Here is a 51,447-nt window from a genome sequence, read left to right as displayed (position 1 = left end):
CGTGTCCCGGAAGGACATCACCCCGGCCGCTCTTCCCCCAGATTCAGCGGTTATTGGTTTAGTGGTATTGCTTCAGTTCAAGCTTAGCCACGGAATCCAGGTGCACCTCATCAGGCCCGTCCGCCAGCCTCAGGGTCCGGACGTGAGCCCAGGCCTTCGCCAGGAAAGTGTCCTGGGACACACCGGCACCACCGTGAACCTGAATCGCACGATCAATGATCTTCAACGCCATACTCGGGGCAATCACCTTGATCATCGCGATCTCCTGACGGGCCACTTTGTTGCCGACGGTGTCCATCATATGGGCCGCTTTCAGGGTCAACAGGCGCGCCTGCTCAATCTCGATGCGGCTGCGGGCGATGTCCTTGCGAATGGAATCGAAGCTGGACAGCGGCTTGCCGAAAGCTTCACGGGCATTGGCTCGCTGGCACATCAGCTCCAGGGCGCGCTCGGCGACACCGATGGTGCGCATGCAATGGTGGATACGGCCCGGCCCGAGGCGGCCCTGGGCGATTTCGAAACCACGGCCCTCACCCAGCAGGATGTTCTCCACCGGCACCCGCACATTGTCGTAGTGAATCTCGGCGTGACCGTGAGGCGCGTGGTCATAACCAAATACCGTCAACGGGCGAATCATCTTCACGCCCGGGGTGTCCAGGGGCACCAGGACCATGGACTGCTGCTTATGCTTCTCGGCATCCGGATCGGTCTTGCCCATGACGATGGCAATCTTGGCCGTGGTTGTCATGGCGCCGGAAGACCACCATTTGCGACCATTGATTACATACTCGTCGCCTTCACGACGGATTTCACAGGCGATGTTGGTGGCATCGGAGGAAGCCACGTCCGGCTCAGTCATAGAAAAACAGGAACGGATTTCGCCGTTAAGCAGGGGCTTCAGCCACTTGTCCTGCTGCTCTTTATTACCGTAGCGGGCAATGGTTTCCATGTTGCCGGTGTCCGGAGCGGAACAATTGAACACTTCCGGGGCCATGGCCGAACGGCCCATGACTTCGCACAAGTGCGCGTACTCGTAGTTGGTCAGGCCGGCGCCGAAGTCGCTTTCCGGCAGAAACAGGTTCCACAGGCCGGCGGCCTTGGCCTTGACCTTCAGTTCCTCAATGATCGGTACTGGCGCCCAACGGTTTTCCGCCTGCTCGACCTGCTCATGGTGCTTGTGCTCGTTCGGATAGATGTACTCATCCATGAATTCGTTCAGCTGCGCCTGCAGCTTCTTCGCCTTGTCAGACAGTTCAAACATGTCCGTTACCTCTCATTGTCGTTGGTTCGGTAAACCGGTGTGCTGCCGGCAGTCGCTGTTATTGTCGGATCCCAGGGTTTCAAATCGGCACCCCTTCTGGGCCCTCGCTGCCGGAACGGATACGGAAGGTGCCTTCCCCCATGGCCAGCAGGTTGCCCTTGTCGTCATGGATCTCACCGCTACTGTTGAAGATGCGGGAGCCACCGGCGCGCTTGCGCCCGGTCGCCCGGATGACGCCACCGGAACACTGCCCGGTGAAGGTGGTGGTCATGGTCAGGGTCAGCGCCTTGCGGCGCCGTCCCGGATAGGGACAATAGGTGCCGGCATCGGCCATCACGATATCCATCAGGGCGCTCAGCACCCCGCCGTGAATGACTCCCGCCAGGTTCAGGTGCTCAGGCCGGACCTCGAGTTTGATGACGGTCTCACCGTCCACCCAGGACACGTGGTGGTATCCCAGCAGGTTGTGGAAGCCTGGCAGATCTTTGGCACTGGTAATGTGGTGTTGCTGGTCACTCATCAGACTTTCATCCCCGGAAGGTTAAGAGAAGCGGTGTTGCCACCATCCACGGGCAGGGACTGACCGGTGATATAGCTGGCGTCGTCGCTGGCCAGGAACAGGATCGCCGCGGCGATCTCTTCCGGCGCGCCATAGCGACGCAACTCGCAACGGGCCCCCAGCTTGTGGGCCTTCTCGTTGGCGCGAGCGTAGTCGAAGACTGCCTGGGTCATGCCGGTCTCCACCAGCCCCGGGCATACTGCATTCACTCGAACATTGTCCGTGCCCAGGTCACAGGCGGCCGTCATGGTGAGGTTTATTACCCCAGCCTTGGACGCGCTGTAGGCATTTCCACCGGCACCGGAGCGGATACCCGCCACGGAGGCGGTATTCACGATCGAGCCCAGCTTTCGGGCCTGCATGTGTGGCGCCACATGCTTGATAAACAGCATAGTGCCGATCAGGTTCACCGACAGGACTTTCTCCCATTCTTCCCGATCATTCCCGGTGACGTCGGGATGGCCCCCGCCAGTACTGGCAATACCGGCGACATTGCACAGCACGTCAATCCGGCCGAAGGTGGACACCGTTTCCTCAACCAACGATCTGACCTGGTCTTCGTCCGCCACATCACCAATACGGCGCAGGGTCTCAGCGCCTTCCGGCATCAGGCCCTCGGTATCCAGCAGGCCAGCTTCGGAGCGATCCACCATCATCACCCGCGCCCCTTCGCGGGCCAGCCTGACTGCGGTAGCCCTGCCGATGCCGCTACCTGCCCCGGTAACGATGGCTACCCGATTATCGAAACGCCCCATGCCGATGCTCCTTTTTGTGTTTTGTTGCGCCGTCATAAATTTCAACTTGACTGTAATTTGTCACGCCACCGGGTTTTGAGTCAATATATTCGGAAGTTAATTTCACTAGATAAAACACAACAACACCGAGAGGCGGAAAAATGAAAAACACGCAGCACATGCCTGTCTATGCTCCCATTGACCCGGAAGAGGCCATGGAAGCCCTCGGTCAACGTATCCAGCAACTGGCGATGGAACGCCCTGACCATGTCGCACTCATTGATGGAGAGACGCAAGTCAGCTGGCGGGAACTGGTCAGGCGCGCCAATCGCATTGCCAATCGGCTAAGGTCCGCCGGCCTGAAACAGGGCGATGCCGTGGCGGGGCTAGCGGAAAACAGCATCAACTACGTCGCGCTGTACCTCGGCACATTGGTCGCCGGTGGCTGCATGGTGCCGCTCTCAGGCATGGCCAGCGACGACAGCCTGGCACTGATGCTGAAAGATTGCGGCGCCCGTTTCCTGTTTGTGTCCCGAAAGAATTTTGATCTGTTTGAAGGCATGACCAACAAGCCCGACGCTCTCGGACCCGATCAGTGTATTGGACTGGATGGTCACGGCCCGGGGATAAGCCAGGATCTTGAGTCCTGGCTGGGAGACATCGACGCCGGTGCCAACCCGGCGCCGGTTACCCTGGATGATCCGTTCAACATTATTTACAGCTCCGGCACCACCGGCACCCCCAAGGGCATTCTTCACGACTATCGTTTCCGCCAGCGTCAGATGGTCCGGATGAGCCGCTTCGGGCTGGACGGCGATGCCATTAACCTGGTCTCCACGCCGATGTATTCCAACACCACCCTGGTGTCCGTGTTGCCCACCCTGTTCTACGGCGGCACCCTGGTACTCATGGCGAAGTTTGATGCCCGGCGCTTCCTGGAACTGGCCGAACGCTACCGCGTGACCCACGCCATGCTGGTTCCGGTCCAGTATCAGCGCATCCTTGCCGATCCGGAATTCGATCGCTTCGATCTGTCCGCCTTCCAGCTCAAACTCTGCACCAGCGCCCCCCTGGGAGCGAAGGTCATCAAGGAAGCCATGGAGCGCTGGCCCGGCAACATCCGCGAGGTGTATGGACTGACGGAAGGCGGTATTTCCACCAGTCTGGACTGCGCTGCCCATCCGGATAAGTGGGACTCGGTAGGAATACCAACCGAAGGTGCGGAAGTCCGGGTGATTGACGAGGAAGGCAACGAACTGCCCCAGGGTGAAACCGGGGAGATCGTGGGTCGTGCCATCTCCATGATGCGGGGTTACATCAACCGCGAGGAACAGACACGGGACATGCTCTGGACCAGCCCGGAGGGCCTGGTGTTCTATCGCAGCGGTGATATGGGTCGAATCGACGACGAGGGCTTTGTCTATATTCTGGACCGCCGCAAGGACATGATCATCTCCGGCGGGTTCAACATCTATGCCGTGGATCTGGAAAAGGTGCTGCAGGCCCACCCCGCCGTCGCCGATGTTGCGGTGATTGGCATTCCCAGCGAGCAATGGGGTGAAACACCGCTGGGACTGGTGGTGCGCAAGCCCGGCTGCACGCAGGATGAAGCGGACATCCTGGACTGGGCCAATGGACAACTGGGCAAGACCCAACGCCTCGCGGCGATTGAGTTCCGCCCGGAGCTGCCCCGCTCCACCATTGGCAAGGTGTTGAAGCGGGAGCTGCGGGCGCCTTACTGGGTCTGACCTAGCGCGTCTCCATCCGCGTCAGAGCGGCCCGGCAATCCTCCGACCGAAGCCGCTCGGCAAACACCGTGCGCTCCCGCTCGAGGGCCTCGCGTACCGCTTCCCGCCAGGGGGCCTTGATCAGCCGCTTGCTGGCTCTCAGGGCTTCCCGGGGTTTGCCCGCGAGCCTGCTGGCCTGTGCCAGCGCCTCTTCCACCGCCTGCCCGTCATCGACGGCACGGCTGACCAGCCCGCATTCCCGGGCCTCCTCTCCGTTCAGGGTTTCACCCATCAGCAACAAATCCGCAGCACGTCGGGACCCCAGGTGCAAAGGCATGGTCACGGTAGAGGCGGCCTCCGGCACCAGCCCCAGATCCACAAACGCCGTCTTGAAGCGTGAGGAGCGGCCGGCGATGACCGAATCACAATGCAATAGCAGGGTGGTGCCGATCCCGATGGCCAGTCCTTCCACCGCTGCGATGACCGGTGTATCACAAGCCATAAGAACCTCGATGAAGTCCAGGGCGGCAGAGGGTTTCGGGTTGGCATCCGTAGCGCGGGCGCGGAAATCATCAAGATCGTTGCCGGCGGTAAACACACCGCCTTCGCCACTGAGCACAATGGCATGCACACCGGTGTCTGCCGCCGCTGCGCCCACGCCGTCGGCCAGCGCCTGGTACATGTCACGGGTCAATGCATTTTTCTTGTTCGGCCTGTTGATCACCAGATGGGTCACACCCGGCTGATTTTGCGTGGTAATCACTATGAACTCCTCTATGGACTAAACTTTGGTAATGGATATCAACGACTATCCTATTGCAAAAAGCAAAGTGTGTGATAGATTCAGATACAAGGATTCGTTCTGCAACCGTTAGTTTTGCAGAGCGAAATAGGCAACAGGACGACTAACACAATAACGATCGAGGTCCAGCAATGAAGATGCTAACCACCGCCAGAAAAACCCTTACTGTTTACGGCTCCGCCCTGACCCTGGGCCTGGCCGCCGCCCTGGCCAGCGCCCCGGTCGCTGCCGAGGAAACCTACACCTGGAAGGTCCAGTCCCACTGGCCGGGCTCCAGCAGTTCCTATGAAGACAGCCTGGTTCGCCTCAAGAATATTATTGAAGAACGCACCGACGGACGCCTGGAACTGGAGCTGTACGAAGCCGGCTCACTGTTCAAGGCCAAGGAAATCTTCAACGCTGTCAGCCGGGGCATTCTGGAAATGGGCACCATTTCCCCGTCCTATGCTCAGGACAAGATTACCCTCGCCGGCATTGCCTCCGGCCTGCCCTTTGCCTTCCGTAATGTCTGGGAAGCCGCCTATTTCCACCAGGGCCTGGGCTTTGAACAAATGCTTCGTGATGAAGCCGCCGAGCATAACGTTTACTGGGCAACCGACAAGGTCTACCCCACCGAGATGGTGGTCAAGCAGCCGATCAACAGCTGGGACGACTTCACCAAGCTGAAAATCCGCTCTTCCGGGGCATTGCAGACATTCCTGACCGAAGCCGGTGCCGCCGCGTCCTACATCCCGGGTGGTGAACTCTACACCGCCCTGGACTCCGGCATTGTCGACGGTGCCCACTGGGGCGCTTCCCAGGGTGCCTTCTCCATGGGCCTGTATGAAGTGGCCAAGTACCACGTGCAGCCGGCACTGAACATCGCCGGCACCGACGTCATCATTGTCAGCCAGAAGGCCCTGGACAAGCTGCCGGAAGACATGCAGAAAATCGTCAAGCAGGCGCTGGATGAGCAGTTCTGGTTCCGTACCAACGAGTACCTGTACAAGGAACGCATCACTCTGGCCAAGGCCATCAGCGAACACGATGTTCAGGTCAACACCCTGCCGGATGATGTACAGGATCGTCTGACCCAGACCGCCCAGAAACTGTGGGATGAGGAAGGCAAGCGCAGCGACAACGCCGAGAAGGCGCTGGACATGCTGAAAGACTACCTGTCGGAGCTCGGCTACCTGTAAGCGCCTGACACCAGAAACCGGCCGGGCCAGTATTTCTGGCCCGGCTTTGCTTATGAACCCACCGTTTCCCGGAGAATACCAATGGGTGTGCTGACTGCATTCATGAGAGGCGTTACCCGCCTCAATGATGTTATCGGGCGCGGGATAGCGCTGATCGTTTTTGCCATGTTCGTATTCCTGATCATGGAAGTGGCCTTCCGCTACCTGTTCAACTCACCCACCGTGTGGACCAACGAACTGACCCAGATGCTGTTTGGCATCTACGCGGTCATGTCCGGTGGTTACATCATGGCGCACCGGGGCCACGTCAATGTCGATCTGTTGCACTCGCATCTGCCGCCTCGCGGCCGGGCCATCCTCGACATTCTGACCTCGGTGGTGTTCTTCATCTTTACCCTGGCACTGTTGTACTTCGGCTACGACATGGCGAGCGAGTCCATTGCCAGCTGGGAAACCTCCTATTCCGCCTGGAACCCGCCGATCTGGCCCGTGAAGGCTGCCATTCCATTGGGCACCGGTTTGCTGGTTCTGCAAGGCATCGTCAAGTTACTGGAAGACATTGCAGTGGCATTCAACCTCAGTTACTACACCCCGGAGCCACAGGAAGAAACTAAAGGAGAGGCATTGTGAGTATTGAAGTCCTTACCCTGCTGTTCTTCGGCTCCCTGCTGTTCTTCCTGCTGCTCGGCCTGCCACTGGCCTTTGTGCTGGGTGGCGTGTCCGTTGTCTTCCTGTATTTCACCTGGGGATTCGATTCCTTCTACATGGTGTCCTCGCAGATCTGGGGCACGATGGAAAGCTTCACCCTGGTTGCGATCCCCCTGTTCGTGTTCATGGCGATGATCCTGGAGCGAACCGGGGTGGCCAAGGACCTCTACCGCATGATGCACCTCTGGTGCGGAGGCCTGCGGGGTGGCCTGGCCATCGGCACCCTCGTTATCTGTGCCGTATTCGCGGCCATGGTCGGTATCAGCGGCGCGGCGGTTGTCGCCATGGGCACCATCGCCCTGCCGTCCATGCTGGAACGGGGCTATGACAAGAAAATGGCCCTGGGTGTGATCAACACCGGCGGTGGCTGGGGCATTCTTATTCCCCCCAGCATCCTGATGATTCTCTATGCCCTCATCACCGGCGTGTCCGTGGGCAAGATGTTTGCCGCCGGCATCATGCCGGGCATTCTGCTGATGGTACTGACCGCCATCTATATCCTGGTGCGCAGCCACCTGCAGCCCGAACTGGCCCCTGCTCTGCCGAAGGAAGAGCGTGGTACCTGGCCGGAGAAGCTTCGTGCCCTGCGGGCGGTGCTGTTGCCCATCGGCGTAGTGTTCATGGTGCTGGGTTCGATCATTGGCGGCATCACCACGCCAACCGAAGCCGCCGCGATGGGTGTCCTCGGCGCACTGATCTCCGCTGCTGTCTACAAGCAGTTCAAGTGGAGCATCATGCAGGAAGCGGCGATCCGGACCTTCAAGCTCACTGGCATGATCATGTGGATCCTGTTCGCGGCCCACGCCTTCAGTGCCGCCTATCAGAGCATGGGCGCCCAGGACCTGATCGAGAGCCTGATGAACATGATTCCCGGCGGGCCCTGGGGCATCATCATTGCCATGATGGTGATTGTGTTCCTGCTGGCCATGGTACTGGACCCGGTCGGCATCATGCTGATTACCCTGCCGGTGTTCATGCCGATTGTGGAATCCCTGGGGTTCGATCCGATCTGGTTCGGCATCCTGTTCGTGATCAACATGGAAATCGGCTACATGACGCCGCCCTTCGGCTTCAACCTGTTCTACCTGAAGGGCGTGGTGCCACCCTGCATCACCATGAAGGATATCTATTCCTCGATCATCCCCTTCGTCATTGTCGAGATTGTCGGTCTCGCTCTGATCATGATCTTCCCGGAAATCGCCACCTACCTGCCGGATCTGTTCTTCTGAGCTGATCCGGCTCTTGATCAGATTCAGCAGGTTGCGCGCTTCGAGGTGTAGCGTCTATTTTATAGACAATCCCCCGACTCAAGGATTCGGGGGCACACTGTTCACGGAGGGAACTCATGAAACGCGCACTTTCGCTCTGCCTTGCCCTGGCTCTCACCCTGCTCTTTTCGGCCAGCCCGGTGGCTGCCGACAGCCTCACTGACGGGAAAGTCCGGGCCTTCATCAACACCCTGCAAGAAGCCGAAACCCTCGAAGGCGACTTTGACCAGCTGAACGAGGAACTGCCGGGCTCCGGAAATCCGTCGGAAATGCCCGATTTCTCATCCATCTTTTCCGACTCGGTAAACAAAATGCGGGGTCACGAAGCCTACGACCGCATGGAAGACATCGTTGAAGACAACGGTTTTGACTCCATGGAAGACTGGGGCGCCACGGGGGATCGGGTATTCCAGGCCTGGATGGCCATTGAAATGGAAAACCAACACCCTGAAATGGTGCGGGAGATGGCCGGCGCGATGGATGAAATCAACAACAACCCTCATCTTACCGAGGCTCAGAAGGAGCAGATGCGGGCCATGATGGGGAATGCGACGGCCGCCCTGGAGAATGCGAGCGAGGCCCCGGAGGCAGACAAACAGGCAGTCAGGCCACACATGGAGGCGCTGCGATCAGCGACTGGCTCAGGTGAGGACTACTGACGAACCCCGCAAGACAGAGCTCGGTAAACGGCTGGCTAAAAAGGGCAGAACCAACGCGGTTCTGCCCTGATCAGGGTTACGCTATCAGGTTGTATATAAACACGATGGCCACCGCGACCGGTGTCACGAAACGAATCAGGTTATACCAGAGGGTAAAGCTGCCACTCTCCATCGCCAGATCCGCCTTCAGGGACTCTTTCGCCACAAACCAGCCGACAAATACTGCGGTCAGAAGTCCTGACAATGGCAACATCACGTTGGCGGTGAAGAAATCAAGCAAGTCGAAGATGGTATTGCCTTCAAAGCGCTCGAACATGCCCAGCGGCGCAAAACCGGCCCACTCGTTCAGGGACAGGATAGACGCAACACCCAGCAACCAACAGGCAGCGCCCACCAGGATCGCGCTACCAACACGCGCCATGGAGAACTTCTCTTCAACCCACTCAACCACCGGTTCCAGCAGCGAAATACCGGAGGTCCAGGCGGCAAACAGCAACAGCACGAAGAACAGCGTGCCGAACAGGCTGCCCATGGGCATCTGGCCAAAGGCCAGAGGTAGGGTCTGGAAGATCAGGCCGGGGCCGGCACCGGCTTCCAGTCCATTGGCAAACACCAACGGGAAAATCGCCAGCCCCGCCAGCAACGCCACCACAGTGTCCATAACCGAGACCATGACCGCTGTGCGGCCAATGGAAACATCCGGGCTGAGATAGGAACCGTAAGCCATCATGATCGCCATACCCAGACTCAGGGTGAAGAAAGCATGGCCCAGCGCAATCAACACGCCGTTAACCGTCAGGGCGCTGAAATCCGGGGTGAACAGGAAACTCACCGCCCGGCCAAAGCCATTGGTTGTCGCGGCATAGCCAACGACAAGCAGCAACAGCACAAACAGGGCCGGCATCAGGATGGTGACCGCCCGCTCAAGACCGGATTTGAGGCCGCGAGCTACCACGAAAATGATCAATGCCATAAACAGGGTATGCCACGCCAGCAACACACCGGGGCTGGCGAGCAGGTCACCGAAGATAGCGCCGATGGCGTCCGCGCTCTGGCCGGTAAAGTCACCGCTGGCCGCGTGGCCAATATAGGATGCCGCCCAGCCGCCAATCACGGAATAGAACGACAGGATAATAAAAGCCGCCAGCACGCCGATAATGGCCGAGATGCGCCAGGCCGGTGAGCTCAGATTGCGTTCTGCGACCAGCTGCATGCTGGTTACCGGGTTATTACGGCCATTACGGCCAATAAACACTTCCGCCATCATGATGGGGATACCGATAATGGCGATACACAGCAGGTAAACCAGGACAAAGGCACCGCCGCCATTCTCACCGGTCACATAGGGAAACTTCCAGATATTGCCAAGGCCAACAGCGGAACCGGTCGCCGCCAGAATAAAGGCCAGCCGTGAAGACCACATGCCGCGTGGAGCTGTGGCCGTATTGTTGTCAGTCATGTTTTCATCCTGTGCTTTTGGCTGATGAATCGCTTTATATTGGATTTGCCGGAGATGGCCTCCGGCAATTGGAGCGGGATTTTGCCAGTAGTCGCACATCGATGCCAGTTAACTGGGCGCGGCACATGACTGTCTGCCGCGCCCGGCTTGCTAACTAGCCGTTTCTACTGACAAAGCGTGTAACCAGATCTTTCAATCCGTGTGACATATCACTCAGACTGGTACTGCTGTTCTGGGCGGAGTTAGCCTGCTCGGTACTATTATCCGCCAGTTCGGCAATGCTCACAATCTGCCGGTTAATCTCATCAGATACGTGACTTTGCTCCTCAAAGGCCGCGGACATATTGATAAAGCTGTCTGAAATGCTCTGGATAGCCGACACAATGTCCCGCAACGAGGTTTCTGCCTCGCGGACTTTCGCCAGCCCCTGGCCAGCCACTTCCTCGCCGTCACGGGTCGCCGATACCGCCTGTTCAACCTGTTGGCGGAAGTCGTCAATCACTTCCTGGATTTTCACGGTCGACTCACGGGTTCGGCTGGCCAGGGTCCGGACTTCATCCGCCACCACCGCAAAGCCCCGTCCCTGCTCTCCGGCACGGGCCGCCTCAATCGCCGCATTGAGAGCCAGCAGATTGGTCTGATCCGCAATGTCAGAGATCAACTTGGCGGCTTCACCGATGCTGTTGGTGGATTCGCCCAGTCTACCGATCACCTTACCAATGCCGTTGACGCGCGTCACCAACTGCTCGATGGCGTCCAGCGCCTCCGCACTGCGCTTGCTGCCTGTGGCTGCGAAACTGTTGGCTTCTTCAGCATCGCGGGCGTTGGCGTTTACGGATTCCGCCACTTCCTGAATGGAGGCCGTCATCTCATTGATCGCAGACGCGGTCTGATCGGTTTCCGCGCGCTGCCGCGCTATGGCTTTGGCACCCTCGCTGATGTAACCGTGGGACGCTTGTGCCTGCTCGAACAACAGCTCCGCCTGATCCTCTATCCTGGCCAGTGCCGTACGAATTCGAGCGTCTTCGCTGACCAGTACCATCGCAAGCTGCGAGAACAGACCACTCTCGTCACTGTATGTCCGGGCCACAACCGGGTCGCGGAATGCATCCGGACGCAACGACAGGATCCGGTTCAAGCGGCCGGTGACCGATTTCAGAACAAAAGCCGCACCCAAAACATGACCAACCACAATCATGGCAATGGCCAGCGTCTGCTCGCCCATGCCGAGCGCACCCAGACTCAAAACCAGGGACAATAAAAATGGCCAGCCGGATTTGAACACGGAGGTCACACGGCTCTGGAGACCGACGATGGAACTCCCCGCGTTGATCCGCTTATACAGGTTTTCGGCGCGTCCAACCTGTTCCCGTGTCGGGGGGACGCGAACCGATTCATAGCCAACAACCTGGCCATTCTCCCGAATCGGCGTGACATAGGCACTGACCCAGTAATGATCACCGGACTGGGCGCGGTTTTTCACCACCCCCATCCAGGCCTTACCGGCTTTCAGGTAGTCCCACATGCCCTTGAACACGGCCTGTGGCATATCCGGGTGACGGATAACATTGTGCGCCTGGCCAACCAGTTGCTCGCGGGAGAACCCGCTGATCTCGGCAAACTCGTCGTTACAGTAGGTGATAACCCCTTTCAGGTCGGTGGTGGTGATCAGACGACCACCCTCACGCATTTTCACTTCCCTCTGGGTAACCGGCAGGTTCTTCCTCATAACGGCATCCGTCTCGTCTAATGGGCGCTTTGGCGCCATTTTCCTCAGCTAGTGGCAAGGTAGACTAATATCACGCTTCTACCAAAAACCACTATCTTTGTATGGTTACCAAAGTTATCGGCCAGTAACGGGAAATTATGAGTACCCAAGTTCACGTAATAGCGAGGCGGGCCCGGGGGTGAAAGCGGGCGTTCAGCCAAAGTGACGCAGCGATCACCGCCCCCCCGAGGGCCAGTCGCAGCAGGTCAGCATCCCGGTTCCAGATCAACAGGTTAACCAGCAGCCCCGCGGGCACCAACGCGTTGTTCATGATCGCCAGTGTTCCCGCATCCACATGACAGCCGCCGCGGTTCCACAGGAATAACCCGACACCGGAGGCTGCCAACCCCAACCAGGCCAGGACGCCCCATTGCAGGCCGGTTTCCGGTAGCCGGCTGCTGTCACCAAAAATCAGAAATGAGGGCAGCGCGATGATCAGCGCCCCAAAGAAGAAATACCCGAACGTACGGAAGGCGGGAATATCGGACGGGTAATGACGCATCACGTGCTTGTAGCCCACCTGCCCGGCGGCAAAGGTAAAGTTGGCCACCTGCAACAACAGGAAGCCGGTTATGAAATCCTGGCTCAACCCATCGTAGCGGATGATGCCGGCGCCCAGGGTGGCAACGGCGGCTGCCAGCAGCGCCACTGGCGAAAAGCGGCGATACATCGCATCGTCGATCAGGGTGACGTACAGCGGCGTGAAGATAGTGAACAGCAGCACCTCCGGTACGGTGAGGTAACTGAAGGACCGATAGAGGCACAGGTAGGTGATACCAAACTGCAGCATGCCGGTGACCAGGATCCCCAGTTTCTGTCCTGAGGCGACCCCGCGCCAACGGGTAAACGGCAGGAACACCAGCGCCGCCAGCAGGACCCGTGTCAATACTGCGAAGTCACTGTCCACCTGACCGGCGAGAAACTCACCGATCAGGCTGAAGGAGAATGCCCATAGAACCGTTACAAAGACCAGAAGACCCATAATACCGACGCCAATTGTTCAGAAAAGCGGCACTTTACCGCTTCGCTCCCAACGCTGTACAGCCATGCAAGACCATTCGCCTATACCGGAAAAACAGTATGCCGGTAACGACTCTGTTCGGTTACCATGCCCGCTGGCACACCACCTGTTCATCTCCCAAACCGCCAAGGCAGCATCACACCCCATGGACGAGACCCATCAGCCCCTGCCCGCCAGTCGACAACCGCTGATCCGGCGGACGCTCACCGAATGGCGCACCCTGGCGATACTGGGTGGGCCAATCCTGATCGCCCAGCTGGCGCAGATGGCTAACGGGGTGATCGATACCGTCATGGCGGGCCACGCCAGTGCCGAAGACCTGGCGGCGGTGGGTATCGGCAGCAGCCTGTGGATGCCGCTTTTCCTGTTTTTCATGGGGTTGCTGGGCGCACTACAGCCCATCATTTCCGGCTACAACGGCGCCCGTACCACCGACAGGATCATGCCGGCCACCTGGCAGGGGCTCTACATTGCCGCCGCCGGATCGGTGGTGATGATCCTGCTACTGACCCACGTGCATCCGGTTCTGGACCAGCTCAACCTCGAACCCCATACCGCCGGCATCACCCAGGGTTACCTCGACGCCTTTGCCTGGGGAGTACCGGCCCTGTTACTGATGACCGCGCTGCGGGGTCTGACCGATGGCCTGGGGCATACCCGTGTGATTATGGCCTTCGCCTTGTTAAGCACCCTGTTCAACCTGCCGCTGAATTACATCTTCATCTACGGAAAACTGGGGCTGCCCGCCATGGGGGGCGTGGGATGTGGCTGGGCCACGTCGCTGTCCAACGGTATTGCCGCTATTGCCCTGCTGGTGTACCTGAATCGCAGCGAGGTTTACCGTCGGTTTCACCTGCTGGCCGACTGGGTAAAGCCAGACCCTGACGGCATTCGCTACATCCTGAAAATCGGGGTACCCATCGGTTTCACGATTTTCGTGGAAGCCAGCCTGTTCTCTGTCATCGCCCTGTTCCTCGCACCGCTGGGGCCAGTGGTGGTGGCCGGCCACCAGATCGCGCTTAATGTGGTCTCCCTGGTGTTCATGCTGCCGCTGAGTATCGGTATGGCCCTGACTCTCAGGGTCAGTTTCCTTATTGGTGCCCGGGCGCCGGACACCGCACGACTGATTTCCCGCAGTTCGCTGATCCTGGCCGCGGCTGTTGCGCTGGTGTTTGCCACCCTGCTGTTCACATTTTCAGAGCAGATTGCCGCGCTGTACACCAGCGACGCTGCGGTCAGGGAGGTGACAGTCAGCCTGCTGATGTTCGCGGCACTGTTCCAGATTGCCGATGTCATTCAGGTTACCTGCATCAGCGCCCTGCGGGGCTACAAGGACACCGCCATTCCCATGTTTATCATGCTGTTCTCGTTCTGGCTGGTGGGACTGCCACTGGGTTACGTGCTGACCTTTACCGACTGGCTGGCACCAGCCATGGGTGCGGCTGGCTTCTGGGTGGGGTTAACAGGCGGGCTGACATCCGCCAGCATCCTGCTGGGATTACGGTTGTTTCTCTATGCGCCAAGAGCCTGAATGTCCGAAAACACGACCTTGTCGCGCCCGCTATCCTTAGCCCGATAAAGGGCTGAGTCGGCTCGCGCCAGCCAACTGTCAACGCTCTCCCCGGCTTTGAACGACGCCACGCCAAAAGACACCGTCACAGGTCCGCCGGGACTCTTCATATACTTGCGCAGGACCTGCTGCAGGTTGTTGACCACCGCACGCAGGTCGGTTTCATCAACACCGGGCAGCAGCAACACAAACTCTTCTCCGCCGTAGCGGAACAGCTGATCGGTTTTCCGGGTATTCTGCTCGATCATCGCGACCAGTTCGGACAGTACCGTATCACCGACACCATGGCCGTACTGGTCATTGATGCTCTTGAAGTGATCGATATCCAGAAGGGCCAACGCACAGGGAGTGCTGGTGCGCTCCGCACTACTTGCGGCATACAACAGGGCCTGATCCATGGAACGACGGTTCTTTATACCGGTCAGGGGGTCAATCGTGGCCAGGTGCTCCAACCGCCGCCGTTGATCGTCATTACGATAGGCAAACACATAGGCGCAGGCGCTCACCACCAGGGCTGTCGATGCGAACGACCACATCTGCAGTTCGGAGCTGAACGCTCCACCGTGAATGATCAACGCCACCACCGATGCAATATTCAGGACAATGGCAATACGCGGGCTGGTCAGGAAAAAGCTGGTTACCAGACAAGGGTATAACCAGAACAGGCCGGGTTCTCCCACCACGGCACCCACCATAACAGCCCCGCCACAGGCAATAATGGCCAGTATCAGACCGCTGCGACGAGTATCCCCGGTGATCCAGGCGTAGGCCACGCCGCTGGTAATACCAAGCAATATGGTGGTATCAACAATGCCCGCCAGAACATTCCCCTGCATGAACCGCATCACCGCAAACGGCGTGATGCCCAACACCGCGCTGGCGCCAAGCAGGGTAATGATCGATAACCGGAAATCGGTTTTCAGGCGATAGAGCATGGCTCTTCCAAAGCTGTGAATATTGTCGCTGGATACGGCGGTGGCGACTGCCCTTCCGGACTTGCTTCTGCTCCCTAGGATAGCGCATGTATCAGGAAGGAGCGTCAGACGCTACGAAAAGTTACGAGACAACAGCAAGAATATATTGTGTGATCCATGATCACAGACTTTCAGGCGGAGCCGGAGTCAAACAATGCAAAATCCGTATGAATTGCATCGTTGACCCTCTCTGCATCTGGAGTGATCCCGGTTTCAGGGTTAGAGTTAAGCCAAATGCAAGAACAACAAAGTTCAGGAAATCAATCCGTGTCGAATCTTGTCCGTATCGCACCCGGCGCGTTGGTGGTAGGCAAACCCCTGCCATGGACGGTCTACGACGTTGAGGGTAACGTCCTGTTGCGCCAGGGCTATGTGATCCAGAACGACATGCAGCTGGAACAGCTGTTCGACCGGGGCCTGTTTCATCCACGCAAGATTGAACGCGGGCAGGAAGAGATCCTTGAGGACAACCGCCAGCGGAATCCATTCGCGGATTATCCGGTGCTGTTGCAAACCCTGGAAACAACTCTGAACGCGATCACCTCAGGCGAAGAAAGCGCCCTGAAACGACTGATGGGCCTCACCCGCCTGATTGAACGTATCTGTGACGAAGCGCCGGATGCCAGCCTGGCCCTGGTGCACCTGTATTCCATCGAGCCCACCATCCACGAACAGATCCTGTTCTACGGAATCCTCAGCCACTTTACCGCGCAAACGTTCGGACTGGACCGCAATCGAACCAGCCTGCTCACCAGTGCAGCCCTGGTGGCCAACCTGGCGCTGGTCCCGGTAGCAGATCAGTTGAATGCTTCCCGCAAGATCCTCACTGATGACCAGCGGGCGGTCATCCGCAAACACCCGCAGCGGAGCATCAGCGCCCTGCGCGCCGCTGGCATCCACAACCAGGCGCTGTTTGACGTGATCGCGCAACACCATGAACAAGCGGATGGTTCCGGATACCCGAAAGGGCTCAGCGGCACCGAAATACGGCCAGAGGCGGAAATTCTGGCGCTGGTGGAACGTTATGTGGCAATGATCACCAAACGGGCCTACCGGGAGCGGATGAACATCACTGACGCACGCAAACTGGTGGCCAGCCTGACCGACGGCCAGTTCCGACCAGCCATTCCCAAGGCATTGCTCGCTGTTCTGACGGAGTACCCCCCCGGCACCCTGGTGCGGCTGGCCAACAATGAAGTCGGGGTGGTCACCCAACGCCCGGTCCGTCACCTTGGCCCGTTTGTGAAAGCGATCCTCGGTCCACGCGGCAACCGATACAGCGGTACGTTTGAGCGGGATTGCAGCCTGCTGGAGTTCAATATTCGCGCGGTCGAGCAGCCTGAAGTCATGCCATCCATGGATTTCAGCCTGCTCTGGGGGTTCCGCTAGGGCCCGCAGCCGCTACTTCAGTCCCAGTGCCCCGGCATGGTGATTGAGGTGATCATCAATAAACGAGGCAATGAAGAAGTAACCGTGGTCGTAGCCCCGATGCATCCGCAGGTTGATATGGTGATGCACTTTCTCGCAGGCATCGACCAGTACCTCCGGATTCAGCTGGCTTTCCAGGAACTCATCGGCCGTACCCTGATCCACCAGCAGAGGCAGTCGCTCCCTGGCGGCGGGAATCAGCAGGGTGGCATCCCATTCCTCCCAGCGGCTTTGGTCATTGCCCAGATAACCGGTAAACGCCTTTTGTCCCCAGGGACATTCCGTGGGGTTGGCTATCGGTGCGAACGCTGAGACCGACGCATAACGCCCCGGATTTTTCAGGGCGCAGATCAGAGCGCCGTGGCCACCCATGGAATGGCCGCTGATGGCGCGCTGATCGGTCACCGGCAACTCGCTTTCCACCAACTGCGGCAACTCCTTCACCACGTAATCGTACATGCGGTAGTGAGGCGCCCACGGCTGTTCGATTGCGTTAATGTAGAAGCCTGCACCGGTGCCGAAATCGTAGCTGTCGTCTTCTCCCGGTAACCCCAGACCCCGTGGACTGGTATCCGGGCACACAATGGCGATCCCCAGTCGGGCGGCCTGCTTCTGGGCCCCGGCCTTCTGCATGAAATTCTGATCGGTACAGGTCAGTCCGGACAGCCAGTAGAGTACCGGTGCCGGACGCGGGTTATGGCCAACAGCCGAGGGCGGCAGATAAACAGCAAATTCCATGTCACAGCCCAGGGCTGCCGAGGTGTGGCGATAACGACGGTGTTCGCCATCAAAACAGACGTTGGCAGATAACAGTTCCATGATGTCCTCGGTTCAGAGAGTGAACGCTGGTCAGTCTCCCGCTCCAGCGAACTTTGGCAATTCGATGCCACAACCGGACCTGGCCAGTTCGGCCAGTATCGCGGTGCGGGTCACTATACCAACCAGACGACCATGATCCACCACCGGGTACACCTTGGGCTTGCCGGCCCCCAGGTTCTGGGCCAGATCCACCACCGCCATTTCCGGGGATATCGTCACCGGGTCGCGGAACATCACATCATCAACAATGGGATCGCCTTCGCAGTGGTAATTGCTGACGAGCAATGCGTGGATGCAGTCCTGCTCCGAGATGAACCCGATCACCTTCCGGTGCGCATCCACTACCGGCAAACCGGTAACATGATTCCGAAGGAGTGTTTTCACTACCCGGGTTAATGGCTCACCACATCGAATGGGTTCAATGTGGTTCCACATGACATCGGAAGCTTTCAATGAGCGCATGGATCATCCCTCACCAGTTATCGTTCCGCAGTAACGTCGCAGAACCGATACGTTCTCCTATAACCATAGGCAATGGAGACAAAAATGAAAACACAAAGCAGCGGATATTGAGCGTGTTCCGCCCCTTCCGACTGCAACGTCAGCGTTGCGCCCTCATCACCGACAGACTTGTTTCCACAAAGCGCTCCAGCAGAGGCTCCGGCAGGTCATGTCCCATGCCGTCAATGAGTTCCAGACGGGCATGGGGAATCAGGTATTTCAGCTGTTCCGCCGCCACCGGGCGTACCAGCGGATCCGCCTTGCCATGAATGATGGCTGTTGGCACCCGTATCCGGCGGCTCAGGGAGGACAGGCTACCGGTGGCCAGGATGGCCCGTGTCTGCCGCAGGATACCGGCAGGATGGTAACTGCGCCGGTAATCCCGGATCAGTCGCTCACGCACCTCTTCCTCCGCCGGAGGGAACGCCGGGCTCTGGATCAGCTTCCAGAAAGCCAGCGAACGCGCCACTACCGAGGCCTCGTCGTGCCCGCTGGCGCCAACACCGGCCAGCCGCCAGATCAGTTTCGCTTTTGGCATCGGCAGTCGCGGACTGTTGGTGGACGTCATGATCAGGGTGGCGCTGCGCACCCGCTCCGGCCACAAGGACGAAACCAACTGGCTGATCATGCCGCCCATGGATACCCCGACCAGGTGGGCACTCTGCAACCCCAGGGCGTCCAGCACCCCGATCGCATCAGCCGCCATGTCCCGCAGGGTATATGGCGCCGGGATCGGCAGTCCTGCCCGGGAACGGGCCATCATTGCCACCGGATGCCCCTCCAGCCGATCCTTCAGGTGCGAAGACAGGCCGATGTCACGGTTATCAAAGCGGATCACGTAGTATCCCTCGTCCGCATACTGATCTAGCAGGGCCTCGGGCCACAGCGTCATCTGGGCGCCCAGACCCATGATGAACAACACCGGTTCACCCTCCGGGTTGCCCCGGGTCTCGACACAGAGAGACAGCCCGTTGGCCTCGACAAAACGATGATCGATCGTCCGGGCGGTGTTCACGGCTTCCGGTTTCTCCTGCGCAACGGCGGTCTGGGACATCAATTTTCCTCATGAACAAACTGGGGTTACTCCCTAAACACTACCGCAAATGCGGTCAAATCCAATCACTTTGCTGACAGGTTCACACGATGAACCGGCAAATTCCCTGACCAGCCGGTTTACAGATAGAAATATCCGACTAAACTCAATCAGTTAACCCTTACAAGGGTAAAAACCATAACGACTGTCTTTGGCAAAAACGCAGGGAGATCCCCATGGAAGCCATTGGAAACTTTGTAAGTGCAGTAAACGGACTGGTCTGGGGCCCACCCATGCTGGTCATGATCCTCGGCGTGGGGCTTTTCCTCAGCCTTGGCTTGAAAATGATGCCCGTACTCAAACTGGGCGCGGGTTTCAGGCTGATGTGGAAAGGCCGTTCCGGCTCGGAAAGCGACGGTGAAATCCCACCGTTCCAGGCATTGATGACGGCGCTGTCCGCGACCGTAGGCACCGGTAACATCGCCGGTGTGGCTACCGCCGTTTTTCTCGGTGGACCGGGGGCCCTGTTCTGGATGTGGCTGACCGCCCTGGTGGGGATGGCCACCAAGTACTCCGAGGCGGTTCTCGCGGTTCGTTTCCGGGAAGTGGACGAGCGCGGCGCCCATGTTGGTGGCCCGATGTATTACATTCGCAATGGTCTGGGCAGCAAATGGGCCTGGCTGGGTGTACTGTTCGCCATCTTTGCCGCCATTGCCGGCTTTGGTATCGGCAATACAGTACAGGCCAACTCGGTCGCGGACGTGCTGAACGCCAACTTTGGCCTGCCTCACTGGTTGACCGGGGTGATCCTCATGGTTCTGGTGGGTCTGGTATTGATCGGTGGCATCAAGCGTATCGGTCAGGTAGCCAGTTCCCTGGTTCCACTGATGGCCATTTCCTATGTGTTTGTCGGCCTGATTGCCCTGGCCGTCAACGCCGATCAGATTCCTGCCGCGTTCGCCATGGTCTTCAAGCATGCGTTCAGCCCGGTCGCCGCCGAAGGTGGCTTTGCCGGAGCCGCCGTCTGGGCCGCCATCCGTTTTGGTGTTGCCCGCGGCATTTTCTCCAACGAAGCCGGGCTGGGTTCCGCACCGATTGCCCACGCCGCCGCCCAGACCAAAAGCCCGATTACCCAGGGCATGGTCGCCATGCTGGGCACCTTCATCGATACCATCATCGTCTGCAGCATCACCGGCCTGGTCATCATTACCTCCGGCGCCTGGAGCTCCGGCGAAACCGGGGCCGCCCTGACCTCGCTGGCGTTCGAAAACGGCCTGCCCGGTTTTGGTAACTACGTAGTGGCGATTTCCCTGGCCATCTTTGCCTTTACCACCATTCTCGGCTGGTCGTTCTACGGAGAGCGGTGTGTTGAGTTCCTGTTTGGCGTAAAAGCCATCGTGCCCTACCGGGTGTTGTGGATTCTTGCCATTCCGGTTGGCGCGACCATCAACCTGGGTTTCATCTGGCTGTTAGCGGACACGCTCAACGCCATGATGGCCCTGCCGAACCTGGTTGCTTTGCTATTCCTCAGCCCGGTGGTGTTCAAGCTGACCCGCGAGCACTTCGAGAAAGAGAAGGCTCTCGGCGTCAATAACTGATCCAGCGCCTCAGCGGTCATAAATAACCGCTATAATGTTCTGGTAAGCGATGGATGAGGCAAATCAAGCCCCTTGTTTTCACCTCATCCATCACCACTCATTATCGTATAGACTCAATATAAACACTCCGGCGATTGATCATGCCGGTGACACACTGAAGGTTGTCACAAGCTTCACCGAAGGAGGTTACGCTATGAGTTTACGTCTGGGAGATACCGCACCGGATTTTGAACAGGACTCCAGCGAAGGCAAGATCCGTTTTTACGACTGGCTTGGCGACAGCTGGGGAATTCTGTTTTCCCATCCCGCGGACTTCACACCGGTTTGCACCACCGAACTGGGGCTGACCGCCAAGCTCAAAGACCAGTTTGCCAAGCGCAACGTCAAGGTTATTGCCCTGAGCGTGGATCCGGTCGAATCACACCACGAGTGGATCAAGGACATCAATGAAACCCAGGGCTGTTCGGTAAACTTCCCGATCATCGCAGACCATGACCGGAAAGTGTCCGACCTGTATGACATGATCCACCCCAATGCCAATGAAACTCTGACCGTGCGTTCGTTGTTCGTCATCGATCCCGCCAAGAAGGTGAGACTGATCATCACCTACCCGGCGAGCACCGGTCGTAACTTCAATGAGATACTAAGGGTCGTTGACTCGCTGCAATTGACCGACAACCACAAGGTGGCAACCCCGGGCAACTGGGAGAGCGGAAGCGATGTGGTCATCGTGCCGTCGTTGCAGGACGAAGACGAAATCAAGGAGCGCTTCCCACAGGGCCACAGGGCGGTGAGGTCCTACCTTCGGATGACGCCGGATCCCACCTCCAACTGGAGCGGTGACTGATCACCCGCGCACCCACAATACCAAAGGCCGGGCATACACCCGGCCTTTTTTGTTACCAGTCCCTCGGCACCTTGCCTTCGCGGATACGCTGGGGGTGATCGCCAACGTCCACCCGGACAATCTCACTGGCGGTTTCAATATCGATGACCGACATCTGGTCCGTACCGCTCCAGGATATGTAGCACCGGTCTCCGGTTTCGTTGGTGGTCACCCAGTAGGGCTTCTCCCCCAGCCCGGTGAGGATTTCATGGCTGAAGGTCTCGCGATCCACGATGGCGATGTAATCACTCATGGTTCCGGCCACGCACAGGGTGTCACCGTCACCATTCATGGCGATGCCATGGTGGGCGGAATCGTTGATATAGAACTCCCTTGGCGTATCAGGAATCAGGTTCGGCAGTTCCGCCAGGCGGGTAATACGATCCTCCTCCATGTCGTACTCGATAAAGCCATGCAGGAATGACAACTGAAAGTAGAAGAAACGCTCGTCCGGGGTATGGGCCATGGGCCGGATCGCCGGGCTCAGGTCACTGTAGCCGGCCGCTTCCAGCTTGTCTTTCAGGTCAAACCGCTTGATGATCTCCAGGCTTTCCGCATCCACGACCTGAAACAATCGCTCACCCTTGGTGAATTCCATCAGGTCCTGGTCCAGAGGCGTGAACACATAGCCGATACTGGCGTGGTAGATCCGCTTGCCGTCCTCGGAATAGACATTCTCATGGGGTGAATTACCGGTCGGAAAGCGGCCCACTTCCTCGCCGGTCTCCACATCCAGCACATGCACCACATTGCCGGTGGACGCGGACACCGCGACCTGGGTACCGTCCGGCGACAGCGCCATATGATCAGAGCGGTAACCGTCCACCTCAAAGCGCCAGGCGATGTCGCCACTGGCGATATCAATACCTACCACATCGGCAAAGCTGGGGCGGGAAACCACCAGCAGGCGACCATCCGGGGTGCTGTACATGTCATCCACGTACTGGTCGTTGCCCTCACCAATAAACAGCCGAACTGCCTGGAAAAACACCAGACGCACCGGATTGAGGACGATTTCCGTCATCCGTTGGCGCTTGTCGGGAATGCCGTTGATGCGACCGACCTTGTGGTAGCTCTCTGCATCAATAACGTCGATGGTGCCTTCCCAATTATTACCCACGAAGATCACCGGGCGGGTTTTACCGGGATTGCTGTCCCTGGCGTCCTGGCCAATCCCGAACCAGCCGGCCTGGGCGGGCAACGCCATGGCAAAAAAAGAAATGAACAAAAGAGATACAAGTCGCCGGGACCATTCCCGGCCGGGTGCTGTCAGTGTCATCGTCATATTCCTTTCGATTGTTGTTATTACGTCCGCGAACACTTGTACACCGAATAAACAACACGGCTCTATGACATGGTTGACACCGGCAGCGTCATTTCGGCCAAGCCGAAAACAAAAAAGGCCGGATTCCAATGGAACCCGGCCTTTTCAGAAACCGAGGAAAGATCAGAAGGCGGGAACGACCGCACCCTCGTACTTCTCCATGATGAAATCCTTCACCGCCTCAGACTTCAGGGCATTCGCGAGCTTCTGCATGGGGTCGCTGTCCTTGTTGTCCGGACGGGCAACCAGAATGTTGACGTAGGGTGACTCGGAACCCTCAATGATCAACGCATCTTCAGACGGGTTCAGGCCAGCTTCCAGCGCGTAGTTGGTGTTGATCAGCGCCACGTCCACCTGTCCCAGAATACGCGGCAGTGTGGCAGCTTCCAGTTCCTTGAACTCCAGATCTTTCGGATTCTCGGCAATGTCGCGCGGCGTTGCGGTGATCTTGCTCTTATCTTCCAGCTTGATCAGCCCGGCTTTCTGCAGCAACAGCAGAGCGCGGCCACCGTTGGTGGGATCGTTGGGGATGGCCACCACGGCGCCTTCCTGCAGGTCTTCCAGAGAGTCGATCTTGCTGGAATAGGCACCGAACGGCTCCACGTGTACACCGGTCACGGTGACCAGGTCGGTACCACGGCCATCGTTGAATTCGTCCAGGTACGGCTGGTGCTGGAAGAAGTTGGCATCCATCCGCTTCTGATCCACCTGAATGTTCGGCTGGATGTAATCGGTGAATACCTTAACGTCCAGCTCGACACCCTGCTCAGCCAGCTGCGGCTTCACAAATTCCAGAATCTCCGCGTGAGGCACCGGGGTAGCCGCGACTGAGAGTTTTTCTGCTGAAGCAGCAGAAGCAAAGGTTGCAGCGGCGGCCAGGGCCACCAGGGCTTTCTTGAAGTTCATAAACACGTTCTCCCGTTTGATATTATTTACGGCTGAAATACAGAACCAGGCGATCCCCGGCCATCTGCAGCAGTTGCACAAAAATGACCAACAGCGCGACGGTAATCACCATCACATCGGTCTGGAATCGTTGATACCCGAAGCGGATCGCCAGGTCACCCAGACCGCCGCCGCCAATGACACCAGACATGGCCGCGTAGGACACGAGGGTAATCGCCGTCACGGTAATGCCAGCGATGATGCCCGGCAGAGCCTCAGGCAGTAAAGCCCCGAGAATGATCTGCCTCACATTAGCACCCATAGCCTGGGTTGCCTCGATAATTCCCCGGTCCACCTCGCGCAACGAGGTTTCCACCAGACGGGCGAAGAAGGGCGCACCGCCGGCGACCAGAGGAGGAATCGCCCCGGCAACACCCAGCGATGTCCCGATCAGCATCACCGTAAACGGAATCATCACAATCAGCAGGATAATGAACGGTACCGAGCGCAGTACGTTCACCACGAACGACAACACCGCATAAGCCACCGGCTGCTCCAGCAACTGGCGCTTGCCAAACAGGAACAATAGCACGCCAATCGGCAGGCCGATCAACACACTGAACAGCAGGGACATACCCACCATCACCAGGGTGTCCCAGCTGGCGATACCAATTTCCGCCCAGTCCACGTTACTCAGCAAAGCTTCCATCAGCGTACCACCTCCACGTGAACTTCTGCCGCTTCCAGCGCTTGCATCGCCACCTCCAGGTCACCGCCGACCAGAGACAGGGTCAACTGTCCGTAGGGCGTGTCCTTGATGTGATCAATGCGCCCGGACAGGATGCTGAAATCCACGCCGGATTCCCGCGCTACGCTGCCCAGCAACGGCTTGTAGGTGGATTCGCCACGGAACGTCAGGCGCAGGATGCGGCCGCTGGCCTTTTGCAGGTCCGCCTGCATTTCGTCGCGATCAATGTTTTCACTTTCAAATACGAAGTCCCGGGTGGTGGGATGTTGCGGATGGAGAAAAACATCGCTGACCGCCCCCATTTCGACCACTTCACCGGCGTCCATGACCGCCACCCGGTCACAGACCCGGCGCACCACATCCATTTCGTGGGTGATCAGTACGATGGTCAGCCCCAGCTCGCGGTTAATATCCGCCAGCAGGCGCAATACCGATTGGGTCGTTTGGGGATCCAGGGCGCTGGTGGCTTCATCGCACAACAGGATCGTCGGGCGGCAGGCCAGGGCGCGGGCAATACCGACCCGCTGTTTCTGGCCGCCGGACAGCTGCGAGGGGTACTTGTTGGCGTGATCCATCAGGCTGACCCGGGCCAGCAATTCCTCCACCCGTTCACGAATCTCAGTGCGGGAGTATATGCCCGCCAGCTTCATCGGGAACGCAATGTTGTCCGCCACGGTCTTGGACGACAGCAGGTTGAAATGCTGGAAGATCATGCCGACCTTGCGACGGAACGCGCGCAGCTCGGCGGCGTCGTAGTCGGTGATGTTTTCATCATCAACAAGAATGCGACCGCCGGTGGGCGGCTCCAGCAGGTTAATCAGGCGAACCAGGGTGGATTTCCCCGCGCCGGAGTGACCGACGATGCCAAACACCTCGCCGGTTTCAATGGTCATACTGGTGGGATGCAACGCAGGGATCGCCCGCCCGCCTACCTGGTATGACTTCTGGACCTGGTCAAATACAATCACGGATCAGCCTTGTCAGCGCCTTGTGGGTGCAGTGTTAAAACCGGCCATTATAGCCTAATCCCTGGCCAAACCCGAATTCGCGGCGCTTGGTACATCCCCGTACACGTTCTGTTACCGACACTCTCCGCCACCCTGCGCTAAACTCAGGTATTAAAAGAACCTTTTCAACCCCGAGGCGCGCACCAGAGTGAATAAATAACGTGACAACAAAAACCGTTAATCCGCCCTCAAGGATGAACTCCACCCAGGCATGGGTGACCTACCTCAGCAAAGTTGAACTGCCGGTATTGGCCAATACCCTGAAACGCATCAACGAGCTGACCGACAGCACAAACAGTACCGTCAACGAGCTGGCCAACGTGATACTCAATGACGCCCAACTCACCTCCCAGGTATTGCGGTTGTCCAACACCGTGTTCTACAACCAGACGCGAACCCAGGTCAGCACCGTCAGCCGTGCCATCACCCTGATTGGCTTCGATTCAGTGAAATCCATGGCCATCTCGTCGCTGATCGTCGACTCGCTGCTGCAACGCAATGACCGGCCACACCTGCTGAGATGTCTTGCCAGGGCTATCCATTCCGCCGTTCAGGCCCGCTGCCTGATGCCCAAACGCAATGAAAACGCCCTGGAGGAAGTGTTCATCGGGGCCTTGCTGATGAACATTGGCGAACTGGCGTTCTGGTCCTGCGAGACCGAACAGGCTACCGAACTGGAGCAGCGGCTGCGTCTGGACGAGCCACCGGTGGAGGCCCAGAAAGCTGTACTGCACAGCACCTTCACGGAGATCACCCGGGGCCTGGTGGACGCCTGGGCACTGGGGCCGTTCATCAAGGATGTGGTCTCTCCCGGCCAGGCCAATTCCAAGGCCGCCAGTCTGGTGCGACATTCGGTGGAAATGGCCCGGCTGTCGGAAAACGGCTGGCGCGGCACCGACATGGACAAGGTGCTGGAACAACTGGGCAAGGATACCGGCGAGACACCGGCCGCCATCCGCGATCAACTCAAGGTCAACGCTCAGGAAGCCGCCCGGGTTGCGGTGTCCCTCGGCATTCCCCAGGTCACCGCGCTAATGCCGGGCAATGAGGACAGCCCCGACCGCCAGTCCGCCCGGGCGCCGGATATGGATCCGGCGCTGCAATTACAGATCCTCCGGGATCTGACCCTGAGCCTGACCGAGAAGCCGGATATCAACGAGGTTTGCCAGTTGGTGATCGAGGGTATCCACCGGGCTATTGGCATGCAGCGGGTCGCCCTGCTGATGACCGACAAGACCGGCCACCAGCTGATACCCCGAAAAGTGGGCGGGCGAGGCACGGAAAACTGGCGCGAAGACTTTGTCATTGCCAAGGATGGCACCGGCCCCCTTGGCAACCTGCTTCCCCATGCCGCCTGTGACGTATTCAGCCCCGGCCCCGCGGACGAAGGCGTACCCTATGATCGCTGGCTGGGCAAGGTGCCGGCGTTGATCGGCCCGCTGACTGCCAAGGGGCGACTGGTCGGCCTGTTCTATGCCGACAATGCCGCCGGTGATTACGTGCCCTCCGATGAACAGCTGACGGCGTTCGGCCACTTTGTCCAGAACGCCCAACTGTGCATAACGCTGCTCGCGTCCAACTAAGAGGCCCGGTTACAGCTCGTAAAGCTTGGTGACGTGCAAGATCGGGCCGGTGGGCGCGCCGGTGGGCGAGCCACCCCGCGGTTCCAGACTGATGGCCAGAGTGCGGCTCTGGCTCAGGGTTTCACGGGATTCGTCCGTGAGTTTCACCTGATACACATCACCGACCGGTATCACGCCCAGGGACAGCGGATTGCCGTTGTCCGGCACGATCCATAACTCATAGTCCTTACCGGCCTCGGCCGAGGTGGCCGCCACGGACCTCAATCGCAGGCGACTGTCACGACGGGATTCACTGACCAGCCACAGCGGATCACTGACGTCTGCCTGAACAATCGCGCCAGAAAGCCGGGAATCCGGCTCAAGCGTTGGCTGCTGAACAAGCATGACCGCCAACACCAGCGCGGCAGCCGTTGCAACCAGACTCCAGGCTGGCCACAGCCCCCTCGACCTCGCTTTCGCCGATGCCAGCTCTGGCGGCCAAAGCCGCCGTTCAATCCCGCGCCAGGCGGACTTCGGCGGTTCCCGCTCCGGTACCTGGTCGCTCAATTGACCCAGCTTTTCTTCCCAGTACCAGACTTCCTGGCGGACCCGGCCCGACTCCATCATCCAGCGTTCAAAGCGGCCTCTTGCTTTGCCTCTCAGGGAGCCAAGCACATATTCGGCGGCCAGGCTTTCAATTCTTTCCGGCGTTTTTTTCATCGTTCCAGACACCTCTTTAACGCCATCAGCCCACGACGAATCCAGCTTTTGACGGTCCCGATCGGGGAGCTCAGCGCCTGAGCCAGCTCGTCATGGGTGAACCCCCGGTAGTATGACAACAGGATACTGTCTCGCTGAACATCACTGAGTTCATCAAGACAGCCAGTCAACTGCTCAGCTCCGGCACGTCGCAAGGAATGATCCAGAGGTCCGCTACGGGGATCCTCCACATGCTGAAGGTGTTCATCTCCGGCGGTACTGCGCACTGCCCTGGCCCGCATCAGATCCAGGGTTCGATAACGGGCAATGGTCAACATCCAGCTCAATGGCGCCCCCCGATCACTGTGATATTCCCCGGCGTGATGCCAGATCTGCACAAACGCATCCTGCAAGGCTTCCTCGGCCAGCTCCTGCTGACCCGCCAGCTTGAAGCACAGACCGAACATTCGTGCCGCGATTTTCTGGTACAGCCTCTGAAACGCCTGCCGATCGCTACGGGCTACAGCCACAAGTAGCGTCATCAGCTCTTCTTGTTCTACCTCTGGGTTTGTCATTGTGTTCTCCGCACCTTGTCCTTCCACTGACCTATTACCTACTACGTTCCCCGTTCCGATCAGGATGCACCGTCGCCTGATTACACCCCCTCAAATTTTTGCCTGCGACCTGCATCTTTTTTTGATGCCATCCCGTTTCCCCTAAGCAACACCAACAATAGATGAGGAAAACGGAATGAACACAGTAATCAAACGCTCCGGCCTCGCCCTCGCGATTGCCGGGATCTGTCTGACCGCAGGTACTGCTTCTGCCTCCAGCCACCGCGAGGCGCCGTTCATCACCGAAGTTCCCAAGGTGGATGGCACCGACTTCTACATGTTCCGAAGCTACGAAAGCGGCCGGGAAAGCTTTGTCACCCTGATCGCCAACTATCTGCCGCTGCAGGACGCGTACGGCGGTCCCAACTACTTTGACCTGGACGAGGACGCCATCTACGAGATTCATATCGATAACTCTGGCAACGCCCAGGAGGACATCACCTTCCGCTTCCAGATGCAGGACGTCCTCAACGACATCCAGCTGGACGTCGGGGGAGAAATGGTCTCCGTGCCACTGAAAAACATTGGCAACGCCACCAATAATGACAATGTCCAGTTCCGACAGGAGTACACCGTCACCGTCATTCGCGGGGACCGCCGCTCTGGCACACGTCAGGTGGCCACCAACGCCACCACCGGTACGGAAAATTTCGCCAAGCCACTGGACAACATTGGCGGAAAATCCTTCGGCGACTACGAAGCCTATGCCAACCAGCATATCTTTGATATTGCCATTCCAGGATGCGGTACCGATGGCCGGGTATTCGTGGGTCAGCGCAAGGAAGCCTTTGCGGTGAACCTGGGTGAGATTTTCGACCTGGTGAACACCAATCCGCTTGGACCACGAAATGGCGAAGGCGCGGGAGATCTGGCGGACAAGAACGCCACGTCGTTCGCTCTGGAAGTGCCCACCGCCTGCCTGACCGGCAGTGCCCAGACAGCCTCGGGTGACCCGGTCATTGGCGGCTGGACCACCGCCAGCGTGCGTCAGGCCCGTGTCCTGAACCCGGCACCGGCCGCCAATGGTAGAGGGGCAACCGTGGAAGGCGGTGCCTACACCCAGGTTTCGCGACTGGGCATGCCGCTGGTCAACGAAGTCGTTATCGGACTGAAAGACAAGGATGGCTTTAACGCCAGCGAACCCAAAGATGATGGTCAGTTCCTGACCTATGTGACGAATCCTACGCTTCCGGAGTTGGTGGAAATCCTCTTTGGTGTCACTGCCCCCAACAACTTCCCACGGAACGACCTGATCACCGCGTTCCTGACCGGTGTACCCGACCTGAACGGTCCAGATGGCGTCACTGCTTCAGAAATGTTGCGGCTTAACCCGAGCATTGCCACCACGGCGGCAGGAGCGCAGAACGACCTCGGCGTTCTTGGCGGTGATAACGCAGGCTTTCCCAATGGGCGCCGCCCGGTTGACGACACTGTCGACATCTCGCTTCGCGTCGCCATGGGCGTACTGGCAGACCCCGCTGATGCTCCCGATGGCGATAAAGAGTACACCGACGGTGTGCAGCTTGACCCGACGGAGCTGAGAACCACCTTCCCATACCTCGCGACGCCGATCGCCGGTTCACCTAACGGTCTGTAAGGGGGAAAGCCATGACACTCCGAACAGGTATTACCCTGGTTGCCGCCCTGGTACTGGCAGGCTGCTCTGACAGCTCCAGCAACCGCGGCCCGGGCCTGTCGGTTGATTTCACCACCTTTGTGAAGAATGAAATCAAGCGGACAGACGACGAACGCAACGCGGTTAACATCAACAAACTGGAGTTCAGCTTCAATGACAAGGACAACGAACAGGCCTATGACGACCTGTTTTGAATCCTGCGGTCTCCGCCGTCAGTCCGACTCCGATCCTGGGCTGACGGCCCTCCACCCTGCGCTGCGGCGCAGGGCTTTTTCCATCGTCGCGCTGGTTACAGCACTGGCCATGGAAACAGCACTGGCTGCCCCCGCAGCGATTGAAACAGAGTATGACGACCAGGACATACTGATCACACTGCCCTCTGAGGCCCTGACACCCGATACTCCACCAGACTCGGCCCCGGCGCTTGCCGACCAGGTTCAGGCTTTCTTGCTGCAGGCACGTTCCCAGGGGGACCCACGCTACCTGGGCTATGCCCAGGCATGGTTTGAGCGCTGGCCCGAAAGCCGGATGACAGACCGGCTGAAGATTCTCCGTGCCACCCTCAACCAGAGTCTTCACCGTTTCGAACCCGCCCGCGCGGAACTGAACGGGATCCTCAATCAGCCTAACAGTGACCGACAGCAAGTCACCCAGGCGCGACTGACCCTTGCCAATCTGGAACTGGTGCAGGGCCATTATGAATCGGCACAGGCCCTGTGCCGGCAACTGGCGAACGATTTTCCCGGCCTGATAGCGGCAAGCTGTCTGGCTCAGGTGGAAGCACGAACCGGCCATGCCGAAACCGCCTACCAATCCCTGCACGCGCAGACCCGCCGAGCACCCGCCAGTGATACCACCAGCCAGATCTGGGCTCTGGGCACCCTGGCCGACATTGCCGCGCAACTCGGCAGGCCCGAAGCAGAACAGCACTGGCGCCAGGTGCTCACACTTGCCCCGGATGACCTCTACACTCGGGCGCAGCTGGCGGACTGGCTGCTGGAGCGGGGCGAAAACGAAGCAGTGATCAGGCTGACCGAGTCTTACGAACAGGTCGACTCCCTCGCCATCATCCGCGCCATAGCCATGAAGCGCCAACAACATACGGACGCCGGCCGACTCTCCGCCATGCTGGAAGAACGCTTTAACGAGGCCCGCTGGCGCGGCACCCTGCTGCACCAGCGGGATCTCGCACGTTACGCGCTGGACATTGAAGGCGATGCCGAAACGGCCCTGACCCACGCCCTGGCCAACTGGCAGGACCAGCGTGAACCCCTGGACACCCGCCTGCTGCTTCGCGCGGCAAAATCAGCCGGTAATGACTCGGTTTCGACCGACGTCAGGTCCTGGCTGAAGCAACATGACCAGCGCGATGCCCGTTATCCGGAGGTGCGATCATGATGATTTCTGCGCTTCTTCGACTCACGCCAGTCTTTGCCGGGCTACTGATAATCGCGCTGCCGGCATGGGCTCACAAGACCAGTGACAGCTTCATCTATGTGGACCAGACCCAGTCGCAGGTTCGCATCGACCTGGCCCTGAGGGATCTCGCACTGGTTCTGCCCCTGGACAGCAATGGCGATGGCAAACTCAGCGGCGCCGAAATCCGCACAGGGCGAGACGCCATCACCCGACTGGTGGACCAGGGCCTGACACTCAGCAACACCAGTGGAACCTGCCGGCTGTCGGGCATGCGGTGGGGGCTGTCCCGCCACAGCGATGGCCCATACGCCGCCGGGCGTTACCAGATTGCGTGTCCGGATAACCAGGCACCGAAGTCCCTCAAATACGCCCTGCTGTTTGAACAGGACCCGTTGCATCGCGCCCTCGTCAGCGTGACTGACCGCCAGGGCGAACGCCTGGGTGTATTGGCGCCCGATGACCAGACAATGTCCCTGGGCACCGGCACCAGTGCGTTCGGCAACAGCCTGAAACTGTTTGGCACCTTCCTCTACGAAGGCGTCATCCACCTGCTGATCGGTCTCGACCATATCCTGTTTCTACTGGTACTGATGCTGCCGGCCACCCTGCCGCTGAAAACCCGCCGGTCCCACAGGCACGCCAGTCAGGGTCACGATCTGAGAACCCGTTTGCTGGAACTGGTAGGCATTGTCACCGCCTTTACCGTGGCCCACTCGATTACCCTGGCGTTGGCGGCGCTGGATATCGTGACACTGCCCATCGCCTGGGTGGAAACCGTCATTGCCCTGTCCATCGCCGTTGCTGCGCTGAACGTGTTCTGGCCGATCCTCGGCAGCAAGACCTGGAAGCTGGCATTCGGGTTCGGGCTGATTCACGGCTTCGGCTTCGCCAGCGTGCTGGGAGACCTGACGTCCGGCGTATCGCAGACAGTGGTCGCTCTGGCTGGCTTCAACCTGGGTGTGGAACTGGGGCAGCTGGGATTGCTGGTGGTTCTGTTCCCGATGCTATACCTGTGCGGCCGGTTCCAGATCTACGAGCGTGCCGCCGTACCCGCCATGTTGCTGACAGTTGGCGCCGTGAGTCTGTACTGGGTGGCGGAGCGGGCAACCGCCATCTGATGGCCATTACAAAAACGCCCGGCGGCATCACTGTCGTCGGGCGTTCTCCATAGCGTTTTGCTGTTAAGGAAGGATCAGTGCAGGGCGCGCATCTGCCGCGGGTAGAGCGCTGCGCTCACTTCCGGCTCTTCCAGCAGGTCTGCCAGCTCGCGGTCCACCTCAGTCTCTTCACCCTCATCCGGCAACGGCTCGAACAGCGTGCTCAACCAGGCTGTCACGGACGGCGCTTCATCCCGCTTGTAGTCCGTAGACAGGGCCTTGATGCGGCGAAACCCGATGATGCGTTGATGTTTGGGATCACGAATTTGCTCAAACCCCCGCCAGTAGACGTGGTCACGGGTATGCAGCTGCACGAACAGCGTATCGATGGGGTCTGACGGTTCGGCCTCCTCACTGGTATCTTCCGTCATTGCCTCGGCTGCGTCTGCAGTCTCGTTCTCAGGTTTTTTGTGGCGAATGGTGGTCCAGGCGGGATAGAGCACCGCCACGGCATCCGCTTCCACATGCTCGCGGGCAGCGCGGAGGATTAACCCCCAGCGGGCCTTGTCGGCATCGGTTTCAAGGGAATTGATGGGCAAGTCGTAGCTTTGTTCGCTGGACAGAACGATGGCCATCATCGGGGCGTCTAACTCCCCCATGGCCTCGGCCTGTGCTACAGATACCAGTTCGTCGATTGCCATCGGTTGGTTCATAATACGCTCGCCTCCTCGATGCCATCAGGGTCTGTCAGGAAGACTGAGGCCTTCCTGACTTACAGCATAGCCTGTTCCGGCTATAAAGATAAACGTGGAGTTGGCTATGTCGGATCACAAAGCGGAATTTCAACCCTGCCCGCCAACGCCAGGTTTCAGTTGATCCCCTCTTCCAGACGCTCGTATTGGGGGAACCAGGGATTAGCCTCCTCCAGCTGGGCGGCCAGTTGCAGCAGCATATCCTCACTGCCATGGGCGCCTCCGAACTGAACGCCGACCGGCAGGCCAGCCGACGTCCAGTGCAGGGGCACGGACATCGCCGGGGTTCCGGTCAGGTTAGCCAGCTGGGTGAAGGGCGTGCGGGCGAGGCTTTCCAGGGCCATCTGGTCGACCTGGCCACTCTTGTGCACCAGCTTGCCGGCCTTCAGTGCCAGCATCAGTTTCGCCGCCAGCTGCAAATGAGAAGGCGTATCCAGTTCACTGATTCTGGCCGGTAGCTGGCCGGTGGTCGGGCACAGGTACAGATCAAAACGGCCAAAATACGCCCCCAGCGCGCGGGAAAAATCGTTCCATTGCTGGCGGCGGCTGACGTATTCCGGCAACGGCAACGTACGCCCCAGCATACCGATCAACCGGGTATCCAGCTCGAAATCATTTTCGCTGGCGCCCAGTTCCGTTTTCGCCTTGTCCATCAGCACCGACACTTCGCCGAAATACAGGCCCAGGTAACAACGCGCCAGTGCCATACCATCGAACTCGGGGCGGGCATACTCCACCTGGTGGCCCAGATTTTCCAGCAAACGCGCGGTTTCCTCGACCGCGGCCACACATTCAGGCGCCACCTCGGTCTGGTAGGGTGACGAGGTGAACACGCCAATGCGGAGCTTTTCCGGCGTCCGGCGCATCAGCTCCGCGTAGGGTTCGGGAGGCGACGGAATCACGAACGGATCACCCGCCGCCGGGCCGGCCAGTACATCCAGCATCGCCGCACTGTCGCGCACGGTACGGGTCACCACGTGGTCCGTGGAAGCCCCGGTCCAGGCTTCCCCTGCAAAGGGTCCGGAAGAAATGCGGCCCCGGGAGGGCTTGAGCCCGAACAACCCGTTGTAGGCCGCCGGGATGCGAATGGAACCGCCACCGTCATTGGCACCGGCCATGGGCACAATGCCGGCCGCAGCCGCCGCTCCGGAGCCACCACTGGAGCCACCTGGCGTCAGCCGGGTGTCCCAGGGATTACGGGAAGGCCCCCAAAGCCTGGATTCGGTCACCCCTTTCAGGCCAAACTCCGGGGTAGCGGTACGTCCCAGGAACACCAACCCCACGTCCCGGGCGCGGCGAACGAACTCCGAATCCCTGGGAGCAATGTTATTCTTCAACCCACGACTGCCGTAGGTACACGGCTGCCCCTCCTGTTCCTGGGCCAGATCCTTCAGCAACAGGGGAACGCCCGCGAAAGTGCCTGTCCCGTCATGGGACTGATCCAGGGCGTCGGAAAACTGGGGATGGCAGATGGCATTCAGTCTGCCATTGACCTGTGTCGCGCGCTCTATTGCCGCCTCGCAGACTTCCCGGGAAGACACTTCCCCGTGTCGGATCAGGTCGGCAAGGGCCACGGCATCGTATCGGAGGTATTCGGATTGCTTCATTGTCACGTCCATTTGTTATTCTGATAGCTTGGGAATCACGGGTATAACGTTTATGAAGACAAGACTCAATAGTCTCTATCGGGTTGTCCCGGTTATCCTGCTGCTGTTTCTGGCGACCATGGCCAAAGGCGCGGAACCGGTTGACGACTGGAAGGACGTTGTGCGCAGCTCGCCCTACTGGGTCAGTCAGGGAGTGTACGAAAACATCGTCACCATCCGGCGCTGGGTGTTGAAGGAATCCGGCTACTGCTCCGAGAGCGAGCGTCATATCCTTTACGATATGCGGGGCCAGTTCCTTGGTTACATTAACGATGGGGACGACCGCGAGGACACCCAGAAACGAATCAATGACACCCGTGCGCGACTGGCGGCCAGTGGCCGCGCCGACACCTGGGCACAAGGCAGCAAGGGCACTACGGGCTATCCTTTTGCCCTGGCCTGTGACCAGCCACACGTTGATCTGGATGAAGCCAGGGCCCGTTATCTCGGCACCATACCCGCCAATCTGGTCTGGGGTGCCTGGGACGACCTGAGCTTTGCCTCAGCTGACAACCCGCAATCTCTCCATAGTGCCCTGCTGTATGTTTACAACAAGCGCAGCCAACAACAACGGCTCGACCTGCCACCTGAGCTGATTCGCTACCTAGGCGGGCAGGTACTCATCGAAAGCGGCGGCCGACAGCGGGCCCACTCCAGGGCCAACGCCCGGGGCATCCTGCAACTGTCACCCGCAGCCCTGGCGGATTGCCGGATCCAGTCCACCCACTACTGGCACCGACTGGCGCAGATTGATTGCGCCCTGCGTCTGATGGACCAGAACGCGCAGAACCTGAAACCCGCATTCGAGGAACGTTTTGGCCACCTGCCCCCAGTCAAACAGAACCGGCTCTTCACGCTGCTGCTGGTGCAGGCCTACCATGGTGGCGCCGCACGGGTGAAAACGTTGCTGGAAGACGAGAACCTGTCGAAACCTGCCGTCTATTTTGCCAGTCACCACGAGACCTACACGGCGGGAGACATCGCCTTTGGTATGATTTTCCACAATCTGGGAAGAGACCGGTTTGGTCTGGCCTCGCTTTACTATATCGCTGATGTGCAACTGGCCACCGAGGCTCTGTGCAACAGCCCGAGACTCAAGGACACCGACTTTTGCGACTGACTGCCAGGCACAACACGTGGAACTGACCCTGATTCCGGAGAACCTGCCGCCTTACATCGCGGTGTTCCTGTTATTGGCCTCTGCCATCACATCCATGATCACTGCCAGTCTGGGGGCCGGCGGTGGCGTGTTGTTACTGGTACTGATGGCCATGTGGGTACCTCCGGCAGCGATCATCCCGGTCCATGGCATGATCCAGCTCGGCTCCAACGGCGGGCGGGCGGTTCTCGCCCGTCGCCACACCGACTGGAAAACCATCGCCGCATTCGCACCCGGCGTACTTGTCGGGGCGGGTCTTGGCGCCTGGCTGCTGGTGGACCTGCCCGCGCACCTCTGGCAACTGACCATCGCACTGTTCGTGCTGTACCTGTGCTGGGGCCCGGATCTACCCAAGGGCGCCTTCGGGTCTTTCGGTGTGTTCCTGGCCTCCGCGGTGACCAGCTTTGTCAGCCTGTTCGTGGGGGCCACCGGACCTCTGGTCGCGGCATTCATCAAGCAAATGCATACCGACCGGTTCACCACCGTTGCCACCTTTGCCACGGCGATGTGCCTGCAACATGCCCCCAAAGCCCTGGTATTTGGCGTCGCCGGTTTCATCTTCAGGGAATGGCTGGTGTTTATTCTGGGCATGATCGCTTTCGGCTTCGCCGGCACCTGGATAGGTCTGCACATGCTCAGAACCATGAGCAACCGGCTGTTCAGCCTGGCTTTCAATATCCTGCTGACGGTACTGGCCCTCAGACTGCTGTGGCAGGCTGCCAGTGCCATGATGGTTTAGATCCGCGGAAGATCAGGATTCAGAGACCGGCACCACCACAACCTTGTTCCGCCCCTGGGCCTTGGCTATGTAACATCCCTCATCGGCACGGGCCACCACTTCGCGAGGCCCGGCGTCCCTCGGCGACAGTCCGGTCAGGCCGATACAGGTGGTGACCCCGAATGAGCGTCCGTCCTGTTCGATACGAAGGGCCTCGACACCGGCCCGGATTTTCTCTGCCAACACCTCGGCACGCTCCAGTCCACAGGCCGGCAGGATAATCCCGAACTCATCGCCACCCAGACGCGCCACCGTATCCGACTGGCGCACGGAGTCCTTGAGCAGGTCGGCCAGTCGTTTCAGCAGGTCATCCCCAAGCAGATGCCCGCCTTCGTCATTGACCGGCTTGAAGTGGTCCAGATCAATCAGCATCAACACACTGGCCGAGGCCTGCTCATCAACCTGGCTCAGGCATTTCACCAGCGATGCGTTGAACGCCCGCCGATTCAGCAACTGGGTCAGGCTATCGTGGGTGGCCTCCCAGGACAGCCGCTCTTCCTGACGCCGGCGCTCGCTGTCGTCCCTGAGAACAAACACCAGCCGTTCATTCTCGTGCCCCTTGCGCAGGTGCAACATCGTGAGATCGATATCAAAGAGCTGTCCCCTGGCATTACGAAGGGTCACATACAGGTTCTCAAAGGCTTCGCCCGTGAGAAAGTCCGGGGCTTGCCACTGACGCGTCTCATCCTCGATCACCACGCGCTCGAAGAAGTTATGGCTCTCGCAGTTTTCCCCGTTTCCTATAAAGCCACAGGCGGCCCTGTTGGCGTAGCGGATAAGACCACCGGTGTCGACCATCAGAACCCCTTCCTGCAACACTGCAAGAATACTGTCGGCCCGCTGCTGCTCTTCACGCAGCGCTTCTTCCACTTCCAGCTCCCGGGTGATATCCCTCACCACCGTGATGGTACCCAGGGACTTCTCGGGCGTGTCTATGGAAGCGGTCATCACATCTGCCCACACCGACTCTCCGGAGGCACCATGTTTCAGGCGGAAGCGGCCACGAAACACTTCGTGGTTGAGCAAAGCAGAATACCATTCGCGCAGGGCCTCTTCCCGGTCATCCTCATGGACAGCCGCGATCAGGTATTTGTGGAGCAGGCCGTTGTCCTCGCTGCCGGTAATCTTTTCAAACGTCGGGTTTACGAACTCGATTCGCCCGAGAACATCGGTCTGGACGATGCCGATCGGGGCACTCTGGGTCAGCGAACGAAAAAACGCTTCCCGCTCGGCCAGTGATGACAGCACCTCATCCCGCTCTTCCATCACCGTATTGAACGTTTCCGCCACCTGCCGGATCTCCCGCACCCCGGACACATCCACTGGCGTGGTGCGAACCCCCAGATGCCTTTCGGTAATCTGGTACCCCAGCACTTTCATCGGTGCCATCAACCGGCGGAACACCACAAAGGCAAACGGCGCGAGGATAACGATCACCGTCATCAGCACCCACAGCAGGTTATCCACCAGGCGCCCGGCAGCGGCATAGGCTTCTTTTGCCGGCCAGACCGCAGCCACAAACCACGGCACTTCGGTCATCTGGCGTACTGCCATAATGGTCTGGTCACCCGCGCCGTTGTTCGACTCCAGTACGCCTTCCACGCCAGACATTGACTGCTGGACAGCCTGGTTATCGGCCGGCACCGGCTCCATCACCGCCCCGGTCCGGCCGTGGGCAAGGGTGATACCTCCTCGTGTGGCCACAGCAATATAACCGGACTTGCCAATACGCACCTGGCTAACATCCCCCATGAAGTTGTCCGCTTCCAGCAGGATGGCGCCACCGATCATGCCGATGAAGCGGCCGTTGTGGTCAAAGATCGGTGCGGTAATCATGACCGCCGGCGCATCCTGGTAAAAGGACCGAAAGGGATGACTGATCACTGGCGTCAGCTGTTCGAATGTTCTTCTGAAATACTCCCGGCCACTGACATCCTGGCCCTTCTGGGAATAGGTCTCCGGATACTCTGCAAGAACCCTCCCGCCGGCATCAATGAGGTAGAACGCATCGAACAGGTGACGCAAGGCGATCTCCCTGCGGATCAGGGTACTGGCCCGGAACTTCAGGACATCTGCGCTCATGGTCATGTCCCCGGCGATTTCCGCCAGGATCTCGCGTCGCTTGGACAGTTTATCGTCCAGATCCTGCGCCACCAGGTCGGCGAATGTGACCACTTCGGCCTTGGCCTGCGCTTCCAGTTCGTCACGGCTCATCAACGTACCCGCAATGGTGACCACGATCGCCGACAGCAGGATCACCAGAATTACAAAGGCAACGGCACGATTTACCAGACTGCCAAACCAGCGTTTGATCAACACAGCAGCGTGACTCCGGACATACAGAAACAAGACAGCCTGTTCTGAAATAGGCAGTTAGGCACAGGTTAGTACAAGAATGTTGAGGTCAACGATATAACCACAGGATTTTAGCAGACCCCGCGTTGCATCTCAGGTTACGGAACTTGAAATTTTAGTGATAATCGTTATTATTTAGATCTATTTTTCAGTATTGAGGCAAAACCATGTCTGAACTTCCACTCGCCAACGCCCCCGATACCCTGGCAACGCCGCTCAGTCAGCTGATCGACATGGGTGGGCCGGTGATGATGGTTTTGCTTGCGCTGGCCGTTGCCGGGGTCATCACTTTTGTCTATCTGATGCTGTTCGGCACCTTTTATACCCCCCGGCTGACCGGGAAACTTAAAAATGCGATTACCATTTGGCAACAAAACCCGTCCGATCGGGCCCCGGCACGACTTCGTGAACAGGCCACCCTGTGGTCACGACTGAACCCCCTGCACCACCTGCTGACCAATACGATGGAAAGTCAGCTGGCCGGCACCAATCCCCAGCAGATCCGGGAAACCACGGCCAGGGACGCCCAACAGGCCCTGGAACCTTTTGAAGCCCCGCTGAAAATCATTGAAGTCATTGCGGCACTCGCACCGTTGCTGGGCCTTCTGGGCACGGTGCTTGGCATGATGGAGGCCTTCAGCGCCATGGCCGCCACCGAAGGCCGAGCCAACGCCAGCCAACTCAGCGGCGGTATCTATGAAGCACTGACCACCACCGCTGCCGGCCTGGTGGTCGCCATCCCCTTCGCCGCCCTGGCAGCCTGGATCGAGTTCCGCCTGCGTCGGATCCACAAAACGGTCAACGGCGCCCTGGTCAGCGTGCTGGCTGTCGATCTGGAAAGCCAACAGGACGCCGTGCTTTCTCCCGTCAAGCCGGCCCCGGAATCCACCGTCCACAAACCTGCGCAATCCGCCCGCGAAGTCACCACCGAGTCCCAGAGCCATCTTGCCCATGCAACTGGTTGATCCGAGGCCAAGCCGCCCCCTCCCGATCCGGATTACCCCGCTGATCGATGTGGTGTTCATCCTGCTGGTGTTTTTCATGCTCACCAGCAGGCTGCTGCCTGTGGACTACCTTGAGTTGTCCAACCAGACCGGCAATACCAGCCCGACCACCGGTGATCCGATCCCGGAAGTACACGTGCTGGCCGATGGGCGCCTGGAGTGGAAAGAACAAAGCCTGCCGCTATCGGAGCTGTTACCCGAACTGACATCCGGGGGCATCGAAGAGGTGAATGTCAGTACCGCGCCAGACACCGGGCTGAGACACTTCACCCGCACCCTGAGCAGCCTTGAGGATCAGGGCATTACTGCGCACTGGAAACGGACCCCGACATCCGGGAGCCGCCCGTGACCCATCTGGTTCCACCGCCGTCGACTTCCGGCAAATCCCTTATGGAGCGTGTGGAAGACGCTCTGCTGCCGCTGATCAACCTGGTGTTTCTGCTGCTCATGTTCTTTATCGTCGCCGGGCAACTGGCGGACACCCCCTTGCCAGACTTGCCGGCAACAGCTCAGGCGCAGGGCCAACAGCCACCTCACGCAGATCTTATGGTCTCGGCAGACAAAGGCTGGCACATTGATGGCGAAACCCTCTCCAGGGAAGCTTTGCCCGGCAGATTGCCCGCACCGGACGAGTCCAGCCCACTGAAAATTGCGGCCGGTGAAAATGTTTCCATGTCGGATCTCGAAGAGCTGTTCCAGTTGCTGGAAGACAACGGCTATACCGACGTTATCCTGCTGACGGAGCCCGCATCGTAATGACCGCAAGCAGCAAGATAAGGGCGCTGTTTCTGGTCATGGCGGTCCTGATCACGGTCATCGCGGTGGTTATTGCCGCGCCCCAGGACGTGCCCAACCTGAAACCTCTCGGGGAGTCCGCCGTCAATACCGCTCCGGCCATGAAAATCAGCCTCGCCGGCGCGCCCCGCAACGAAGCCCCCGAGGTGGAGCCTGTGGAACAGCCAACTGAACCCGAACCAGAGCCAGAGCCAGAGCCAGAGCCAGAGCCAGAGCCAGAGCCAGAGCCAGAGCCAGAGCCAGAAATCGTGCCAGAACCTGAACCGGAGCCGCAACCCGAGCCAGAGCCCGAACCGGAGCCGGAGCCCGCGAAAAAGCCGGTCACAGAGAAAGTGGAAGAGGTAGACCTACCCGAAGCGGAAGAACGCTCCGAAGAGACCACAGAAGAAACCGCCAGTGACACCAGCGATGCCCAGCAGGTTGAACTCAGCGCCGGTGATTCCTCCGACGTGGATGACTACCTGACAAAGCTGAGCCGACACCTGAGCCGATACTATGACTATCCGCGCAGAGCCCGCCGCCTGGGGCAGGAAGGCGTACCGGTGATTATTTTTGAGTTCGACCGCGACGGCACCCTGCTGGACCATTCCCTGAAGGACTCCTCCGGCCACAACCTGCTGGACGATGCAGCCATGGATATGCTGGCGCAGGCGGCACCACTGCCCGAGGTGCCTGACGCCATGACCGGCGACCGCTTTACCTACGCCCTTCCGGTTCGATTCCGTTTACGCTGAACCAGCCGCCAATTTCCAGGCATCGCCACCCCGACCGGGCAATTTGTTGCCCGGCCAGCAATCGCTCGCCTGATCGGAAGCAAGCTTTTGCCCCGCCAACGGATGCGCAATCACTCAACATAGTCTTACATGCTGTTTTTTAAGGATTTATTGATTCTGGCACAGCACTTGTACTGGTATGGACCGTCCAGGGAAGACCCCGGGGACATTTATTCATTCACACGTCATGGAGCATGACTATGCCAACTCCTTGTTATATCAGCATCGAAGGCCAGACTCAGGGCAACATCACCGCCGGCGCATTCACTTCCGATTCCGTAGGCAACATCTACGTTGAAGGTCACGAAGACGAAGTGCTGGTTCAGGAATTCAGCCACGTTGTAACCGTTCCGACTGATCCCCAGTCCGGCCAGCCTTCCGGTCAGCGTGTTCACAAGCCGTTCAAGTTCACCTCCGCTCTGAACAAGGCTACCCCGCTGATGTACAACGCCCTGGCTTCCGGCGAAATGCTGCCGAAGGTAGAGCTGAAGTGGTACCGCACCTCTGTTGAGGGCAAACAGGAACACTTCTTCTCCACCATCCTGGAAGATGCCACCATCATCGACATCGATTGCAACATGCCTCACTGCCAGGATGCGGACAACGCTGACTTCACCCAGCTTGTTCAGGTATCCCTGTCCTACCGCAAGGTAACCTGGGAGCACGCCGTTGCAGGCACTTCCGGTGCGGACGACTGGCGCTCACCGATCGAAGGCTGATCGGATACCTGACACCGCCACAACAACGGCCAGCTCATGCTGGCCGTTGTTGTTTTTACCACCGCCTAAATTGCGGGTATGATCGGATCTGAACCACCAGCCCCTTCGAATCCCATGGCTAAACCAGATTCATGATGCCCGAACGCAACACCGCACGCGCCATTGGCCAGTTGATGTGCCACACCACCCGGGAAATCCTCTGGGCTCCGGCAAAACAGTGGGTAAACCAGCATTCCACGAATGGCGCCCTGTTATGTCGGGTTGGCTCCGGCCAAGCCACCTATCACCGGTACGATCCCCGCACCCGGCAACATCAGATTACCTATGGTGTTCGCATGATCATGGCCAAACAGCAGGCCGAGACCGCCATGGGCTGGCTTTCAACCCGGGAAATCCAGCGGCGGGGGTATTTTGGTGGCGAGCTGACTACCCTGAACCTGCTGGCCCACACCTGTTGCCATGAGTTTGCCCACCTGCTGCAACACAGCGCCGGCAAACGTTTTCACGGTTCGGTACACAACCATCACTTCTATGACATTCTCGACCAGCTTCATGCCAGTGGTGGAGCCGGGGCCGCGCGGAGTTACCTGGCCGATCAGGCCCGGAGGCAGGGGCTTGAACTGCCTCACGATCCGTTCGACATCCTCCCGCCGCAACAACTGACGGCCAGTTGGCAGGTAGGCGATGCGGTCCATTTCGGCAGCGGCCGCCATCAGCACCAGGGCGAAATCATCCGGGTCAACCGGAAGACCTGTACCGTGGCAGGGACGGGCCCCTCACGCGGGCTTCGTTACCGGGTGCCAGTATCATTACTGAGTAGACCGGGCCGTTAACCGGCGTGCTCCCCGACCCGGGTTCTGGGCGAGTCGGCACTGTGTTTGTCGACCAGTCCCCTTAACTCCGGCAGGCAAGAGCCACAACCGGTACCGCATTGCAGCTCCTCGCCCAATCGCTCAACACTGGTGGCGCCAGCCTCAATGGCCCGGCAGATCTGCTTCTCCCCGACCTGGTAACAACTGCAAACCAGTGCGCCAATATCCTCGGTGTCGACGGCTCGGGCTGCAAGCAGGCAGCGACGAGTTGCTTCGTCCAGTTCCGGCCGGGTAAAACAGTCGGCAAGCCAGTCCACCGGGGGCAGAAGCGTTGGGTCCCGCTCCACCATCAACACCGCCTCCAGCTTACCCTGCGACAGTCGGGCGGCCCTGAAACGGCCCTGACGCTCGTCCTGCATCACCAATTGTGGCGTTCCCCCAAGCCATTCCTGCACCATGGCTGGCCAGTCCACGTTCGCGCGCCCGGCCAGCCACCAGCTCACGCATGCCTCCAGCGGCTGCATAGCCCAATAATCAGCCCGCCAGCGCCGGGGCCGGTTCTTGCGCACCAATAACCGGCCATGCCACCGTGCCGGCCAGCGCGTCAGCCTGGCACGACCATGCTTGGCTTCCGGTTGGCCGGAAACCGGGTCAACAATACTGCTGGTCAGGGCGGTGGCCAGCCCATCCCCGGTGAACTGCCGGTTCCAGTGAATCGGCAGGAAAACCTCACCTTGCCGTTGCCCCGGATTGATATGAACCCGGCCGACAAAATGCCCATGGTCACCCTCCAGTGTGGCCAGTCCATTCTCTTCAACGCCCAGCGCCCTGGCATCCTTCGGGTGAACATCCATGAAGGGCTCGGAGCGATGGGCAAGCAGCCGGGAGGCCAACGCGGTCCGGGTCATGGTGTGCCACTGGTCACGAATCCGCCCGGTATTGATGATCATCGGGAACTCGGCGTCAGGCGACTGCTCCGGCAATCGCGTTTCCACCGGCACCAGCCTGGCGCGGCCGTCGGCAGTCGCGAACAGACCGTCGGTGAACAGCCTGCTGGTGCCAGCGTCGGCGTGGCTGGTCACCGGCCACTGGGTCGGCGCCAGGGCGTCATAGGCTTCATCATTCAGGTCCGTCAGCCCGGAAATATCAAAGGCCCGTTCTCCCCGGTTCTCAAATCCGGAGAGTGCCGCATGTTCGCGGAAGATATCCGCCGGGCCGTCGTAATCGAAGAATTCCCGATAACCCAGGCGGCCTGCCACCGCAGAAAGAATCCACCAGTCAGGCTTTGCCTCTCCCGCCGGGGGCAGGAACCGGCGCTGTCGGGAAATGCGTCGTTCCGAGTTGGTCACCGTACCGTCTTTTTCACCCCAGCCCACGGCGGGCAGCAAAATATTGGCGTATTCCGTGGTGTCGGTGTGTTGCGTGCAGTCAGACACGATCACCGTGGGGCATTGGGTCAGCGCCCGGCGAATCCGCCCGGATTCCGGAAGGCTCACCGCCGGGTTGGTGGCCAGCACCCACAAGACTTTGATGTCACCCCGCTCCACCGCATCAAACAGGTCAACGGCCTTGAGACCGGGCCCATCAGCAACGGAATCACAGCGCCAGAAACGGGCCACACGATCCTTTGCGCCCGGAGTGTCATAATCCATGTGGGCGGCGAGGGTGTTCGCCAGGCCGCCCACTTCCCGACCACCCATGGCGTTGGGCTGACCGGTCAGGGAGAAGGGGCAGGCCCCGGGCTTGCCAATGCGGCCGGTCGCCAGGTGGCAGTTGATGATGGTGTTGCACTTGTCCGTACCGGCAACGGACTGGTTGATCCCCTGGGAGAATGCCGTCACCGTCCGCTGCTCTTCGGCAAACCAGCGATAGAAGGTCTCCACATCCTCCTGGGGCAGGTCACAGGCCTCGGCCACCGCCGCCGGTGTGGGTGCGGCCGCCCGGGCGGCGGCCAGCGTCTGTTGGAATCCGTGGCAATGATCGGCAACAAAGGCCTCATCAATCGCCCCGGCTGCCGCCAGCCATACCAGCAGCCCGTTGAACAGGATGGTGTCGGTTCCGGGTTTCAGGGCCAGGTGAAGGTCCGCCAGCTCACTGGTGGCGGTCTGCCGGGGATCGATCACCACCACCTTCCGGCCCGCCCGGGCGGAAGCTTTCATGCGCTGGTACAACACCGGATGTGCCCAGGCCGCGTTACTGCCGGCAAGGACCAGCAGATCCGCCAGTTCAATATCCTCGTAACAGCCGGGCACCAGATCGCCACCAAAGGCCCGTTTGTGGGCCGCTACCGCCGATGACATGCAAAGCCGGGAGTTGGTGTCCACGTTCGGGGTGCCGATAAACCCTTTGGCCAGTTTGTTGGCCACGTAATAATCCTCGGTCAGCAGCTGGCCCGAGAGGTAGAAGGCAACCGAGGCAGGGCCGTGTGTCTCTACGGACGTTCTGATCGCGTCAGCCACCGTATCAATCGCCTCCGGCCAGGCCACGGTGGCGCCATCCACTTTGGGCGCCAGCAGACGGCCGTCGTCGCCGAGAGTTTCTCCCAGGCTGGCACCCTTGACGCACAGGCGCCCGCCATTCGCCGGGTGACTGTCATCGCCGGTGATTTCCGGCTCTCCGGCACCCGAAGCCACTACACCGCAACCCACCCCGCAATAAGGGCAGGTCGTTTTTGTTCCGTTTTCGTGATCACTCAGAGGCACCAACATGTCTGCTCCACCGGAGAAAGCGCAACAAAAAAGCCCGGCAGGGTTCCGGCCGTGATGGTCTCGGAATCCTGGCGGGCTTCATTGCCTGGGTCTGTTCAACTCTTTCTGTCTGGAAAGAACCTTTAGTAAACCTGAAGCAAATCGGAGGCCAGCCTCGCAAAGTGCCTGATAACCAACGAATCGTGGAATGGAGTTACGGCCCACGGCCACAGAACCAGCCACATTCTGGTGCACGACGGGCGTTCTATGCACAGGCGCGAGGCAATACCCGGGTATCACGGGGCCGTGACAGATGCCCCTGCTGTCGCCTAACTGACTGTTTTTCCCATTACTGGCCATCCATGGCAGATAAATTGCTCCACTCTGGTCACAAACGTCCGGAAGCGGACCCCAGACCAATCGCAATACCGCGGTATCCCTGTTATTCCGCGCAACGAATATTGAGGAAACGTCATGCAGTCATCAGAGTCTTTGCGAATTCTACTGATCGACAACAATCCGGAGCGGGCCAGCAAGGTGTGTGCGGCCCTGACCCACAGCGGCCACGAAGTGATCCGCCAGCGTCCCGACGCAACTGGGCTGACGGCCGCCGTCGCCCGTGACCAGCCGGACATGGTCATCATTGACATGGATTCACCGGATCGGGACACCCTGGAGAACATGAGCACGCTGAATGATCACGCGCCCCGCCCCATCGTCTTTTCTGCGGACGAACCCGGAGACCGCGCCACCATTCAGGCCGCAGTCCGCGCTGGCGTCAGCGCCTACGTGGTCGACGGCATCAAGCCCCAGAGCGTGCGCTCGATCATTGATTCCGCCATCGCCCAGTTCGAATCCTTCCAGGCCTTGCGGACGGAACTGGCGGAAACCCGCGGAGCACTGGAAGATCGTAAATTCATCGAGAAGGCCAAGGGCCTGATCATGAAACACGAAAACTGCGATGAAGATGCCGCGTTCCAGATGCTGCGTTCGGCAGCCATGGACCACAGCGAACGACTGCCGGACATGGCCCGACGGATCATCACCCTGCTGGAACGGCAAACGACCAGGCCCGCGGTCAGGCAGGCGTCCTGACCCAACACGGGGGAATTGATCCCATGGCCATTCCCACGCCCATCCGTGGTCGTACGGTTTTTCACCTCAGGCTCGGATTTGTTCCACTGCTCGACAGCGCGCCCCTGATCATGGCCCAGGAAATGGGCCTGTTCGAGGCCGAGGGCCTGAGGGTCGAACTGGTTCGCGAAAGTTCCTGGGCCTCGCTCCGGGACAAAGTCAGTTTTGGCCTGCTCGAAGGCGGGCATATGCTCGCCCCCATGCCCCTGAGCATGTCCCTGGCCACCGACCGCCCAAGGGTACCGGTGACAACCAGTATGGTGCTGAGCCGCAATGGCAACGGCATAACCCTGGGCAACGATCTGTTTGAGCGGATTGTTCTGTCCGGCGTTGATCTCGGGCAGCCTATCGAAACCGCCCGTGCATTAACGCAGCTGGCGAGAAAACGCCAGAAACCCATCCGGCTGGCCTCGGTTGCCCCGTGGTCGAGCCATGACCTGCAACTCCGTGACTGGCTCGATTCCGCCGGCGCCGTCAACGGCGAGGATTTCCATATTATCCCGGTGTCACCGGTCCAGATGATGGACGCCCTGCTGAGCGGCGCCATTGAAGGCTGCTGTGTCGGCGAACCCTGGAACAGCGTGCTTGAGAGCCGGGAACTGGGTCGCATTTTGCACTCCGGGCACCAGATCTGGCAGAACGCCCCCGAAAAGGTCATGGGACTCCGGGCCGACTGGGCCGAACAGCACCAGGAAATGCACCGCCACCTGATCCGGGCGCTTCTGGCCTCCTGTCGCTGGCTGGACAGCCCGAACAATCATGCCATGCTGGCACGGATCCTCGCCCGCCCGGAGTACCTCGGTGAGTACTTCGATCGCAACATCGGCGAACAGTTTCCCATGCACCCGGCAGGTGACAACAGTCCGTTTCACCCCCAACTGCACCAGCATTTTTTCCGCAACTCGGCAAACTTCCCCTGGCTTTCACAGGCCCACTGGCTGGCCACACGCCTGATCGCCCATCAACAACAGCTGTCACAGATCGATACGGCCTCGATACAGCGCATCTTCCGCCCCGATGTGTTCCGCGACGCTGCAGGATCCCTGGGCATTGATACCCCGGTTATCGACAGTAAAACCGAGGGCAGGCATCCGAGGCCGTTCACCATGAACGGTCAGTTCGGTCCAGTGGATGTCTCCAGCGATTCCCTGCTTGGAGAACAGATTCACGACTGGCAGTCCGCCCCGACCGTGCCCGCAAACGAAGCCTGACGCACCAAAACCGGACCGACCCACCGGACCAACCGCTCTCGCCAATCGAAAGAAACGAACAAAAAGCCTTTGAATTCAGTCTAATAAAAACCTGGCACACCCCCTGCAAACACATCTACAGATAACATTTTTCCGATAACCAACCAGGTTTCCCGGGCATCGACGCCTGTTTCCCATCAGTGGGGAGCGGGCGTTTTTTGTTTGGGGAAAAGCAAACTGCGGGAGAGACTCATGAAGCTAAAGACACTGGCAATCTCACTACTGATACTGAGCGGAACCGGCACGGTTCAGGCCGACATCGGTCCGGCGGAGAAGCCGGACCTGAAGCTGGGCTTTATCAAACTCACCGACATGGCGCCGCTGGCCGTTGCCTGGGAACAGGGCTTCTTTATGGACGAGGGCCTGTTTGTGGAACTGGAAGCCCAGGCCAACTGGAAAGTCCTGCTTGATGGCGTCGTGACCGGTTCACTGGACGGTGCCCACATGCTGGCCGGCCAGCCACTGGGGGCCACCATCGGCTACGGCACCCAGGCCGACATTATCACCGCCTTCAGCATGGACCTGAACGGCAACGGCATCACCGTCTCCAACGATGTCTGGGAACAGATGCGCCCGCACATCGGCGATAACGACAGTGGCAAGCCGACGCATCCGATCAGTGCATCCGCCCTCAAGCCGGTCATTGAGCAATACCGTAACGAAGGCGAGCGCTTTCGCATGGGCATGGTGTTCCCGGTGTCCACCCACAACTATGAATTGCGTTACTGGCTCGCCGCCGGTGGCCTGAACCCCGGCTACTACGCGCCCCAGCGTGGTGATACCAGCGGCACGCTGGAAGCAGACGTTCACCTGTCAGTGACGCCGCCGCCCCAGATGCCCGCCACCATGGAAGCCGGCACCATCCAGGGCTACTGCGTCGGCGAACCCTGGAATCAGCAAGCGGTGTTCAAGGGTATCGGCGTACCGGTGATCACCGACTACGAGATCTGGCCCAACAACCCGGAAAAAGTATTCGGGGTGACTGAAGCCTGGGCCGAGCAATACCCCAACACCCACCTGCGCCTGCTGCGTGCGCTGATTCGTGCAGCCCACTGGCTGGATGACAACGACAACGCCAATCGCGCCGAAGCCGTGAAAATCCTCGCCCGCTCCAGCTATGTCGGCGCCGATGAGGAAGTCATCGCCAACTCCATGACCGGCACCTTCGAGTACGAGAAAGGCGACGTGCGTGAGGTGCCTGACTTCAACGTGTTCTTCCGTCACTACGCCACTTACCCATACCCCTCGGACGCCATCTGGTACCTGAGCCAGATGCGTCGCTGGGGACAGATTCCGGAACCCAAGTCCGACGACTGGTACATGGAAACCGCCGCCAAGGTCTACCGTGCCGACATCTATAAGGAAGCCGCCCGCTCACTGATCGAGGATGGCACCCTCAGCGCCGAAGACTTCCCGGACCTGGACGCCGAAAACTTCGCCCGTCCCTACCAGGGTGAGCTGATTGACGGCGTCGCCTTCACGCCAAAGAAGCCGAACGATTACATCGACAGTTTCGACATCGGCCTGAAAGGGTCGCAAACCCCTTAACCACGTGACTGTCAGGAGAGAACCCATGACCACACTCAGCCAGACCGACCAGACACCGGAGGCCCCTCGCTGGCTCCGGGCACTGGCCGACAAACTGTCCCCACGCAACCTGGCCGAAGCCGGTCGCCAGTTGCTGCTTCCGGTTATCGGCATCCTGCTGTTCCTGGGGTTCTGGCACCTCGCCGCGCCGCAGGTGCAGACCTCCCTGGGTGCCTTTCCGGGCCCTGCGGCGGTTCTCGAACAGTCGGGCCAGCTCTGGCAGGAGCACAGCGACCAGCGGGAACGTGCGACACAGTTCGTGACCATGCAGGAGCAGCGCAACGAACGCATTCTGGCCGAGAATCCGGAGGCGGAAGTCAGGATTCGTTCCTATCCGGGCGCTCCCACGTTCTTTGATCAGATCGCCACCAGTCTCGGTACCGTGCTTGCCGGCTTCCTGTTGGCAACCTTGATCGCAGTGCCCATGGGCATTGTGATCGGGCTCAATCGTCACTTTTCGGCGGCGATGAACCCATTGATCCAGATCTTCAAACCGGTGTCTCCGCTGGCCTGGCTGCCCCTGGTCACCATGGTGGTCTCCGCCACCTACGTCAGTGACGATCCGATGTTCGAGAAATCGTTTCTGACGTCGATGATCACCGTCACGCTGTGCAGCCTGTGGCCGACCCTGATCAACACCAGTGTCGGCGTGGCTGCGGTCAATCCCGACCTGCTGAATGTGTCGAAGGTGTTGCGGCTGTCGTTCTGGACCCATGTCCGCAAGGTGGTGTTGCCGTCCTCGATTCCGATGATCTTCACCGGCCTGCGGGTCTCCCTGGGCATTGCCTGGATGGTGCTGATCGCCGCTGAGATGCTGGCCCAGAGCCCGGGGCTGGGGAAGTTTGTCTGGGATGAGTTCCAGAACGGCAGCAGTCAGTCGTTGAGCCGGATCATGGTGGCGGTGCTCGCCATCGGCTTTATCGGGTTCCTGCTGGACCGGATCATGCTGCTGGTTCAGAAGAGGGTTGCCTGGAATGAGTAACTTCTTGCTATGGAGCATGCCGCCCCGGGTGGAGATGATCTCCCGGGACACGCTGTGAATACGTCCATGT

At 59.4% G+C, this 51,447-nt stretch carries 47 protein-coding genes; 26 read left to right on the top strand and 21 right to left on the bottom strand.

Translation table 11 applies throughout. The annotated features are described in order from the left end of the window. Positions 1 to 58: 58 nt before the first annotated feature. The 3 genes from ACJO5Y_RS09635 to ACJO5Y_RS09625 form a co-directional block, all read right to left on the bottom strand. Complete coding sequence (locus tag ACJO5Y_RS09635) at positions 59 to 1,261, bottom strand: acyl-CoA dehydrogenase family protein (protein WP_406986683.1); 1,203 nt, start codon at positions 1,259 to 1,261, stop codon at positions 59 to 61. Positions 1,262 to 1,340: 79 nt separating this feature from the next. Further along, positions 1,341 to 1,781: a PaaI family thioesterase gene (locus ACJO5Y_RS09630; protein ID WP_406986681.1), complete on the bottom strand. Its 441-nt coding sequence runs from the start codon at positions 1,779 to 1,781 to the stop codon at positions 1,341 to 1,343. Next, positions 1,781 to 2,575 carry an SDR family NAD(P)-dependent oxidoreductase gene (locus tag ACJO5Y_RS09625; RefSeq protein ID WP_406986679.1) on the bottom strand — a complete coding sequence of 265 codons (795 nt, stop codon included), beginning with the start codon at positions 2,573 to 2,575 and terminating at the stop codon, positions 1,781 to 1,783. Before ACJO5Y_RS09625 ends, ACJO5Y_RS09630 begins: the two co-directional genes overlap by 1 nt. A gap of 140 nt (positions 2,576 to 2,715) precedes the next feature. Between ACJO5Y_RS09625 and ACJO5Y_RS09620 the strand changes: the two genes are divergently transcribed. After that, positions 2,716 to 4,302 carry a class I adenylate-forming enzyme family protein gene (locus tag ACJO5Y_RS09620; RefSeq protein WP_406986677.1) on the top strand — a complete coding sequence of 529 codons (1,587 nt, stop codon included), beginning with the start codon at positions 2,716 to 2,718 and terminating at the stop codon, positions 4,300 to 4,302. Between the two features lies 1 nt (position 4,303). On the opposite strand, the gene ACJO5Y_RS09615 is transcribed toward ACJO5Y_RS09620, so the two are convergent. Continuing rightward, a complete protein-coding gene (locus ACJO5Y_RS09615) occupies positions 4,304 to 5,044 on the bottom strand; it encodes an enoyl-CoA hydratase/isomerase family protein (RefSeq protein ID WP_406986674.1) in 741 nt (246 codons plus the stop codon). A 170-nt stretch (positions 5,045 to 5,214) separates the two neighbouring features. On the opposite strand from ACJO5Y_RS09615, the gene dctP reads away from it, so the two are divergent. The 4 genes from dctP (at position 5,215) to ACJO5Y_RS09595 (ending at position 8,896) form a co-directional block, all read left to right on the top strand. Further along, positions 5,215 to 6,261 carry a TRAP transporter substrate-binding protein DctP gene (gene dctP, locus ACJO5Y_RS09610; RefSeq protein ID WP_406986672.1) on the top strand — a complete coding sequence of 349 codons (1,047 nt, stop codon included), beginning with the start codon at positions 5,215 to 5,217 and terminating at the stop codon, positions 6,259 to 6,261. 81 nt (positions 6,262 to 6,342) lie between these two features. Further along, positions 6,343 to 6,891 (top strand): TRAP transporter small permease subunit, encoded by a 549-nt coding sequence (locus tag ACJO5Y_RS09605; RefSeq protein WP_406986669.1) that lies wholly within the window; start codon positions 6,343 to 6,345, stop codon positions 6,889 to 6,891. Further along, positions 6,888 to 8,198 carry a TRAP transporter large permease gene (locus ACJO5Y_RS09600; RefSeq protein ID WP_406986666.1) on the top strand — a complete coding sequence of 437 codons (1,311 nt, stop codon included), beginning with the start codon at positions 6,888 to 6,890 and terminating at the stop codon, positions 8,196 to 8,198. Before ACJO5Y_RS09605 ends, ACJO5Y_RS09600 begins: the two co-directional genes overlap by 4 nt. 116 nt (positions 8,199 to 8,314) lie before the next feature. Further along, entirely contained in the window at positions 8,315 to 8,896 is a 582-nt protein-coding gene (locus ACJO5Y_RS09595) for a hypothetical protein (protein ID WP_406986664.1), read from the top strand. 76 nt (positions 8,897 to 8,972) lie between these two features. Here the strand turns inward: ACJO5Y_RS09595 and ACJO5Y_RS09590 are convergent, their stop codons facing one another. From ACJO5Y_RS09590 to ACJO5Y_RS09580, 3 genes are all read right to left on the bottom strand, one after another. Beyond that, the gene (locus tag ACJO5Y_RS09590; protein WP_406986661.1) at positions 8,973 to 10,355 is read right to left on the bottom strand and encodes a sodium-dependent transporter; all 1,383 of its coding nucleotides are present in this window, start codon (positions 10,353 to 10,355) and stop codon (positions 8,973 to 8,975) included. 154 nt (positions 10,356 to 10,509) lie between these two features. Beyond that, positions 10,510 to 12,084, bottom strand: a complete 1,575-nt coding sequence (locus tag ACJO5Y_RS09585) for a methyl-accepting chemotaxis protein (protein WP_406986659.1) — start codon at positions 12,082 to 12,084, stop codon at positions 10,510 to 10,512. 151 nt (positions 12,085 to 12,235) lie between these two features. Then, positions 12,236 to 13,105, bottom strand: coding sequence for a carboxylate/amino acid/amine transporter (locus tag ACJO5Y_RS09580; protein WP_406986656.1), 870 nt, complete (start codon positions 13,103 to 13,105; stop codon positions 12,236 to 12,238). A gap of 184 nt (positions 13,106 to 13,289) precedes the next feature. Between ACJO5Y_RS09580 and ACJO5Y_RS09575 the strand changes: the two genes are divergently transcribed. Continuing rightward, positions 13,290 to 14,675 (top strand): MATE family efflux transporter, encoded by a 1,386-nt coding sequence (locus ACJO5Y_RS09575; RefSeq protein WP_406986686.1) that lies wholly within the window; start codon positions 13,290 to 13,292, stop codon positions 14,673 to 14,675. Here ACJO5Y_RS09575 and ACJO5Y_RS09570 read toward each other — a convergent pair. Next, the gene (locus ACJO5Y_RS09570; protein WP_406986654.1) at positions 14,657 to 15,649 is read right to left on the bottom strand and encodes a GGDEF domain-containing protein; all 993 of its coding nucleotides are present in this window, start codon (positions 15,647 to 15,649) and stop codon (positions 14,657 to 14,659) included. The genes ACJO5Y_RS09575 and ACJO5Y_RS09570 overlap by 19 nt on opposite strands. A gap of 306 nt (positions 15,650 to 15,955) precedes the next feature. Between ACJO5Y_RS09570 and ACJO5Y_RS09565 the strand changes: the two genes are divergently transcribed. Beyond that, positions 15,956 to 17,077, top strand: a complete 1,122-nt coding sequence (locus ACJO5Y_RS09565) for an HD-GYP domain-containing protein (protein ID WP_406986651.1) — start codon at positions 15,956 to 15,958, stop codon at positions 17,075 to 17,077. A gap of 12 nt (positions 17,078 to 17,089) precedes the next feature. Here ACJO5Y_RS09565 and fghA read toward each other — a convergent pair whose 3' ends face one another. The 3 genes from fghA to ACJO5Y_RS09550 all read right to left on the bottom strand — a co-directional run bounded on the left by fghA (position 17,090) and on the right by ACJO5Y_RS09550 (position 19,490). Further along, positions 17,090 to 17,935 carry an S-formylglutathione hydrolase gene (fghA, locus tag ACJO5Y_RS09560; RefSeq protein ID WP_406986649.1) on the bottom strand — a complete coding sequence of 282 codons (846 nt, stop codon included), beginning with the start codon at positions 17,933 to 17,935 and terminating at the stop codon, positions 17,090 to 17,092. Positions 17,936 to 17,965: 30 nt separating this feature from the next. Further along, positions 17,966 to 18,397, bottom strand: a complete 432-nt coding sequence (locus ACJO5Y_RS09555) for a CBS domain-containing protein (protein WP_406986647.1) — start codon at positions 18,395 to 18,397, stop codon at positions 17,966 to 17,968. Between the two features lie 139 nt (positions 18,398 to 18,536). Then, positions 18,537 to 19,490, bottom strand: coding sequence for an alpha/beta fold hydrolase (locus ACJO5Y_RS09550; RefSeq protein ID WP_406986645.1), 954 nt, complete (start codon positions 19,488 to 19,490; stop codon positions 18,537 to 18,539). Between the two features lie 215 nt (positions 19,491 to 19,705). Between ACJO5Y_RS09550 and ACJO5Y_RS09545 the strand changes: the two genes are divergently transcribed. Both ACJO5Y_RS09545 and ACJO5Y_RS09540 read left to right on the top strand, forming a co-directional pair. Further along, positions 19,706 to 21,067 carry an alanine/glycine:cation symporter family protein gene (locus ACJO5Y_RS09545; RefSeq protein WP_406986643.1) on the top strand — a complete coding sequence of 454 codons (1,362 nt, stop codon included), beginning with the start codon at positions 19,706 to 19,708 and terminating at the stop codon, positions 21,065 to 21,067. Between the two features lie 193 nt (positions 21,068 to 21,260). Further along, positions 21,261 to 21,914 carry a peroxiredoxin gene (locus ACJO5Y_RS09540; protein ID WP_406986641.1) on the top strand — a complete coding sequence of 218 codons (654 nt, stop codon included), beginning with the start codon at positions 21,261 to 21,263 and terminating at the stop codon, positions 21,912 to 21,914. A 52-nt stretch (positions 21,915 to 21,966) separates the two neighbouring features. On the opposite strand, the gene ACJO5Y_RS09535 is transcribed toward ACJO5Y_RS09540, so the two are convergent. From ACJO5Y_RS09535 to ACJO5Y_RS09520, 4 genes are all read right to left on the bottom strand, one after another. Then, on the bottom strand, positions 21,967 to 23,232 hold the full coding sequence (locus tag ACJO5Y_RS09535; protein ID WP_406986639.1) for a YncE family protein: 1,266 nt from the start codon (positions 23,230 to 23,232) through the stop codon (positions 21,967 to 21,969). Positions 23,233 to 23,400: 168 nt separating this feature from the next. Further along, the gene (locus ACJO5Y_RS09530; RefSeq protein ID WP_406986637.1) at positions 23,401 to 24,183 is read right to left on the bottom strand and encodes a MetQ/NlpA family ABC transporter substrate-binding protein; all 783 of its coding nucleotides are present in this window, start codon (positions 24,181 to 24,183) and stop codon (positions 23,401 to 23,403) included. 22 nt (positions 24,184 to 24,205) lie between these two features. Further along, positions 24,206 to 24,871, bottom strand: coding sequence for a methionine ABC transporter permease (locus ACJO5Y_RS09525; RefSeq protein WP_406986635.1), 666 nt, complete (start codon positions 24,869 to 24,871; stop codon positions 24,206 to 24,208). After that, on the bottom strand, positions 24,871 to 25,878 hold the full coding sequence (locus ACJO5Y_RS09520) for a methionine ABC transporter ATP-binding protein (protein ID WP_406986633.1): 1,008 nt from the start codon (positions 25,876 to 25,878) through the stop codon (positions 24,871 to 24,873). Before ACJO5Y_RS09520 ends, ACJO5Y_RS09525 begins: the two co-directional genes overlap by 1 nt. A gap of 200 nt (positions 25,879 to 26,078) precedes the next feature. Here ACJO5Y_RS09520 and ACJO5Y_RS09515 point away from each other — a divergent pair, with 200 nt between their 5' ends. Then, positions 26,079 to 27,500, top strand: coding sequence for an HDOD domain-containing protein (locus ACJO5Y_RS09515; protein WP_406986631.1), 1,422 nt, complete (start codon positions 26,079 to 26,081; stop codon positions 27,498 to 27,500). Positions 27,501 to 27,509: 9 nt separating this feature from the next. Here ACJO5Y_RS09515 and ACJO5Y_RS09510 read toward each other — a convergent pair whose 3' ends face one another. Together ACJO5Y_RS09510 and ACJO5Y_RS09505 are read right to left on the bottom strand one after the other, a co-directional pair. After that, positions 27,510 to 28,199: an anti-sigma factor gene (locus tag ACJO5Y_RS09510; RefSeq protein ID WP_406986629.1), complete on the bottom strand. Its 690-nt coding sequence runs from the start codon at positions 28,197 to 28,199 to the stop codon at positions 27,510 to 27,512. Continuing rightward, a complete protein-coding gene (locus ACJO5Y_RS09505; RefSeq protein ID WP_406986627.1) occupies positions 28,196 to 28,753 on the bottom strand; it encodes a sigma-70 family RNA polymerase sigma factor in 558 nt (185 codons plus the stop codon). Before ACJO5Y_RS09505 ends, ACJO5Y_RS09510 begins: the two co-directional genes overlap by 4 nt. 175 nt (positions 28,754 to 28,928) lie before the next feature. On the opposite strand from ACJO5Y_RS09505, the gene ACJO5Y_RS09500 reads away from it, so the two are divergent. Genes ACJO5Y_RS09500 through ACJO5Y_RS09485 form a run of 4 tightly spaced genes read left to right on the top strand, consistent with a single transcriptional unit; the run spans position 28,929 to position 32,965 of the window. Further along, positions 28,929 to 30,389 carry a DUF4331 domain-containing protein gene (locus ACJO5Y_RS09500; protein WP_406986625.1) on the top strand — a complete coding sequence of 487 codons (1,461 nt, stop codon included), beginning with the start codon at positions 28,929 to 28,931 and terminating at the stop codon, positions 30,387 to 30,389. An 11-nt stretch (positions 30,390 to 30,400) separates the two neighbouring features. Continuing rightward, positions 30,401 to 30,622: a hypothetical protein gene (locus ACJO5Y_RS09495; protein ID WP_406986623.1), complete on the top strand. Its 222-nt coding sequence runs from the start codon at positions 30,401 to 30,403 to the stop codon at positions 30,620 to 30,622. After that, complete coding sequence (locus tag ACJO5Y_RS09490; RefSeq protein ID WP_406986620.1) at positions 30,606 to 31,826, top strand: tetratricopeptide repeat protein; 1,221 nt, start codon at positions 30,606 to 30,608, stop codon at positions 31,824 to 31,826. Before ACJO5Y_RS09495 ends, ACJO5Y_RS09490 begins: the two co-directional genes overlap by 17 nt. After that, positions 31,823 to 32,965 (top strand): HupE/UreJ family protein, encoded by a 1,143-nt coding sequence (locus ACJO5Y_RS09485; RefSeq protein ID WP_406986617.1) that lies wholly within the window; start codon positions 31,823 to 31,825, stop codon positions 32,963 to 32,965. The genes ACJO5Y_RS09490 and ACJO5Y_RS09485 overlap by 4 nt, the downstream gene beginning before the upstream one ends. Positions 32,966 to 33,039: 74 nt before the next feature. Here ACJO5Y_RS09485 and ACJO5Y_RS09480 read toward each other — a convergent pair whose 3' ends face one another. Together ACJO5Y_RS09480 and ACJO5Y_RS09475 are read right to left on the bottom strand one after the other, a co-directional pair. Further along, positions 33,040 to 33,657, bottom strand: a complete 618-nt coding sequence (locus ACJO5Y_RS09480; protein ID WP_406986615.1) for a hypothetical protein — start codon at positions 33,655 to 33,657, stop codon at positions 33,040 to 33,042. 155 nt (positions 33,658 to 33,812) lie between these two features. Next, the gene (locus tag ACJO5Y_RS09475) at positions 33,813 to 35,303 is read right to left on the bottom strand and encodes an amidase (RefSeq protein ID WP_406986612.1); all 1,491 of its coding nucleotides are present in this window, start codon (positions 35,301 to 35,303) and stop codon (positions 33,813 to 33,815) included. Positions 35,304 to 35,355: 52 nt separating this feature from the next. Here ACJO5Y_RS09475 and ACJO5Y_RS09470 point away from each other — a divergent pair, with 52 nt between their 5' ends. Together ACJO5Y_RS09470 and ACJO5Y_RS09465 are read left to right on the top strand one after the other, a co-directional pair. Beyond that, complete coding sequence (locus tag ACJO5Y_RS09470) at positions 35,356 to 36,462, top strand: hypothetical protein (protein ID WP_406986610.1); 1,107 nt, start codon at positions 35,356 to 35,358, stop codon at positions 36,460 to 36,462. Between the two features lie 16 nt (positions 36,463 to 36,478). Next, positions 36,479 to 37,240, top strand: a complete 762-nt coding sequence (locus ACJO5Y_RS09465; protein WP_406986608.1) for a sulfite exporter TauE/SafE family protein — start codon at positions 36,479 to 36,481, stop codon at positions 37,238 to 37,240. 12 nt (positions 37,241 to 37,252) lie between these two features. Here ACJO5Y_RS09465 and ACJO5Y_RS09460 read toward each other — a convergent pair whose 3' ends face one another. Then, on the bottom strand, positions 37,253 to 39,598 hold the full coding sequence (locus ACJO5Y_RS09460) for a sensor domain-containing diguanylate cyclase (RefSeq protein ID WP_406986606.1): 2,346 nt from the start codon (positions 39,596 to 39,598) through the stop codon (positions 37,253 to 37,255). Between the two features lie 203 nt (positions 39,599 to 39,801). Here ACJO5Y_RS09460 and ACJO5Y_RS09455 point away from each other — a divergent pair, with 203 nt between their 5' ends. The 6 genes from ACJO5Y_RS09455 (at position 39,802) to ACJO5Y_RS09430 (ending at position 43,758) form a co-directional block, all read left to right on the top strand. Next, positions 39,802 to 40,599 (top strand): MotA/TolQ/ExbB proton channel family protein, encoded by a 798-nt coding sequence (locus ACJO5Y_RS09455; protein WP_406986603.1) that lies wholly within the window; start codon positions 39,802 to 39,804, stop codon positions 40,597 to 40,599. Continuing rightward, entirely contained in the window at positions 40,586 to 40,987 is a 402-nt protein-coding gene (locus ACJO5Y_RS09450) for an ExbD/TolR family protein (protein ID WP_406986601.1), read from the top strand. The genes ACJO5Y_RS09455 and ACJO5Y_RS09450 overlap by 14 nt, the downstream gene beginning before the upstream one ends. After that, positions 40,984 to 41,394: an ExbD/TolR family protein gene (locus ACJO5Y_RS09445; protein ID WP_406986598.1), complete on the top strand. Its 411-nt coding sequence runs from the start codon at positions 40,984 to 40,986 to the stop codon at positions 41,392 to 41,394. The genes ACJO5Y_RS09450 and ACJO5Y_RS09445 overlap by 4 nt, the downstream gene beginning before the upstream one ends. After that, the gene (locus tag ACJO5Y_RS09440) at positions 41,394 to 42,167 is read left to right on the top strand and encodes an energy transducer TonB (protein ID WP_406986596.1); all 774 of its coding nucleotides are present in this window, start codon (positions 41,394 to 41,396) and stop codon (positions 42,165 to 42,167) included. The genes ACJO5Y_RS09445 and ACJO5Y_RS09440 overlap by 1 nt, the downstream gene beginning before the upstream one ends. 239 nt (positions 42,168 to 42,406) lie before the next feature. Further along, positions 42,407 to 42,925, top strand: coding sequence for an Hcp family type VI secretion system effector (locus tag ACJO5Y_RS09435; protein ID WP_406986594.1), 519 nt, complete (start codon positions 42,407 to 42,409; stop codon positions 42,923 to 42,925). A 134-nt stretch (positions 42,926 to 43,059) separates the two neighbouring features. Continuing rightward, positions 43,060 to 43,758 carry a hypothetical protein gene (locus ACJO5Y_RS09430; protein WP_406986592.1) on the top strand — a complete coding sequence of 233 codons (699 nt, stop codon included), beginning with the start codon at positions 43,060 to 43,062 and terminating at the stop codon, positions 43,756 to 43,758. On the opposite strand, the gene ACJO5Y_RS09425 is transcribed toward ACJO5Y_RS09430, so the two are convergent. Continuing rightward, positions 43,755 to 46,445, bottom strand: coding sequence for a nitrate reductase (locus ACJO5Y_RS09425; protein WP_406986589.1), 2,691 nt, complete (start codon positions 46,443 to 46,445; stop codon positions 43,755 to 43,757). The genes ACJO5Y_RS09430 and ACJO5Y_RS09425 overlap by 4 nt on opposite strands. A 453-nt stretch (positions 46,446 to 46,898) precedes the next feature. Here ACJO5Y_RS09425 and ACJO5Y_RS09420 point away from each other — a divergent pair, with 453 nt between their 5' ends. The 4 genes from ACJO5Y_RS09420 (at position 46,899) to ACJO5Y_RS09405 (ending at position 51,377) form a co-directional block, all read left to right on the top strand. Next, positions 46,899 to 47,519 carry an ANTAR domain-containing response regulator gene (locus ACJO5Y_RS09420; protein ID WP_406986586.1) on the top strand — a complete coding sequence of 207 codons (621 nt, stop codon included), beginning with the start codon at positions 46,899 to 46,901 and terminating at the stop codon, positions 47,517 to 47,519. A gap of 23 nt (positions 47,520 to 47,542) precedes the next feature. Next, positions 47,543 to 48,769, top strand: a complete 1,227-nt coding sequence (locus tag ACJO5Y_RS09415) for a CmpA/NrtA family ABC transporter substrate-binding protein (protein WP_406986583.1) — start codon at positions 47,543 to 47,545, stop codon at positions 48,767 to 48,769. Between the two features lie 231 nt (positions 48,770 to 49,000). Beyond that, positions 49,001 to 50,356, top strand: a complete 1,356-nt coding sequence (locus ACJO5Y_RS09410; RefSeq protein ID WP_406986580.1) for a CmpA/NrtA family ABC transporter substrate-binding protein — start codon at positions 49,001 to 49,003, stop codon at positions 50,354 to 50,356. A gap of 25 nt (positions 50,357 to 50,381) precedes the next feature. Continuing rightward, positions 50,382 to 51,377 carry an ABC transporter permease gene (locus tag ACJO5Y_RS09405; protein WP_406986578.1) on the top strand — a complete coding sequence of 332 codons (996 nt, stop codon included), beginning with the start codon at positions 50,382 to 50,384 and terminating at the stop codon, positions 51,375 to 51,377. Positions 51,378 to 51,447: the final 70 nt, after the last annotated feature.

This window comes from Marinobacter alkalisoli, from assembly GCF_045449855.1.
In the GTDB taxonomy this organism is placed as follows: domain Bacteria; phylum Pseudomonadota; class Gammaproteobacteria; order Pseudomonadales; family Oleiphilaceae; genus Marinobacter.
This window is presented reverse-complemented; position numbering and strand designations above follow the sequence as displayed.

Coding starts and splice junctions, on each gene's coding strand:
- ACJO5Y_RS09425 (WP_406986589.1), bottom strand. CDS start 46,445: ATGTTGGTGCCTCTGAGTGATCACGAAAACGGAACAAAAACGACCTGC.
- ACJO5Y_RS09510 (WP_406986629.1), bottom strand. CDS start 28,199: ATGAAAAAAACGCCGGAAAGAATTGAAAGCCTGGCCGCCGAATATGTG.
- dctP (WP_406986672.1), top strand. CDS start 5,215: ATGAAGATGCTAACCACCGCCAGAAAAACCCTTACTGTTTACGGCTCC.
- ACJO5Y_RS09555 (WP_406986647.1), bottom strand. CDS start 18,397: ATGCGCTCATTGAAAGCTTCCGATGTCATGTGGAACCACATTGAACCC.
- ACJO5Y_RS09525 (WP_406986635.1), bottom strand. CDS start 24,871: ATGGAAGCTTTGCTGAGTAACGTGGACTGGGCGGAAATTGGTATCGCC.
- ACJO5Y_RS09485 (WP_406986617.1), top strand. CDS start 31,823: ATGATGATTTCTGCGCTTCTTCGACTCACGCCAGTCTTTGCCGGGCTA.
- ACJO5Y_RS09590 (WP_406986661.1), bottom strand. CDS start 10,355: ATGACTGACAACAATACGGCCACAGCTCCACGCGGCATGTGGTCTTCA.
- ACJO5Y_RS09595 (WP_406986664.1), top strand. CDS start 8,315: ATGAAACGCGCACTTTCGCTCTGCCTTGCCCTGGCTCTCACCCTGCTC.
- ACJO5Y_RS09480 (WP_406986615.1), bottom strand. CDS start 33,657: ATGAACCAACCGATGGCAATCGACGAACTGGTATCTGTAGCACAGGCC.
- ACJO5Y_RS09550 (WP_406986645.1), bottom strand. CDS start 19,490: ATGTCCCAGACCGCCGTTGCGCAGGAGAAACCGGAAGCCGTGAACACC.
- ACJO5Y_RS09470 (WP_406986610.1), top strand. CDS start 35,356: ATGAAGACAAGACTCAATAGTCTCTATCGGGTTGTCCCGGTTATCCTG.
- ACJO5Y_RS09545 (WP_406986643.1), top strand. CDS start 19,706: ATGGAAGCCATTGGAAACTTTGTAAGTGCAGTAAACGGACTGGTCTGG.
- ACJO5Y_RS09505 (WP_406986627.1), bottom strand. CDS start 28,753: ATGACAAACCCAGAGGTAGAACAAGAAGAGCTGATGACGCTACTTGTG.
- ACJO5Y_RS09405 (WP_406986578.1), top strand. CDS start 50,382: ATGACCACACTCAGCCAGACCGACCAGACACCGGAGGCCCCTCGCTGG.
- ACJO5Y_RS09620 (WP_406986677.1), top strand. CDS start 2,716: ATGAAAAACACGCAGCACATGCCTGTCTATGCTCCCATTGACCCGGAA.
- ACJO5Y_RS09535 (WP_406986639.1), bottom strand. CDS start 23,232: ATGACACTGACAGCACCCGGCCGGGAATGGTCCCGGCGACTTGTATCT.
- ACJO5Y_RS09440 (WP_406986596.1), top strand. CDS start 41,394: ATGACCGCAAGCAGCAAGATAAGGGCGCTGTTTCTGGTCATGGCGGTC.
- ACJO5Y_RS09580 (WP_406986656.1), bottom strand. CDS start 13,105: ATGGGTCTTCTGGTCTTTGTAACGGTTCTATGGGCATTCTCCTTCAGC.
- ACJO5Y_RS09410 (WP_406986580.1), top strand. CDS start 49,001: ATGAAGCTAAAGACACTGGCAATCTCACTACTGATACTGAGCGGAACC.
- ACJO5Y_RS09630 (WP_406986681.1), bottom strand. CDS start 1,781: ATGAGTGACCAGCAACACCACATTACCAGTGCCAAAGATCTGCCAGGC.
- fghA (WP_406986649.1), bottom strand. CDS start 17,935: ATGGAACTGTTATCTGCCAACGTCTGTTTTGATGGCGAACACCGTCGT.
- ACJO5Y_RS09635 (WP_406986683.1), bottom strand. CDS start 1,261: ATGTTTGAACTGTCTGACAAGGCGAAGAAGCTGCAGGCGCAGCTGAAC.
- ACJO5Y_RS09490 (WP_406986620.1), top strand. CDS start 30,606: ATGACGACCTGTTTTGAATCCTGCGGTCTCCGCCGTCAGTCCGACTCC.
- ACJO5Y_RS09475 (WP_406986612.1), bottom strand. CDS start 35,303: ATGAAGCAATCCGAATACCTCCGATACGATGCCGTGGCCCTTGCCGAC.
- ACJO5Y_RS09450 (WP_406986601.1), top strand. CDS start 40,586: ATGCAACTGGTTGATCCGAGGCCAAGCCGCCCCCTCCCGATCCGGATT.
- ACJO5Y_RS09605 (WP_406986669.1), top strand. CDS start 6,343: ATGGGTGTGCTGACTGCATTCATGAGAGGCGTTACCCGCCTCAATGAT.
- ACJO5Y_RS09430 (WP_406986592.1), top strand. CDS start 43,060: ATGCCCGAACGCAACACCGCACGCGCCATTGGCCAGTTGATGTGCCAC.
- ACJO5Y_RS09575 (WP_406986686.1), top strand. CDS start 13,290: ATGGACGAGACCCATCAGCCCCTGCCCGCCAGTCGACAACCGCTGATC.
- ACJO5Y_RS09540 (WP_406986641.1), top strand. CDS start 21,261: ATGAGTTTACGTCTGGGAGATACCGCACCGGATTTTGAACAGGACTCC.
- ACJO5Y_RS09495 (WP_406986623.1), top strand. CDS start 30,401: ATGACACTCCGAACAGGTATTACCCTGGTTGCCGCCCTGGTACTGGCA.
- ACJO5Y_RS09585 (WP_406986659.1), bottom strand. CDS start 12,084: ATGAGGAAGAACCTGCCGGTTACCCAGAGGGAAGTGAAAATGCGTGAG.
- ACJO5Y_RS09435 (WP_406986594.1), top strand. CDS start 42,407: ATGCCAACTCCTTGTTATATCAGCATCGAAGGCCAGACTCAGGGCAAC.
- ACJO5Y_RS09455 (WP_406986603.1), top strand. CDS start 39,802: ATGTCTGAACTTCCACTCGCCAACGCCCCCGATACCCTGGCAACGCCG.
- ACJO5Y_RS09530 (WP_406986637.1), bottom strand. CDS start 24,183: ATGAACTTCAAGAAAGCCCTGGTGGCCCTGGCCGCCGCTGCAACCTTT.
- ACJO5Y_RS09415 (WP_406986583.1), top strand. CDS start 47,543: ATGGCCATTCCCACGCCCATCCGTGGTCGTACGGTTTTTCACCTCAGG.
- ACJO5Y_RS09570 (WP_406986654.1), bottom strand. CDS start 15,649: ATGCTCTATCGCCTGAAAACCGATTTCCGGTTATCGATCATTACCCTG.
- ACJO5Y_RS09500 (WP_406986625.1), top strand. CDS start 28,929: ATGAACACAGTAATCAAACGCTCCGGCCTCGCCCTCGCGATTGCCGGG.
- ACJO5Y_RS09420 (WP_406986586.1), top strand. CDS start 46,899: ATGCAGTCATCAGAGTCTTTGCGAATTCTACTGATCGACAACAATCCG.
- ACJO5Y_RS09625 (WP_406986679.1), bottom strand. CDS start 2,575: ATGGGGCGTTTCGATAATCGGGTAGCCATCGTTACCGGGGCAGGTAGC.